The following is a 41,074-nucleotide window of genomic DNA, read 5'->3' on the forward strand; positions in this document are numbered from 1 at the left end:
CCCGAAGGCCTTCTTCACTCACGCGGCATTGCTGGATCAGGCTTGCGCCCATTGTCCAAAATTCCCCACTGCTGCCTCCCGTAGGAGTCTGGGCCGTGTCTCAGTCCCAGTGTGGCTGGTCGTCCTCTCAGACCAACTACTGATCGTTGCCTTGGTAAGCCATTACCTCACCAACTAGCTAATCAGACATCGGCCGCTCCAAAAGCATGAGGTCTTTCGATCCCCCACTTTCTTCCTCAGATATTATGCGGTATTAGCACATCTTTCGATGCGTTATCCCCCACTTAAGGACACGTTCCGATGTATTACTCACCCGTCCGCCACTCGCCACCAAGTGCAAGCACTCGTGCTGCCGTTCGACTTGCATGTGTAAAGCATGCCGCCAGCGTTCAATCTGAGCCAGGATCAAACTCTTAAGTTCAATTCTGTTAACTCTTCGCTTGACGTTTTGGTAATTGATACAATACTTAATTTATCAACACCTTTAATTCTTGCGAATACTATTTATTTTGAGGTTTTACCCTCTTCACTTTATTAAGTATCCACACCTATCGATTGTATTTTTTTAAAGAGCGTTGCTACTTATTAATACTTGCTAAGCAGCAGAGAAGCGGAATTATACAGACTCTATAGCACTGGTCAAGATATTTCTAACATCATTTTTGAAATAAGAATCCATATAAACCAATCATATTAAAAAAACCCAAGAATACAATCACTCAGTTACTAATACTGATTCGACTTACTTAACACCTTGCTTGAGACTCGCCTCAATAAAATTATTCAAATCTCCATCTAATACATTTTGTGTGTTTCCAACTTCAATATTTGTACGTAAATCCTTTATCCGAGACTGATCCAATATATACGACCGAATCTGATGTCCCCAGCCGATATCCGTTTTATTCTCTTCTATGGCTTGCTTCTCTTCATTACGCTTACGTAACTCTGCTTCAAATAACCTCGACCTCAACATTGCAAGCGCATCCGCTTTGTTCCGGTGTTGTGAACGACCACTTTGGCATTGCACAACTATCCCGGTAGGATTATGTGTAATACGAATAGCAGAATCTGTTTTATTAATGTGCTGTCCCCCAGCTCCAGATGCTCGAAATGTATCGATTCTTAAATCAGCCGGATTGATTTCAATCTCTATACCATCATCGACTTCAGGATAAACAAAAACACTGGCAAATGAAGTATGGCGGCGGTTACCAGAATCAAATGGCGACTTTCTAACCAATCGATGCACGCCGGTTTCTGTCCGCAAAGAACCATATGCATATTCACCAGAGACTTTTAAAGTAACACTTTTAATGCCTGCAATATCACCCGGTGACTCTTCCAAAATTTCCACATCAAGATCTTGCCTTTCACAATAACGTAAATACATACGCTCGAGCATAGCTGCCCAATCCTGCGCTTCGGTTCCTCCAGAGCCTGACTGTATATCCACAAAACAATTGTTCGGATCCATTTGGCCAGAAAACATGCGACGAAATTCTAAATTTGCTATTACTTTTTCAATAGTTTCAGCATCACCCGCAATACTCACAAGCGCCGCCTCATCCATCTCATCTTTAGCTATCTGAAATAACTCCTTAGCATCAGAAAGTTGTTTCTCCATAGATACCAACGTAACAACAGTACCTTCCAGCAATTTCTTTTCACGACCTATTTCTTGAGTACGTTTGCTGTCTTCCCACACAGCTGAATCCTCAAGTAAGCGTGTTAATTCATTCAATCGGATTTGCTTGGAATCAAAGTCAAAGAAACCTCCGTAATTCACTGGCCCGAATATCAAGATCCTGAAGGTGATTCAAAATTGCATTAATTTGTTCTGCTTCCATAAAATTCCACCTTAAAATTTAGTAATTATAACCACTACTGCACTCAAAACTCATTTGTCTTTTTCGAACTCAATTACATCATAATAAGAGACTTATACTGAATAAATAATATAAGTATCAACAATCTCAGACAAAAGAAACGTAAGAAATTATAATTGCTGCATTAATTCTATCAAGCTTGGCGCGCTAATCGACCCCTAACAAGAATCATTATGACAAAGTTTTTTACTTTAATTCCAGCTGCAGGTTCAGGATCTCGCATGAGCAGCGAACTCCCCAAGCAATATTTATACTTAGACAATAAGCCCATGATTTATCATTCAATCAATACGCTATATCATAATCAGCTTATTACAAGCATATTTGTCGTTCTTGCTCCCGACGATTGCGACTGGATCAAGTATGACTGGTCTGAGTTTTCCAGCAAATTAATTGCACTTAACTGTGGTGGCGCAACACGAGCTGAAAGTGTCCTGAATGGCCTCACTACTGCAAAGCAAAAAGGCTTGATTGATACAAATGACTGGATCTTGGTACATGACGCTGCAAGACCTTGCTTAACCGCAGCTCAACTAGAGAAATTAATTAATGAATTAACTCATGATGAAGTTGGCGGGCTATTAGCGGTACCCGTCTCTGATACCCTGAAGCGCAGTAATATCCAGGATCGCGTGACGCATACTGAACCCAGAGAAAACTTATGGCAAGCACAAACACCGCAGATGTTTCGCTATGAATTGCTTATTAAAGCACTACAGAATGCTGAGAAGCTTCACTTTACCGATGATGCAAGCGCAATTGAAGCGCTAGGATTTCATCCTAAACTTATACAGAGTGACGCTTACAACTTTAAGGTTACCTATCCTAGAGACTTGGCATTAGCAGAATTAATTATTCAACAAAGGAACAATCCATGAGTACGATGAGAATAGGTCAGGGCTTTGATATACACCAACTGGTTGAAGGCCGTCATTTGATTATTGGTGGAGTAACAATTCCTTATGATAAGGGATTATTGGGTCACTCTGATGCAGATGTGTTGCTACATGCCATTTGCGATGCCCTTCTTGGTGCAGCAGCACTGGGAGATATTGGAAAGCATTTTTCCGATTCTGATCCTCAGTACAAACATATCGATAGCCGAGTGCTACTACGCAATGTACATCGCTTATTGGAAAATTCTCAGTATAAAATCATTAATATTGACGCAACCATTATTGCTCAAATGCCTAAAATGGCACCGCATATCTCTGCCATGATTAGCAACATTGCACAGGATCTACAAACTCAAACCAGCAATATCAACATTAAGGCTAAAACTGCCGAACATCTGGGTGCAATTGGCCGAGGAGAAGGCATTGCTGCTGAAGTCGTATGCTTAATTGATTTTATGGAAAGAAATCTTGACCAAGAGTAACGAAATAGAAAGAAAATCAATTCGGGTATTCTTTGCGATCTTGCCTAACAAACAGATACAAAAGCAATTGATACACCATAGTGAAACGCTTGAACCTATTTGCGGTGGCCGTAAAGTTAGAATGCAACATCTTCATTTGACATTGCTATTTTTAGGAAATGTCGAGATTCATCGGATCCAAACACTACAGCAAATCGCAGAAAATATTTCCGCAAAAAAATTTGCGTTTAAATTGGACACAATCGGCTATTGGCGACACAATCATATTATTTACATCCAATCAAAAAAATTCCCCGCAGAGCTCTTTTCATTTGCCGGTTCATTAAAGTTTGCGCTGTCAAAAGGTGGCTTCACATTTGACAATCGCGCCTACAAACCACACATCACTATATTCCGTAAAGCCATCCATCATGTTAGCACTGACCTTGTTAAACCGATTCAATGGTGTGTCAATCAATGGTTCCTCGTACAATCGAAACCGACATACAGCGGGGTCGAATATATTCCACTCAGTCATTGGTACTTAAAGTAGGCAGATTTCTTTGATAATTAAATATTCCACGACATTTTATAATATCTCCTGATATCTCAGCTCTGCAACCACCATGAAAATTCTCGCTTTTGAAACCTCTACCGAATTTTGTTCCGTTGCGCTTCAGCTAGGGGAAACAGTAATCGAGAAAGAAGTTCACGCAGGGCAACGCCACTCAGAAATGCTTTTATTTATGATTCAAGAAATACTGAAAGAAGCAAAATTGACATTGCAGCAAATTGATGGCATTGCTTTTGGCGCCGGACCGGGCTCTTTTACTGGTTTACGCATCGCATGCGGGGTTGCACAAGGCCTAGCCTATACCAACGGCATCCCGGTTATAAGAATCAACACCTTAGAAGCTGTTGCGCAGAAAATAGCCAAACAGAAAGTTATTGTGGCGATTGATGCTCGTATGGGCGAGATTTATCATGCTGCCTATCAAAAAGTAACGAACCATAGCTGGGAAATTGTTAGCTCACCCATTCTTTGCCTACCGCAGCAAGCGCCTGCTCTATCTGACACTAATACTAATTGGCATGGCTGCGGCAGTGGGTTTGATGTTTATCACGAAGAATTATCGTCACGCTACCGTAAGAATCTCCAACAAATTCACCGTGATCTTCATCCGCATGCCAAAGAAATCGCCCGGCTCGCACTGCTCCATCCTGGTACCGATCCAGCAAATGCAACACCAATATACTTACGAAACAAGGTAGCACTAAAAGAAAACGAACGACAATTATGATATTACTGCGAGCTGCTAACATCAGAACAATGCATCTTTCGGATATAGATCGCATTATACTTATCGAGCGTGAAATTTTTCTTTTTCCATGGTCACCAGGTAATTTTTCCGATTCTATTAAAGCAGGCTATGTATGCCAGGTGCTCGAGCAAGACGATACACTTATGGGATATGGAATCATGATGAGGAGCCCCGAAGAAGCCCATGTACTTACACTGGGCATTTCAGCAGATTGGCAAAAGAAAGGCTTAGGCAAGAAATTACTTCAACATTTTATTGAATGCGCTAAAGAGCAAGCAGCAAAATCTATATTTCTCGATGTGCGCGAATCCAATCATGGCGCTGCACAGCTCTACAAACGAATGGGTTTTCATCAAATTGCCACACGAAAAGGTTACTACCCCGCCATGTGTGGCCGCGAAGATGCACTTGTTATGCAACTGGAATTATGAATAATCGACGCAGACAAATACTTAAAGAATTAAATCTGTTGCCAGCATGGTATTTTAGATCAGGTGCTTCGCACTTTAACCAGTTATTTCATCCGGAATCTGCTAAAAGTGAAGATATTACATCTTCGTTCACGCTCAAAAAAGAGCCGGAGCAATCCAACGAAATTAATCAAATGAATTTGGATCAATTGCGACTAGCAGTGTCACATTGCACTGCCTGCTCTTTGAGTAAGACTCGCACGCATACTGTATTTGGTACCGGTGATGAGAACGCAGGCTGGTTATTTGTTGGCGAAGGACCTGGCGCAAGAGAAGATGAAACGGGTGAACCTTTTGTAGGGCAAGCTGGGAAATTGCTTGACCAGATGTTATCAGCAATTCAGTTAAACCGGGAGCATCTGGTTTATATTACTAATATCGTCAAATGCCGCCCCCCCAATAATAGAAACCCTAGTACACATGAAGCTAAGCAGTGCGAACCTTTCCTGACTAGGCAAATCGCATTGATCAAACCAAGAATTATTATTGCATTAGGTAAAGTTGCCGCACAAAATCTTCTTAAGTGTGACAGCAGCATTTCCGGTTTACGTGGAAAACTACATGATTATTCAGGTATACCATTGATTGTCACCTATCATCCTGCCTATTTATTGCGCGCTCTTCCGGAAAAGGCCAAAGCCTGGAAAGATTTATGCTTCGCCCAATCAGTCATGAAATCATTGATTCAGAATCCCCTCTCACTTGATGATACTTCCCAATCAACTGACTAATTGATGCAATAAACTAGCGTACTTTTCTTGTACCAATCAGATGCAGTGAATCTTCCTTACTTTGATTTAGCAGGTGCCATTTTCTAACCAACGTCATCATGACAGAAACAAATAATCCAAAAACAGCAATAACGATATAGATATGCACTTCAAATAAAATTAATAAAGCATAAAACGATAACAATACTAAAATACTCAAGTTCTCATTAAAATTCTGCACTGCGATAGAGTGTCCGGCACCCATCAAAATATGCCCACGATGCTGTAATAAAGCATTCATCGGCACCACAAAAAATCCCGCTAGTCCGCCGATTAGTATCAGCAAAATAATAGCTATCCACAAATCCGTTACTAAAATCATAGCCATGACAACAATGCCCATTGCAATACCCAATGGAATAACTGTTACTGATTGCCGCAATGAAATCCATCGAGCTGCCATGATAGCACCTGCAGCGATACCTAAAGCCACTACACCTTGCAGTTGTGCCGCTTGGTTGAGCGGGTAATCCATTGCCACTTCGGCCCATTTCAATATAATAAACTGAAGTGTGGCACCTGCTCCCCAGAACAAAGTGGTCACCGCAAGAGATATTTGTCCGAGTTTATCTGACCACAACAATTTAACGCAGTGACTAAACTCATGAACCAGAAAAAAAATATTTCTCTTAGGAATACGATGATCGACACCTGTATTAGGAATATACAAATTAAATAATGCCGCGATGGTATAAATGATAGCTATTAAAAAAATCCCACTTTCCAGCGCATTGTCTATTCCCGTCTCTATAAAGGGAAAATCAAATTCCAACAAAGCATTTGCAACCGAAGGAGTGATTAGTATGCCACCTAAAACAGTTCCTAATACAATAGATGCTACCGTTAGCCCTTCAATCCATCCGTTTGCAATTACCAGTTTTTCAGGTGGCAATAATTCTGTCAATATGCCATATTTAGCAGGCGAATAAGCGGCAGCACCTAATCCTACAACTGCGTATGCGGCTAACGCAAAATATTGATGCATAGCAACAAATAACAAACCACAACCGGTAATTTTGATGGTGTTGCTAATAAACATGACCCGCCCTTTTGGCATAGAATCAGCAAATGCACCAACAAATGGAGCAAGAATGACGTAGAACAGCACAAAAACAAACTTCAACATGGGTGTTAAATAGGCGGGAGCATGTAAATCAATTAACAAAGCAATCGCCACAACGAGCAGCGCATTATCTGCAAGTGAAGAAAAGAATTGCGCTGCCATAATTGTATAAAACCCGCGTTTCAAACTTATTCCCTGTTATCTTGGCTCTTTACCAATAGTTATTGGTTAAATTATTTTCTAAGACTACTTAAAAACAAAACCTTAACTCGTTTTTTATCGATAATTTCAATTAAGTTTATGAGATTAGCATATTATGCAAATTACCGAAGCATTAACAATTGAAAATATATTTTGCACACTGGATAAGAAACTCGCCGATACTATTTATTTTTATCATAAAATTTAATGTCACGCCCTATTCAAGCAATTATTAACCATTCTGCATTAGCGCATAATCTGAGCATAGTCCGTCAATACGCACCCCATACACGCATTTTGGCAGTTCTAAAAGCGGATGCGTATGGCCACGGATTACTTCATACTGCAAGCGCACTTAAAAATGTCGATGGATTTGCACTACTGGAATTAGATGCCGCGATAACCCTACGTACTGCAGGTTATCAACAACCCATTTTACTTTTAGAAGGCTTCTTTTCTACTATGGAAATAGCTTTAGTTGAACAGTATCAATTGAGCACCGTCATTCATCATACTGAGCAAGTATCGATGCTATCTGATTCCAAAAGTCGCAAAATAGACATATTCATAAAAGTTAATACTGGCATGAATCGCTTGGGATTATCTCCCAAACAGTTGCCACAAGTTATTCAAGAATTAAGAAATAATCAACAGGTAAAAAATATTACACTCATGACGCACTTTGCCAGTGCTGATGATCCCCATGAAAGAGCAAGTGTTTTTCGTCAGCTTCAATGTTTTCAAACTATCACCGAAAAATATAATTATCCATGCTCCCTTGCAAACTCAGCTGCTATCGTCAACTATCCTGAAACCCATAGTGATTGGGTACGTCCTGGAATAATGTTATACGGCGCTTCACCTTTTTCAGATAAAACTGCAGCAGATCTTAACCTTCTGCCAGTCATGACACTATCAAGCAAAATTATTGCAATACATGATTTGGAAGCTGGTGATAAAGTCGGTTACCATGGGCTTTTCAAAGCTGATTATCGAATGCGCATTGGTATTGTTGCGTGTGGTTATGCCGATGGCTACCCACGCCACGCCCCCACCGGCACACCCGTATTGATTAATAATCAACGTGGTCGATTACTAGGTCGAGTATCCATGGATATGCTGGCTATAGATCTTACTGGAATTGAAAACACTAAACTAGGAGACCCAGTTGTTCTTTGGGGTAAGGGTATGCCTGTCGAAGAAATAGCTACCTACGCTGAGACTTCCAGTTATGAGCTACTTTGCGGACTCGCTGCGCGGGTAGATAGGAAATTTCTTAAGTCGTTTTAATTCCCAACCCACCCGACATCGGAAAGAAATTATTCTACTTTTGCTTTACTGCGTAAATCTTGCACTACTGTAGCAAATTCACGTTGCAATACACGCTGTTGTATATTTTGTTTTACTTCTTCAAATGGAGGAACTTCCATGGGACGTATATCCATCAATTGAATTACATGCCAGCCGAATGAGGTCTGCACTGGCTGTTCCGTCAAGCCTCCTTTCGATAGTTTCACGAGCGCCTCAGAAAATGGCCGAACATAAGCAGCAGGTGGACTCCAATTTAATTCTCCGCCATTTTCCTTACTCCCATCATCGATAGATTTTTCTTCAGCAATTTTAGCAAAATTACCGCCTTTTTTGAGACTAGCAACAATATCCCGTGCTTCATTTTCGTTTTCCACAAGAATATGGCGAGCTTTGTATTCTTTATCACCCATCTGCACTTTTAGAACATCGTATTCCTTACGTAAAGTATCATCACTAACCTGATTATTTTTTATATAATCGGCCTGAAATGCTCTAACCAAAACTGCTTGGCGTGCTATTTCAAGTTGCGCGATAACTTCTGAATCCTGATCAAGGCGCTTTTTAACTGCCTCTTGGGCAAGAATCTCTTCTGCAATCAGATTCTCACGTAAAGCTTTTCTCATCTCTGGCCCATCTGGCTGTCCCTGTGCCACATTAGCTTTCACCATCAATTCCAAGCGTGACTGTGGAATTGCAACACCATTTACTTTAGCCACAACTCCTGATGACTGAGCCTGTACAGATAATGCAATTAAGCTCCAAACACTAATTATCATTACTTGTGAAAATTTCTTCAAACGCATGGAATTTCCTTTTTTATGATTGGGATAAAATTTATATTCACCAGAATATAGCATCAGTTTAAAGTATACGCCTTTACTTGTAAGACGTGAACTCAATATGCCACTATTTCTAGTGAAGTCACTTGATATTATAGAGAAAAATACACTCTAAGTTCTTACTCAGGAAAAACCTTTTTAAAAGGTTTAACTGTTACTCTTTGGTAAACACCCGCACTAACATAGGGGTCCTCATTAGCCCAAGCCTGAGCTGTCTCCAGAGATTCAAATTCTGCCACTATCAAACTGCCCGAGAAACCAAGTGGACCTGGATCTTGATTATCAATTGCAGGATAAGGTCCCGCTAAAATTAGTCGGCCTGCTTCTTGCAATGCCCTAATTCTTCTTAAATGTTCTGATCGAACTGATATTCTTTTTTCTAAGCTATTGGGTACATCTTCTGCATTTATCGCGTATAGCATCATTGTTTCTTTCCAATCTTATTGTCTATTTTTTCAATCAGATTATTTTGTTCATCTGCAGTCAAGATTCTCTCAGGCACTTGCTTCAAGTATGTTCCTAATATCAGGACTTGCGAAATTATAAACACAAGCATTATTCCCGTAGCACCAAATAGTTTAAATGTAACCCACGTATCTGCTGAGAAACTAAAGGCAACATACAGATTAATCCCTCCCATGAAAAGAAAAAAAACTACCCAACTCAGATTAAGTATATTCCATACTGCTACAGGCAAGATCATTTGCTTTTCAAGCATTAATCCGATCAAATTCTTTCTAAGAAACAAACTCGATACTAGCAAAACAGATGCAATCAACCAATACGTAACTGTTGGCTTCCATTTAATAAATGTTTCATCCTGAACTAATAATGTAGCTCCGCCAAAAATTACGATAATCACCAGGTTTATCCACACCAGCTTTTCTATTTGATGCTGTCGGAACCAAAGCCAGACAATTTGTACGATAGCCGCTACTGTCGCGACAGCAGTTGCAATAAAAATATCGTAAAACTTGAAAGTTATAAAAAATAATATTACTGGAAAAAGATCAAAGAAAAACTTCATTGTTGCAAGTATTCTATATTTATTTTGTTATCCATTGTCTTAAAGAACACTAAACATTAAAAACGTTGCTTATTATCACTTCAGCACCACAGGTAATTGAGCGGTTAGGTTATTTTTTTCCTTGATCGCCGTACCCAATAATGCATACCCCAATATATTTCCTGCGTCATCTTGATAAAGTGCCTTAACACCATCTTCCACAGTTTCAACATTCCATTCACCTTTAACGCTAAAATCTGGCGGAGACACTACTGTTGGGCATGATGGGGTTTTTACAATTACTGGCATTGCCGGATAATGAATCTGAGTAGGATTACCTGTAACTGTTGCAGCTAAAGCTCGCGCTGCATGCGTAATCGGCATTACAAATGGCAGTACTTTTCCTTCTATTTCAGCACAATCACCCAATGCATAAATATCGGCACGATGAGTTCGCAGCAAGCGGTTTACAACGATTCCACGATTGACTTGAATTCCAGCTGCGGCAGCAAGTTGCGTGCGCGGTTTTAATCCAACCGCTGACAATACAATATCAGATTCGATTAATTCGCCATTATCTAGCGTCAGACGAAATCTCCCTTGCTGTGTTTGATCTACCGACCGAGCCGTTGTGTTTAAATGAAAAAATACGCCAGCAGCTTCCAATCTCTTCTGCATAAATGCTCCTCCCACTCGCGGCAAGAGACGGCCAAGTGGTTGCGCGCTCATATCAATCACATCAACTCGATAACCATTCGTTACCAAATCATTCGCAAATTCACAACCAATTAAACCAGCTCCTATAATACAAACTCTCGTTCGGCCAGTTAGCACATCCCTAAATTTTTTATAATCATCAAGATCATTAACAGTTAATATCTCTGCTATACCATTTCCTGACAACGGCAAACGTACTTGGTCAGCGCCCAGTGCCAGAACCAACTGTCCGTACACCAGCCGTTCGCCATCAGTCAAAGTTAACTCATGCCTCTCTTGATCTATCAAAGTTACCCGGCAAAAAGGGCGAATAGACATCTTCAATTGCGATCCCATTTTAACAGCATCTCCATTCAAAATGGACTCAGGATCCTTACCTGATGACAGTGCATTCGATAGCATAGGCTTGGAATAAAAACCACCATGATCTGCTGATAACATTACTATTGGTAACGCTGTATTCAGCTTGCGTATTTCACGTGCTGCGGCATAACCCGCCAAACCACTCCCCACAATTATCACTGAATTTTCCATCAATTCATTTCTCCATCATTTCAAAGCACACTTGAAACACTCCACACTTTGGGCAAATCAACTATATGAAACAGCTTCACATCTCAAGTGTCTATTCTAATTCCGTGTGTGATTTAAGTGTGTGCGCCATAACATGAACATGACCAGACCGCAATCGCATTGTCATTGTTAGTGTTTCCGTCCCTTATTTTTATTTTGGGATTAAAAAAAGCACATCGGATCCGGAAATACTTCCTTCTCAATGCGCTTTTTTGGTATGTCAACTAATGATCAATAAACTAATTTATTATTCAAATTCGTAGCAAGTTGTAGTGTTGATGCTACTTTTTCAATCCCGAAATTTAAAAAACACATCTGCTTAACGTTTATAACTATTTTTCTTCACTACTATTATTTACTAAGCTAGTACGTCTTTGTAAATATGCATCACGCATGAATTCATATTTATCCAACGCAGCTTCTTCCAGTGTTTTCTCAACATCTAACAGCTGTGCACGTGTATCTACAGCTCTCGCTGCTGCTATTGGAATACGCACAGCAGTTGAATTAATATAGTCCACATTATGTAGAAAAACCCCTGTCACTCCTTGTGTAACAGGATCCATAAAGAAACTATCAACGGCAACGCCAAAAGTATCACGCACGGAACTCGGCCCCAAGAAAGGTAGAACCACATAAGGCCCGCTGCCAATTCCATAATGCCCCAAAGTTTGACCAAAATCCTCATTTCGCTTGCTGAGATTCACATCACTAGCTGCACTTATATCGCTTGCAATATCGATCAAACCAAAAATACCAAAAGTGGTGTTGATAAGTAGTCGAGCGCCAGTGGCAAGTGCACTCTCATAATTTAATTGAAGAATAGAGTTCGTTATCACCACCACATCGTTAAGGTTTGAAAAAAAGTTCCCCACCACCAGTTCGAGGGGATCAGGCATAATCTTCTTGTAACCTCTAGCAACTGGTTCGAAAACATTGTCATCGACCATCTCATTAAAACTAAAAACAGCACGATTCATTGGTTCTAGAGGATCGTAAGTACCGTTCTCGTTATTGAGTTTCGTAGTGGCGCAGCCAGTTAAAAATACACCGACCAATAAAATAGCGACAATTCTGGAATGGATCATATTAATCATACTCTTATTTTAGTAAAAAATTTTATGGATCTTGCCACACTTATAGAATCGGTTCAATACGAACAGATCCAAGGTGATACCTTTGTTCAAACCAACTATGAACAAATGCTACTTCTTCTCTAAACATTAAAAAGAAACCTTATGAATTAGATCTCAAGCTTCTGGTATACGACAGATTAATCAGGGTATTTAACAAAAATTAATTGGCTAAGTACTATACATTAATTTTATATTTAAGCCACCCCCATTCCATTGTGGCGCAACAACGCATCCAATTCTGGCTCTCGCCCCCGGAAAGCTATAAATGACTCCAATGCCGAACGACTGCCCCCCACTGCAAGAATCTCTTCAAGAAAGTGCGATCCAGTCACTGCATTAACTACCCCAGTCGATGCAACCTCTTCAAAAACACTATAAGCATCCGCCGAAAGAACTTCCGCCCATTTATAACTGTAATAACCAGCAGCATACCCCCCCGCAAAAATATGCGCAAAGCTATTTGGGAAACGGTTAAAATCAGGCGGAATGATCACTGCCACCTCACTTCGAATCTCATAAGTTAACTGTAGTACCGTCTTGTCACCATCCGGTTTATAATCAAAATGCGCATGCATATCAAATAAAGCAAACTCAATCTGCCGCAACATTTGCAACCCACTTTGGAAGTTTTTTGCTTCCAACATCTTATCAAACAAAACCCTAGGTATGGATTCTCCGGTATCAATGTGGTGCGTCATTCCGCTCACCACATCCCACTCCCAACAAAAATTCTCCATAAACTGGCTCGGTAGTTCTACCGCATCCCATTCGACACCGTGAATGCCAGACACGCCTAAATCCTCAACCTTTGTCAGCAAATGATGTAACCCATGGCCAAATTCATGGAATAAGACAATTACTTCATTGTGTGTGAATAATGCAGGACGTAACTGTTCGTTAATTGTCAATGGTGCCGAGAAATTGCATGAAAGATACGCAACTGGTACTTGTATTTTGTATTTTCCGGTTTGCTGATCATCGATTCGCCGCCGCGTAACTGCTTCGTCCATCCAAGCGCCGCCTTGCTTGGTAGTCCGCGCATACAGATCCAAATAGAATTGACCGATCAGTTGTCCAGAAGCATCCAGAATATCAAAAAACTTAACATCGGGATGCCAGCATTGAACATCGCGCGAAGCCAATACAGGAAGAATTTGAATGCCATACAACTTTTCCACCAGCATAAACATACCAGCGAGTACTTTATCCTCCGGAAAATACTGTTTAACTTCCTGATCTGAGAAAGCATAACGTTCCTCGCGTAATTTTTCACTGACATAAGCCACATCCCAAGCCTCAAGTTTTGGCAGATTTAATTTCTCGGCTGCAAATTGCTTAAGCGCTTGCAAATCTCTCTCGGCATACAACCTTGCCTTAGCCGCCAGCTCCCTCAGAAAATCGAGAACCTGTTGTGGAGAGGTTGCCATTTTTGTCGCCAACGAAACTTCAGCATAATTTTCATAGCCCAGCATTTGCGCTTCTTCTCGGCGGAGCCTCAAGATCTTGTTAATAAGGAGCATATTATCTTTATCCGATCCAGCTTGGCTATCAAACTCACTGGCTCGCGTAACATAACCACGATACATCTTCTCACGCAAATTGCGATCGTCCGCATATTGCAGCACAGGAAGGTACGAAGGCATATGTAAGGTAAACTTCCAACCTGCTTTTGAGTCTGCCGCGGCCAATTCCTTAGCCGCCTGAAGCACATCAACTGGAATACCCGTCACGGTTCTAACATCCTCAACCAACAATTCAAATGCATTCGTTGCGTCCAGTAAATTGTCATTGAATGCTGATGATAGCTTTGATAATTCTTTCTGAATCTGCAAAAATCGTTGTTTCTTTTCAGACGGCAATTCCGCACCACCTAAACGAAAATCTCTCAATTCATTTTCAATGATCTTCTTTCGTGCCGGAGTCAAAAGACTGAACTCCGAGCTTGCACGCAATTGCTTAAATTTTTCAAACAGCAATACGTCCTGAGACAACTCAGCATAAAACTGAGTGATCAGAGGTAAATTGGCATTGTAGATTTCCCGTAACTGTGCAGTATTCATCACCGCATTTAAATGCGACACTTGACCCCAGGCGCGTGACAAACGCTCATTTGCATCCACCATTGGTTGCACAAAATTCTGCCAAGTAGGCGCTTGAACATCTGCCCGCACTTTTTCAATTACTGCACGATTCTCTTGCAATAGTGTTTCAATGGCTGGTGCAATATGTTCATTCGTTATTTCTGCAAAACGAGGAAGCCTGGAAAAATCTAGCAATGGGTTCGGCATGTCTCTCCAACTAATTGAAAAATATTTCTTTGTATTATCGTTAATAAATCAGAAAAGCATGATCGTATTCAATGTTCATAAACAATGCGACCATTCACCAGGGTATACTTAATTCCACCCGGCAATTCCATGCCCATAAAAGGCGTATTCTTGCCTTGACTTAAAATGGCAGAGGACGTCACTTTCCAATAGTGATCAGGGTCAAAAATACAAATATCCGCCGCACTTCCGATGGACAAATGCCCTGCATCAATGCCCAGAATCCTCGCTGGATCGGAAGTAATCTTTGCTAAGATTTTTGGCAAAGATAGGTGCATTTCTGTCCCCCATTTTAATGTTAAGGGTAGCAATAATTCTACGCCCGTTGCTCCGATATCAGATTGACCGAATGGCAACAGTTTGGCATCTTCATCTACTGGTGCGTGATCGGAACAAATGGCGTCAATCGTACCATTCAACAGACCCTGCCGCAACGCATCCCGATCCTCAAAACCACGCAATGGTGGCATTAAATGACAGTTGGAATCAAAGAAACCAATATCCATATCTGACAGATGCAAATGATTAATTGTCACATCACATGTTATCGGCAAACCCTGTTGCTTGGCAGCACGAATCATCGTCAGCCCTTCAGCACTGGAAATTCGGCACAGATGCACCTTAACTCCTGTTTCTTTGGTCAATAATATAATGTTGGAAATAGCAATTGTTTCTGCACAAACAGGGATTGTAAGTAGCCCCAATCGGGTTGCAACTTCACCATCATGCGCCACGCCATCACCAGTCAAACTGATTTCTTGAGGGCGTAACCACACGCTAAAATCAAATGTAGATGCATACCGCATAGCCTGCATTAACACCCGAAGGTTTGGCAACAAGCCATCCGGCTGACCAAAAACCACACAACCAGCGTCGTTTAGTTCCGCCATTTCGGTCAATCGCTCACCTTTCAATCCTTGAGTAAGCGCACCAATAGGGTATACATGGGCTTGATTCAGATTCTTGGCGCGATGCTTCAACATTTCTACCAAGCCTGGCTCATCCAGTGGTGGATCCGTATCCGGCGGACAAGCTATGCTCGTTACACCACCGGCAACGGCCGCATTCATTTCGGATTCAAGGGTAGCCTTATATTCCAGCCCTGGCTCACGCAAGCGCACGGATAAATCGACCAGACCCGGGCATACAATTAACGATTGAGCATCAATTATACGGCTAGCTTGAAATTTAACAGGGACCTCACCTATTCCGACAACTTTGCCTTTAGCAATAAAAATATCTTGAATAGAATCAATATCGTTTCGTGGATCAATAAAACGTCCATTCTTTATATGAATTCTCATGCAATCCTTAAACCTGATTGCCTGTCAAAATTGACATCACAGCCATGCGCACTGCGATACCAAATGTCACTTGAGGCAAAATCACCGATTGTTTACCATCTGCAACTGCTGAATCAATCTCTACGCCACGATTCATTGGCCCAGGATGCATCACTATTGCATCGCGCCGGGCAAGTGACAACTTCTCCGCAGTCAGCCCATAATATTTAAAGTATTCCTCAGCGCTAGGCAAATTTGCACCTTTCATCCGCTCATTCTGCAAACGCAGCATCATCAATACATCAACATCTTTCAATCCTTTTGCCATATCGTGATAAACATGCACGCCAAGACGTTCCACCATCTTGGGTAGCAAAGTTTTCGGCGCAATGACACGCACTTCTGGAACACCCAATGTCGTTAATGCATGAATTTGGGAACGCGCTACTCGGGAATGCAAAATGTCACCGATAATGGCAACACGTAAGTTACGAAAATCATGCTTGTATCGCCGAATCGTGAACATATCTAGCAAAGCTTGCGTCGGATGCGCATGGCTCCCATCCCCAGCATTGATCACATGAATGTCTGAGCGAACATGTTTTGCAATCAGGTGAGCAGCACCACTTTGCGCATGTCGCACAACAAACATATCTGCATTCATTGCAGAAAGATTGTCCACGGTATCCAACAATGTTTCACCTTTAGATTGTGCAGAAACCGCAATATTTAAATTGATGACATCAGCTGACAAACGTTTGGCAGCAATTTCAAATGTTGTTCGTGTGCGCGTACTTGACTCGAAGAAAAGATTGAATATCGACTTACCACGTAACAATGGTATTTTCTTGACATCACGTTCAGTAACTCCCACAAAAGATTCTGCCGTATCCAGAATATGCAACAGTATAGACACTGGCAAACCTTCCGTCGTCAATAAGTGCTGCAGCGCACCATTTCCATCCAATTGCGGATTTCTATTGATCATTCCGGAGAATTCTTATCATATAAATTCAGGCTTAACTTGCCATTTTCTTCCTGCTTCAATTCCAACATCTTTTCTGCAGGTAGATCAAGTTCCACACCAATATACTGGGCCGCGATCGGTAATTCCCGGCCACCACGATCGACCAAAGTTGCCAGGATAATCGATGCCGGCCGACCGTAATCAAACAACTCGTTGATCGCTGCACGAACGGTACGTCCAGTGTTCAGCACATCATCGACCAGCAGAATATGCGCCCCCTCCACTTCAAAAGGGATTTCTGACGGCTTAATTTGTGCATGCAAGCCAATCTTATCGAAATCATCTCGATAGAAAGACACATTCAATATACCGAGCGGCTTTGTGATTGCCAAATCTTGGTGCAGACGTTCTGCCAACCACACCCCGCCTGTGCGAATACCAACCAACGCATAATCCCTATTGCCATCGGTTTGTATTTTTCTTGCAAGGTTATTAAAGACTTTCTCTGCGTCCGGTAATTGCATGCTGTTCATCAAAAAATGATTGAAGTATTTGTTGTGCGGCTATTTGATCTAATACTGATTTTTGCTCCCTTCCAGCAACACCAGCTTCACGTAAAGCAGCACTGGCTGTTTGACTCGTATAGCGCTCATCTTGCATGACTACCTGGATGTTAAAACGTCCTGCCAGACGCCGTGCAAAACGTTGACTTAATTGAGTCAATTCATGCGCGGTTCCATCACTATGTAATGGCAAACCCACTACAAATAATATGGGTTGCCAAGCTTCGATTAATCGGGCAATCATTACAAAGCGCTTATCCGTCACTTCGCTGTCAATTGTAATAAGGGGATGCGCTATACCTAGCGCTGTATTGCCGATGGCCACTCCTATGCGCTTTTTTCCAAAATCAAAAGCCAAAACAGATCCATCAGAAAATTGCCCTATTGGCTGGCTTATCTGTTGGTTTTTCGATAATTGTTCTATCATTGGCTTCTATGCTTAAGCATGCCCGACTTCATTGGACAGATTTGCATAATTGTTAATTCCCAGTAACTGCATTGCAGCCGGTAGTCTTTCTTCAGAAGGGAGCTCAAATATTACGTCTGTTGAAGCCGGCACAGTCAACCACGCATTCTGAGCCAACTCATGTTCAATCTGACCCGCCGCCCAGCCCGCATATCCCACCGCAACTATAGCTTGATCAGGTCCATCAGCATTGGCGATGGCTTTTAGGATATCCATCGATGTAGTTAAACCAATCTCTTGATTCACGCTCAATGTTGATTGCCAGCTCCCTGCTGGACGATGCAAAACAAATCCGCAATCCAACTGTACAGGCCCGCCAAATAATACCGAGGTCGATTCAGCAAGAGGGTCCGTTGATGAAATGCTCAACTGCCTAAAAAGATTGATCAATGTCATATCGGTAGGACGATTAATGACAATCCCCAACGCCCCTTGCTCGTTATGCTCACAAACATATGTCAGTGTTTTAGAAAATATTGAATCCGCCATTGCAGGCATCGCAATTAAGAAATGATGTGTTAAATTAACATTTTTCATAGCAAAAACTCTATCTTCTCAAAACGTTATGATTTTTATTCTTTATTTATCATATAAAATTATTGAAAAATCTTTTACTTAAATCCAGTATGCCGTTTGAGTCATTACTTTTGATCCTAGTTTCATAGTAACTTTCACTGGGAAAGGCAACTCTACACCGCCATGCGACAACGCCATCGTTGCATGACTGGCTTCATCAATTTCCATTTGCTTCACTATAGCGCGACTTCTTCCGTCATTATCGGGTAATCGCTGCAAATGGCTGGATAAGTGCTCCCCCACCTGATGCTCTGTCTCAGCAAGGAAACCAAGATTCCATTTATCCCCTAACATTCCCGCGAACATTCCTATCGCGAAAGATCCGCCATACCAAAGTGGATTAAGCACGCTTTTACGGCCGCCCAGTTCAGCAATGCGACGTTCTGTCCATGCCAAATGCTCTGTCTCTTCACGAGCAGCTTGTAATAGTGTTTGTTGCACCGCCTCATTACGCGCTGTTAATCCTTGCCCCTGGTAAAGAGCTTGCGCACATACTTCACCCACATGATTCACTCGCATCAACGCACAAGACAATCGCTTCTCTACATCAGTCAGAGCTGCTTCTGGCAACTCTCCACCCGGAACAGGGCGCACAGTCTGCGCCGAAGTTAGTAAAGTACGTAAAGCACTATCAAAACCAATAATAAACTTATCAATATTCATCATTATTTCATATCTCAATTAAGAACAAGAATCATAAAAATCACACCAAGATTCTCAGATAAATTGTAATTTTAATTAATTTACATATTAGCAATCTGTTTTCATTATAATTCCAACCCCATTTGCCTTGCCAGCAATGTCACCGGATGCAACACTTCTATCCGCACCCCGTCTTCATACATTCTATTTGAAAAATGCATCGCGCAACCAATATTTGAAGTAACTAGAAATCTGGCTCCGCTTACTTTAAGCGCCAATATCTTGTCATTCAGCAGCATATTAGCAATATCTGGCTGGTCTAAGAAATAAGTTCCTGCAGCGCCACAGCATTGATCATTACCTGGCAATGATACTGCTTGCGCACCTGGAATAAGTCCGACCAATTGATACGGATACGCTTGTTCCCGCAATACATTACGCTGACTACAGGGTTCATGCACTAAAATTTTTTCCGGTAGTGCTGCTAGACTCACACCATCCCATCCCCCACTTGCGATCAAAAATCGGCTGATATCTGCAATCCGAGCACGATCATTAGCCACTCCGGATTCAAGCAATTGCACGCCGCACCCTGTTGCTGTGCTGATAATCGCATCAATATTGTATCTCGCAAAAGCAGATTTATTCTGACGCGACAACGCAGCAGCATCCTTTACCGCTCCGTCATGCTGATATATAGCACCACAACACACCTGATCGACTGGGACACGCACCGTATATCCCAAATGATTCAACACATAAATACATGAATTTAACGTCGCCACATCAGTTAAACGCGCCACGCAACCTAAAAACAACCCAACCTCTCCACGCTTTTTGCTTATTGCTGGGTAAGTCTCTTTCCAAAGATTATTCTTACCATACTTTTCGCCAGCCAATCCCGCTTGCGGAAATTTAATCAATGGAAGCTGTGCGACAAACTGCAAAAGTTTATTATTACTCAAATAACTCGATTTCTTCATCCAGCGCAACCAGCCTTTCTTTTGTACAAAATAAAACAAACTACGCAAACGATCCAACCGCACCGGCTGAGTAAGCAATTGTCTTTTCAGAAAACTTAACACAAAAGGCTTTTGGGGCAATTCAACAGATCTTGGTTGGTCAGCAATCAATACACGCATGGTATCAATCAAATTTCCATAAGCCACATTATTAGGACAGGCAACTTCACAAGCCCGGCAAGTCAAGCAACGATCCATATGTTGAATGAATCGTGCATTCAATGGAATTCGTCCATTAACAAATCCATTCATCAAATTAATACGCCCACGCGGAGAGTCAGCCTCGGATTTCAGCAAGCGATAAGTGGGGCAATGCGGCAAACACAATCCACACGAAACACATTGATTTGATTCATTGTTAATCAAATCTTTTGAAGATTCTGAAAGCAAATTCAATTGATCAACCCCGCAAGTTTTAGCTTTAGCACAACCACCCAACTATTATTAATAAGCCAACAGTTTCAATAAGTATGATTATTTAATCACTTGTCACGTTCATTAAATTTAATGTAAAATTGAATGTTATCTAGTTGCTCAAGCACGTCGCTCTTCTGAGCTAAAAATTAACATTAATTAATCCAACAGTTTAGTTATAGTATAGGCAAACATCAAATTATGGTCATTATAAGATTAGCGCGGGGTGGTGCGAAAAAGCGCCCTTTTTTTAACATGGTTGTAGCAAATTCACAATATGCTCGCGATGGACGATTCATAGAACGTGTCGGTTTTTACAATCCAAGAGCGACCGGTGGCGAAGAAGCTCTTCGAGTTCAATTGGAACGAGTTGCTTACTGGCAATCCCAGGGGGCGCAATTATCATCAACTGTGTCTCGACTAATCAAACAATTTTCAACTAAAAAAGAAGCCCCGGCAAACGGCAGCTAAACCAAAATTGTACGAATGATAGTAATGGGTCATATCATCGGCTCATATGGAATTTATGGCTGGATAAAAATCAGTCCCTATACAGAGCACTTAGATGGATTGATGGAATATTCACAATGGTGGTTAGGTAACGAAAATACCGAATGGCAAAAAGTGCATGTGATTAATGGCCGTATCCACGGCACCACTTTGCTAGCAAAGTTAAAAGAATATGCTGACCGCACGCAAGCAACCAAACTCAAAGGAACACAAATTGCAATCCCTCGCGATTGGCTACCTGATTTACCTGAGAATGGAGCTGACGGTTATTACTGGGCTGATTTAGTTAATGCCAAGGTCATTAATTTAAAAGGAGAGGAACTAGGCACAGTTGCCGGTTTATTCGAAACAGGTGCAAACGATGTTTTGCGCATAACAGGAACAGACAAAGAAAAAGAAGAAATTCTTATACCCTGTATTTCGCAGTATGTTGTGAAAGTCGATTTGAAACATGCTCAGATCATAGTTGACTGGAATTGGGATTATTAAGGCACGAGCCATGCCATTTGAATTCGATGTCATCACATTGTTTCCGGAAATGTTCGATGCCATTACACAACATGGCGTAACAGGTAAAGCAAGCAGAAACGGAATTTTCAATCTCAGCACGTGGAATCCGCGAAACTTTACTCATGATCATTATCGCACAGTAGATGATAGTTCCTACGGTGGTGGGCCTGGAATGGTCATGATGGTTCAACCCTTAGACGACGCCATTATTCAGGCGCGGAAAAGACAGAATGCATTAGGCATTAATAAACCCACAGTTGCCTACCTAACACCCCAAGGAAGTCGGCTTGATCATGAAATGGTCACACAACTGGGCAAACTGGCAGGTTTAGTATTACTCTGCGGGCGCTATGAAGGTATCGATGAACGTTTGATCAACCGTCAGGTAGATGTAGAAATATCTATTGGTGATTATGTTGTTTCTGGTGGAGAGTTGGCCGCAATGGTATTGATAGATTGTATTGCAAGACATATTCCAGGAACACTAGGTGATCCGGAATCTGCAAACCAAGACTCATTCGTGGAGGGATTGCTAGATTATCCACACTATACTCGCCCAGAAATTTACAAGGGCCACCATGTACCCGAAATACTAATGTCAGGCAATCATGCAAAGATCCATCGCTGGCGTTTTCAGCAAGCGCTTGGTAGAACATGGTTAAAAAGGCCCGATTTATTTAATTTAAAATTTGCCCATGGGTTAACAGTAGAAGAAGAAAAGCTTTTAGAAGAATTTAAACAGTCCTGCAAATCCAGGCAATCGGTCAATAGGAGAAAAACATGAACTTGATTGAGCAATTAGAAGCAGAAGAAATGAAACGCCTGAACAAAGACTTACCCGACTTCTCCCCTGGAGATACCATTACTGTCAATGTCAATGTTGTCGAAGGAGAGCGTAAGCGTGTACAGGCCTATGAAGGTGTTGTGATAGCCAAAAGAAATCGCGGACTGAATTCGGCATTCACTGTTCGTAAAATTTCAAGCGGAGAGGGTGTAGAACGTACTTTTCAAACCTATTCCCCACTGATCGCAAGCATTGAAGTTAAACGCCGAGGCGCAGTTTGCCGTGCAAAACTTTATTACCTCAGGGATCGTGCTGGCAAATCAGCCCGTATTCGCGAGAAACTACCTGCTCGTGCTGGTAGTAACAAAAACCTAAAACAACCCGCACAACCAGAACCAGCCTCAATCACAACAGAGTAAATACGGGCATATAGTCGGCCAATAATTAATCCGTACATTACGTTACATCAATGTACGGTGATTGAAATTAAAGACCAAGTCTACAAGTTTATTATTTAAGAAAATCCATAACAGTTTCTGGTGGACGGCATAGCTTTGCTCTGTTGCCACTGACTACAATGGGACGTTGAATCAGATCCGGGTTTTCCACCATCGCCTTAATAATTTCATCATCGGATGCGGCGCTTAAATTATGTGCAGCCGGCTCGTCCTTGCGAAGGATATCACGCACTGGCAAATTAAGTTTTTGAATCAATTCTCGCAGCTTCCCCACCGTTAAGGGTGTTTCATAATAATTAATTGACTCAAATTCCTCACCACTCTCCTTAAGCAGAGATAATGTCGCTCTACATTTACTGCAAGTAGGCTTTTGATAGATAACGATCTTATCGGTCATACCGTTTCCTTGTCATAACTGGGCAATAGAAGACATAAGTCTAGAAATGTTGCATTCCTTATTTCATTTCACGCCGCACTCAGCTGAAATTGCTTTATGGGCTGCAGTTGAGCCACTGAGTCCAAATGTATCTGTTGTTGCGGTACCTCGCGCAGATGCTCCTTTAACCACCAGTGAGTTTCCTCGCTTGATTGCATCCGTGATCTTATTGTCAGTAGCTTCGTCTGAGCCCCACGCTGAATCATCCTGAGTAAAAAGACGAAAATTCTGATTATTCACAATAACTGTCGCGTCACTTCCTGGTTTATAGGAATAGCCAGCAATAAAACTGAAAACATTTTTACTTTTCTCAGCTGGACGATGCGTAATCAGAGCAAAAACATCACCACGTTTGGTGTAATTTCCCTCTGATTTTTTAGGTTGACTCACCATATAACAAACTTTGCTATCGCTTTCCATAAACGTATAAGCCGTCCAGTCACCATGCTGGCCAATAAGTTTCGGCTCCGCAGCTTGAACCGAATTGCATAAGATAAAAATAGCGCCAATAGTTACTAATCTGGTAAATTTATGCTTCATTTTAGAAACCTTGAAAATTATAGTCATTACAGTTTTGATTAATCGGAGTCAAAAAACAAGAAGCATTTTCACTCCAACCTGCTAATCATAAAATAAAATCATTAACAACCTTCCATCTTGTAAATATAAAAACCATTCTGGCTGATTTCATCCATAACATTAGCAGGCGCACTTTGACTGTGGCAGAAACTACATTCCTTACTGGTAATAACTGCATCGCCTTCACCAATTGATGTAAGCCATTGTTTTGCATACTCGACAGCTTTTTGGTCATCCTTCACCGCAGTAAATACATCAAAGTGCATCGTATGACCATCTTTCGCTTTAACATAAGTATCGTAAACATGTATTTGCATATTATTTTCCTTGAAAACAGATTATTTAGAACTAAAGACATGCAGCGACCCCCATCCAACACGACCCGCTACCTATATAATAACTATACCAATTAATCGATTAAACCGCCATGAGAAATGCACAACGATTCAATCCTGACAGGATCAGGTCATTGCATAAAAAAACATTATTTCTTTCTCGCGACCAATACTCCGTCCCGAATTGGATTAATAAACACATCAAAATCCGGGTCATTAAAAATTAGCCGATTATGTTCGACTATCGCCGCCGTCGACACATCGATCTCCTCCTGATAATTCTTCATTGCCACCCGTCCATGCCATAAAACATTATCCGCAATGTATAGACCGCCAGAACGTATCCTATGCTTGGCTATTTGCCATATTTCTGGGTAAGCGCTTTTATCGACATCGTTATAGCAAATATCAAACAAGCCATCAGTCTGTTCAAAAACATCTTGTGCCAGATTCACATGAAATTCTATACGTTGCCATAACTCTGCAGCAGAAAGATATTTTTCTGCGCGATTACGATTTGCTGCATCTAAATCGCTACATATCACACGGCCATCATGCCCAATTGCCTTTGCGAACCAATAAGCCGAATAACCAAAACCGCTGCCGAATTCAAATATTTTTTTAGCATTGATCATACTCGCCTGAGTTTTAAGAAAAATACCGACCAGACGATTCACAATCGGAAAATTCTCTTGCCGCGCAAGCTCTTCCATTTCAAAAAGAACCGGGTGATCTGTGCGTATAACTAAGTTACGCATATATGCTTCAATAGCAGGATTAACCGGGATTAATCCGTCTGAATCATCAATACCTGCCGATCGAAAATCATCCATACCCTGTCCACTCAGTTAAAAGAATCAGTCACTTTCTCGTAGAGATCAACACACACTCCTCACCGGAGTCCCGATTAAATAAAAAAATAATTCGCGCCACAAGTTGAAACCAGAACCCTCTCAAAACATCACGCACAGTAATATGATGCCGCCCTTCTGTTGTATCGTTCACAAAAGATGTACTTGCCTGACCAATGCCAAAAGCACCTACCATTGTCGTCCATGAGCGCAAAGAATTGAATTCGGCTTTCTGTGCAAGCTGGCACAATGTTTTACGAGAAAATAAATGTAAGTGTCTGGGTGGCTCAAGTCCACGCCACCCCGTACCAAACCTGCGGTGACCATAGCTCGCCACATTCGGCGTCAGGACAACCAGTACGCCATCTTTTTTAAGTAGGCGATAACACGTCTTTAGCAAAGCCAGAGGATCATGTACATGTTCAATCACATGGCTCAAAATAACAGCATCATAACCTTCGGTTACATCCAAGCTTTCAAGCATCCCTAAATGCACGGAGATACCTCTTTCTTCACGGACATAACTGGCTGCTACCGGATCAACCTCCTGCCCCACAACATCCCAACCCAATGCTTGCATTCGCGCCAATCGTTTACCGTTACCACAACCAACCTCCAATAGCCAACCCGGCAAGGTCTGATCCAAATACATACACTTATAGCGCTTGCGCTCTTTTCGCAACCCCAGCAGATAGATACTCAGACTATGCAAAACTACGCGAATAATACGCGCCATCCGTGTTTGCTGCATATAATTTGATGAGGCATGCGTATAATAATTTTGGTACGCTTTCCCGATCTCACTTAACGTAGGTCTTGGATCAAGCCAAACCAAACCGCAATCAGTCTCTCTGCATGCTTTAAAACTCCATTCTCCATGAGTGCCAAAAAGATAATCACTACAGTGACGATACAATATTTTCCCAGGCTTTCCACACAAATAGCAATCTGACGTTGCTTCAGTGCCGATCAGATTTTGCCGCAGCGAATTCTTAACTGTCTCGTTCACGTTCATTCCAGTTCATAGCTATCGCAGTAATTATCAACAACAAAATCGGTGTTCTGCTAAAAATAATAAAAGTCTCCGTAAACCCAGCTAGAAAGATAAAACTTACTAAGCCCGCACCGAGTAAATTCAAATTGCTCCTATGAAATGCTTGGTACCAGCTCCATAATAGAAACCCCAAGGTCAGCATACCTGGAATACCGACATGCATGCCAATTTCAATCCAATCATTATGGTAATGCACAGTTTCCTGGAATTCCGGCAAATCCTTATATAGGCCATTCCTGTACGTCACAATGGTCTTTTCGAAATATTTCTCGGGTGCGCCTGTACCAAAACCTGACAAAGGACGCTCTGCAATGCCATGTAGACCAACATCCCACATTGCAAGGCGATAGCCTAAACTGGAACTGTGATTTCCTTGCTGTAATAATTCGATATCACTTTTTATCTGCATCAATCTAACCTGAAATGCAGGACTACTATAAGCAAAAGCAACTCCGACTATCAGCATTAAAAGCAAGATACTAAAAAACTTTCTCATTTCTATTTTGTAACGCAAAAAGATTATCAGTAATATGCTAATTAAGGTTACTAACAAAAACATTCTTCCATTCTGATGAAATTGAATGAAAAGTAAAGTCAAAGCGCCCATCACAAACAATATCTGCAGTTTGATCGATGGATTCATGCAAGCAATTCCACTGGTTACAATTGCGCCAATCCCAAGCATTGCCGAAAAACTCAAATAAGACATTCCCAGCAATGGAATGCCTTGAGCATCAATGTCAAGCCACTGATAAACTCCAACCGCGAGAACACATAAATAACTAGCAATCAAGCTACCCAACGCCCACGGCAGGCGCTCTTTGTTCATCAGGGAACAAAAGGGAATAAAAATTAGGAGCGCAAAATACTTTAACCATTTCATTCGTGCATTTTGTGGCCATTCACTCCATAGCAACCCTAGCAACAATAGCGCACACAAAAGTAGTAATGCTTGCACCAGCGGCACTTTGAACATTTGATTCAGACGACATGCACCACCGTCCATAAGCCATGCAACTATCAGCAGTGGAGAAGAAATAAGCATCCACTCGCTGCGCCAGAATCCTACGCAAAAAAAGACCAATGCAAACCGAATGAACCAATCCCGTCTTGTATTATTCGTTGGCATAGAACCGATAGACTGAGACTCTAGAGTGACGCGGCGTTCCATTCGCGCACTTCTAAGCGGCGCAACAGAACAAACAATTTCAATAAAGTGCGTGTCCATACAGGAACAGCTGGAAGCAACCACACCGCAGTGATACGCTTATCTTCTCGCGACCAACCACGTAACATTAATTTCACCACCACACTCAGGTTAATTTTGCTGTTGCGCATTTGCAGACAGGATAGCACTGGCAATCGCGCGGGCGTTAACCAATGGAGTCGCCCACCTTGCCACATCACTTGCTCAAGCGAATCTACCAATTCTAAAGGCAGATCGGCCAATGTATAAGCACCCGAAACAACCAGAATATTTTGCCGTGCGAGTGGATAGCGCGAAAAATATAACGCACGATTGCGCTGCACTAATTCCTGATATGCTTTTCCGCGCCCGAATGACACACCGATTTCATGACGAACCACTGCATCCGGATGCACCCCCATGCGCCACCCTTGCTTCATCAACCGCCGCCCTAGATCAGTGTCTTCATAGTAGCCCCGACCAAATTGCACATCAAATCCGCCCATCGCTTGAAAAACAGCACGACGGATCAAAAAAGCGTAGCCTCTAAATCGATAGGTGGCAATATAACCGCCTGGTTGACGCAAGTAATGGTCAGCCTTTGCACTTGGAATATCTCCTTCAGCTGGACTAATAACCGCCAATTTTTGGTCAACAGTAATCGCTGCACAAAGTAGAGGCAAGAAATTTCCCAGAACTTCGATATCTGAATTGAGTACCAGTATCCAATCAGCATCAGAACGCGCAGCGGCATCATTCACTGATCTTCCATACCCCTGATTGTCCGGCGCATGAAAAACCTTGACTTGTGGATGCGAGAGGCCATCCAGCATGGCACGAGTTTCTGGTTCCGAAGCATCGTCCTGGACATAAACCGTTCGAATGGATAAACCCAGATGCGCCACCACAGAATCAATGCACCGTTTGCTAAATTCCGGTGCATTATAGACAGGAATCACTACATCAATTGTGGGAGTCGGGAACGTACTCATTACCCAAGAAAAAACAACAGATCAAATCCTGCCGAAGATCAAATAGGTTTCACCCCAGTTCCTGGATGGTCTTCGAGTCACTTCCAGACCGGCTTGTCTCATAATCGCAATGGCCTTATCCTGCTCGACATCGGTTCCCAATTCGATAATCACTGATTTCAACGCGGGGTTTCCCAGAACGGTGGACGCGCCTTCCAGAATAGGAATTTCTATCCCATCGACATCAATTTTTATATAATTAGGACATGGAAATCCCCATTTCCCGCACAAATCATCCAATGTCACACCAAACATTCCTTGAATGTGCGTCGCTGATATTTTCATATTCTCCAGATTCTCATGTCCGAATTGAGACCGATTCCCCCCCGGAATGAATTTAGGAATATACAACTTGGAAAACTCACTGCGACCCGATACCGCAACGCAGTAGGATAAAATATGACTCCCTAAATTATTCAAGTAAATATTTTTATTGAGCGCATAGTAGTTATTGCTCTGTGGCTCAAAAGAAAATATCTGCACAGCGTTGCCATATTTTTTCGCCGGATACAATGAATATTGACCAATATTAGCGCCAATATCAAAATAGCACGAGCCCGGTTCAAAGCTATCCAGCCAATCCAACGTATCAGGTTCTTTCTTCGAATACGTTTTGGCTCGATTGAGCGTACGCAAGTGATCAACCGAAATCAGAATCCGTTGATCCCGCACTCGCACATCGGTATAGCCACCCTTCAGTTTATAGGCTGCCACGATCAACTCGTTAAAAATATCCATAGCTCGAATCTTATCTCTCATGGATTAACGATCAGCATGATCCCTGCACGACATCTAGTGTCACGACTCAGCTCGCTAGTCGCTCAAGCAAAGACACATAACGGGGTAATACATTGGCGTCCGGATAGTCCAGCATTTCTTTTAAAAAGCGTTGCCGATGCTCTTCCACATAAAAGGAATCAAATCCGTTAGCAAGAAAATTATTAATTTTCTCGTACACATCGTCGCGGCATTTCAATTCCGTCTCCGGCATGTAATAAGCCACAGCGGAACGGGCTGCAATCAAATAATCAGCAGCCAGAACCGGCTTTTTTGTCCTGACCGCTTCAAATACCACGGAAGTGGCCAAATCAATGATGACATCAGCCCAGTTCATCAAATGCACCGAATGCGCGCCATCACCAGCAACAGTTACATTCGGTAGCTTCTTGATCGAGCTGTCTTTGGTCAGTGACTGCTTCCATCCGCTACGCGTATGTGGTTTGATGATCAACTCGACATCGGGAAACCCAGCCAGCATATGCACCACTTCGCCCACTTCTTCCCAGAATGTGGTGAAATTGGCTTTGCGTAGAAACATGACTATCTTAAGCTTACTATTCGATCGGGTAAGTGGTGAAGGCGGCATCAATCCGGATAATACATTGAGCCATGCCTCGCAATAACGGGGCGAACCTAACACGGCAAGCTGGCTTTCTGTCATAAACGGACGAAAACGCACGGCACATAGTTCATTAGGAACCACCACCTTGTCAAATATCGTAGCCGCCGAGAATGTTGCATCCGGCTCAGCCCTGCGCTCGCCACGGCGAATCAATTGGCTGGCATGCGGGCTATCGCCATGCGGCAGCGATACAGTTCCCAGTCCACGTTCTTTGGCCATGGCAATAACAACCTCCACCCATTCTATGCAAATTACCGAATTACGCTCAACCCAATCAAAAGCTATCACACCCTTGCCTTCACTACCAAAACAACGATCCAACAAAAATCCCGCAGTATGCCGCCATAATGGGTCGCGTTTTTTCTCGTCAATCCGTTCCGCCAATTTTTCCGCCAACCTACCAATTACTTTGATACGCCGAACATTGCGCGTCAGCATCAGCATCTGCAAACGCCATTTCCAATAATCCATCCACGAAAACAGCTCGTTCATATGCGCCACACGCACACCTTGCAACTGACTCAAATACTTGACGCGAAAATCACGCCGGAATTGCGTTGATCCAATCAGCACCACATCACACTGATGCCCTGATTCAATCCATTGATAAACAATCGGAGTAACATGATCGATATCATTATAGTGTCGAAGAAAAAAAAGCGCTTTCATAACCGTGATGAAAAAATATTCAGAACAAGGTGCATTTTAGGCCTTTTTCCTGTTTAAACAGATGACTCGATAAAGCGCGCCATTTTACTCTCGCAACTTCCCAATTACCAGTAACATGTCCGCGCCTGTGAAAAAACCACAACACGTAAGAAAGTATTTAAATTTTCGAATAACTATTGCCCAGGAAATAAAAAAAACCGGATAATCAATACATCATCTTTGGCCGTACCTTTATAACTCCAACCAATCACACAAAATTTCATGAAAACAATTGCAGTCATTCCCGCCCGCATGGGCTCATCACGTTTTCCCGGAAAACCTATCGCACAAATCCTGGGTCGCTCGATGATTGAGCACATTTACAAACGTGTAGCCATGAGTAAATCACTCGACGCCACTTACATTGCAACCTGTGACGAAGAAATTCGCCAAGTCGCTGAAAGCTTTGGCGCTCCGGTCATCATGACTGCCGACACGCACGAACGCGCCAGCGATCGAGTCGCCGAAGCAGTCATCCAAATCCCCGATGCAGACTTGATCGTAATGGTACAAGGCGACGAACCGATGACGCATCCGGACATGATCGATACCGCTGTTGCGCCCTTTAGAAATGATCCAGAATTAGGCTGCGTGAATCTGGTACGCAAAATCGATCACGAACCTGATTATCATGATTTCAACACCATCAAAGTTGTCATGAATCAACAAAACAATGCGCTCTACATGTCACGCCGCCCGATCCCATCGCTTGCTAAAACCGGTTTCGCCGACACGGCCGCGTACAAGCAAGTATGCATTATCCCTTTCCGCCGCGAAACGCTGTTTCAATACACCCGCCTGACGCCCACGCCATTGGAGCAATTGGAATCGATCGATATGTTGCGTCTGCTCGAATATGGGCTGCAGGTTAAAATGGTACCGACCGAATTCAACACCCAAGCGGTCGATACCCCGGCGGATCTGCTGCGCGTCGAAAAACTAATGCAAGCAGACCCTCTGCTCGTCCGCTACTAGGAATCACTATGTCGTTAAAAGCAAAATTGAATCGCTCTGAATTGACCATCGGCTCCTGGGTCACACTGGGGCATCCCTCTATTGCCGAAATCATGGCAGCTGCCGGATTTGACTGGCTGGTGCTGGACATGGAACATAGTGTGTTGGAGCTCAGCGAAGTGCAATCGCTCATCCAGGTGCTGGACGGCAAACAATGCCCCGCTATCGTGCGCCTGACATCTAATCATCCCGATCAGATCAAACGTGTTATGGATGCTGGCGCCACTGGCATCATGGTGCCAATGATCAAGTGTGCCGCGGATGCCAAAGCCGCTGTCGATGGCGTATATTACCCGCCCCGCGGACAGCGCGGTGTCGGCCTGGCACGCGCGCAAGGCTACGGCCACAGTTTTCAGGCTTACCGCCAATGGTTGGAAGATAATGCGGTGATTGTCGTGATGATTGAACATGTCGACGCTGTCAGATCCATCGATAGCATCCTAGAGGTTCCCGGCATCGATGCATATATTATTGGTCCGTACGATTTATCCGGCTCCATGGGGCGTCCCGGCGATCTCGACCATCCCGATGTACAGGCAGCGATCGCGCAGGTGCTAGAAGCAGGTCGCCGCGCCAACAAACCTGGCGGCATTCATGTTATCGAACCCGATCCGCAAGCGCTGCAACAACGCATTCAAACAGGTTTTAATTTTCTTGGATATGGATTGGATATCCGTATTCTGGATTCAATTTGCCGCACCCATTTACATAACATTCGCGAAACACTGAAAACATCATGAATACATTGATTATTTCCACCTCATCGTTTGACATCGATAACAACCCGCCGCTGCAGCAATTGCTGCAAAAGGGTATCCGCATCATCACCAATCCACACCGCCGCAAGCTGACTGAAGACGAAATTATCGAATTACTGAAAGATGGCTCGATTGGCATGATCGCAGGCATCGAGCCCCTAACCGAACGAGTCTTTCAAACCGCACCCAGCCTGAAAGTCATCTCACGCTGCGGTGCCGGTTTGGATAGCGTCGATCTGACTGCGGCCAAGAATCGCGGCATCGCTGTCCTGAATACGCCAGAAGCCCCTGCGCAGGCGGTTGCGGAACTGACATTAGGATACATTTTAAATCTACTGCGACAGATCAGCGCAATTGATCAGGCCGTGCGCAAAGGCGAATGGCCACGCACGCAAGGCCGCTTGCTAGCAGCACAAACCGTCGGCATCATCGGTCTGGGACATATAGGCCGCCGGGTTGCACGCTTGTGTCAAGCATTTGAAGCCACGGTTGTCGCACATGATCCGTATGCCGCACAAGTGCCTGATGGCGTCACGTTGCTGCCGCTGGAGCAGTTGCTGACAAATGCCGACATTATCACCTTGCACCTACCCTACTCACCCACCACGCATCATTTGCTGAATACCCAGGCGTTTGCAGCGATGAAACCAGAAGCCATTGTCATCAACGCAGCACGCGGCGGATTAGTCGACGAAAGCGCATTGGCGGATGCACTCAAATCCGGAAAAGTCAGTGCGGCCGCACTGGATGTTTTTGAGCATGAGCCTTACCAAGGAGCATTGCTTGAATTGAATAACATCATCGTGACATCGCATGTCGGTTCCCTGGCTAGAGAGTCACGGCGACTCATGGAAATCGAAGCAGCGGAAAATTTACTGCAAGGATTAATCAAAACAGGTGTAATTCAATGACAGCAATTTCGAATGAAAAAGTAATCGTGTTTGGCGCCAGCGGTTTTTTAGGTAGTCATGTCGCCGACGCATTATCCGCTGCAGGTTATCAAGTGCGGCTATTCGATCGCAATCCTTCGCCGTTTCTTAAAAGCAACCAGGAAATGATCGTTGGCGATATCATGGATCTCGACCAAGTGATCGAAGCCGCCAAGGAAACTTCGATCGTGTATAACTTCGCCGCTATTGCCGATATCGACGAAGCGCACGACAAACCCATTCCCACCGCAACGATTAACGTGCTGGGCAACATGCATGTGCTCGAAGCCGCCCGTATCGCCGGTGCGCGCCGTTTTGTATTTGCCAGCAGCGTCTATGTTTATTCCGAATCCGGCTCTTTTTATCGTGCTAGCAAGCAAGCCGCAGAGCGTTTCACCGAAACCTATCACGAGCGCTACGGCCTGGATTACAACATCCTGCGTTATGGCTCACTGTATGGCCGACGCGCCGACAGACGCAACGGCATTTATCGCATGCTGCACGAAGCAGTCGAACAGCACTCGATCACCTACAAAGGTAGCGGCGATGCAATGCGCGAGTACATCCATGTCGAGGATGCAGCGCGCATGAGCGTGCAAGTGCTGGCGCCAGAATTCGCCAATCGACACCTGATTCTGACCGGCCAGGAAAAATTGCGCATTCGAGACGTGATGACAATGATTACGGAAATGTTGCCGTGGCCAGTGGAATTGCATTTCGATGAAGCCAATACCGTGCATCACTATAAAATCACACCGTATGCATTTCAACCGAGAATTGGCCGAAAATTGGTTTTGAATGAACATGTTGACCTGGGCCAAGGCATGCTCGACTGCCTGCGCGAAATTCACCAGGATTTGCATCATAACGATGAAAACGACGACGCCACTCCAACCACCTCGGATAACCGCGCATAACCATGAAAAACTTTGACTGGCAGGCGATCATTTTTGATTTTGACGGTGTCGTGGTGGAATCTGGAAAAATCAAAACGCAGGCATTCGCGGAATTGTACCAGCCGCACGGTGAGGACATCGTCGCAAAAGTTGTGCAATTTCACAACCAAAACGGCGGCATGTCCCGCTACCACAAATTCCGACACTTTCAACAACACTATCTCAACAAACCGCCGTTGACCGAAGTGGAAGTAAAACAGCTGGATATCCGTTTCTCCGAATTGGTCGTCGAAGCAGTCATCGCGGCTGATCCGGTACCCGGTGCACTCGAACTGATTCGCCAGCAAGCCGAAAGAATCCCATTGTTTGTCGCCTCCGGCACGCCGGACTCAGAGCTCAAGATCATTGTCGAACGCCGCGGCCTCACGCCCTACTTCAAAGCAGTGCATGGTGCTCCAGCACTGAAAAAGAATATCATCGCAGATTTTTTATCGACCTATGGCCTGAAAGCCGAATCCGTGTTGATGATCGGCGACGCGATTGCGGATTTGGAGGGCGCACAAGCCAACAATACCGCATTCCTTGGGCGCGTTTTTCCAGGCGATCCAAATCCTTTTCCGGCTCATATTAAAATTATCCCCGATTTACGCGGGTTAGTCGATTCAACTAGCCCATGATGATGCAAAGACATGCCTACCCGGATATCGAATCGTTAAGCCAAGGCTTTGCCGATTTTGCCGCAACCACGTTAAAAAATACGCTAGCTCGAAAACCCCAAGCCACCCTAGTTGTTCCCGGCGGCAACACCCCCCGCCATTACCTGCCAGCTTTGGCAAAATGTCAGCTACCCTGGGATCGAATTACCGTGACGCTGTCAGATGAGCGCTGGGTTGATGTCAGCGATGAACAATCGAACGAACATCTGGCAAGAAAGTATTTGATGGCATATCTCCCGGCAGATACGCCTTTCGTTGGTCTCAAGACTCAGCACAAAGACCCTTTTGATGCCGTCGAAGCAATTCACCAACGACTGGATCATCTGCCGCTGCCATTAAGCCTGACCGTATTAGGTTTGGGTGAAGATGGACATATTGCTTCGCTGTTTCCTGGCATGAATCCTGATTTACTGTCTACACATCACTGTGCAGCCATTGCACCACCGATTGCGCCGTCGCTGCGTGTCAGTCTTTCATTGGAGATGCTGGCGAAAAGTGAGCAGATTACATTGGTGGTTACGGGAAAAAACAAGCGTCAATTGCTGGATCAGTTGCATGATCACTTAAATTCAACATTACCAGTTACTTGGCTTATACAACGTACCAGATCACCACTCACAGTTTTTGAAACTAATGACATGTAAAATTGAAATAATTATTACTTGCCCACGATAAACATTGCTCGATGTTTTTTTAGGGGTGACTCGATAGTGTTTCTTTATTTTTATTTCCGACTTAACTCACATTAGTAGTTGAGCCCAATAATTGTCTACAGTCGATTGACTCCTTTCGTAGGTAAACCCACTCCTGGAAGTCTTGTCTTGGAAGCAATTTTTCAAAATCAAATATATGCCCCAGAACCCGTCGACTGTAGATTCCTCTCTAATATCGCTCACACCGAAAATCAGCTCAAATTTTCAGCTAAGTATATTGATACAATAATCAGAGCTGTTATCACGCCGAATATCACTGCAACATTGATACTCATTTTTTTAATTGTTTCGGAATCATCTGTCTTTTCTAATGTACTCATATCCCTGTTCACTCCTCTATTTATGTAAGCGTAGAAATTATGAACCGAATCAGGATTAACTACTTTGATATAGATCAACATAATGCTAGTTATAGGCCGCAATGACTCTAGCCTGATCACGCTATGAATGATCACTAGAATTTGCATGGAATTCCTGAAAAACCCATCCAGATACGGTAGCATAGCGGCATTCCAATAACTGTAAAAACTAAACTATGCCTGTCAATATTCCTCCATTAGCGCCCGAACAACTTTTGCCCGTTTCGGGCGTAACGCTTGGTATTACGCAAGCCGGCATCAAAAAATCTAATCGCAAGGATTTGCTGGTTCTGGTGCTAGATGAAGGCACGAAAGTTGCCGGGGTGTTTACGCAGAATCGTTTTTGCGCCGCGCCGGTGGTCGTGGCAAAACAGCATCTGGCGCAATCGGTACGTGCATTGGTGGTGAATACCGGCAATGCCAATGCCGGAACGGGCGAAGCAGGTATCTTACATGCTCAGATGACCTGTGCGGAATTGGCCATGTTGCTGGGTCTTGCGCCGCAACAGGTATTGCCGTTTTCAACCGGTGTAATTATGGAGCCATTGCCGGTGGATCGAATCGTACAGGGATTGCCTGCTGCGGTAGAAAATTGCAAAGCGGATAATTGGTTTGATGCTGCACACGCAATCATGACCACGGACATCGTACCGAAAGCGGCATCAACGCAGGTGCAGGTTAAAGGCAAGACCTTGACGATAACCGGAATTTCCAAAGGCTCCGGCATGATCCATCCGAATATGGCGACGATGCTGGGTTTTATCGCGACCGATGCGGCGATCAGCCAGGCGATGCTGCAAAAGTTGGTGCAACATGCTGCGGATCGCTCGTTTAACCGCATTACTGTGGATGGCGACACCTCGACCAACGATGCGTTTATCGTCATGGCGACCGGCAAGGCGAAACACAAAGAAATTGTTAATCCGCACACCGAGGAGTTCTGCCAATTGCAGGACGCGGTCACTGTTGTTGCCGCGGAATTGGCACAAATGATCGTGCGCGACGGCGAAGGCGCAACCAAATTCATCACCGTGCAAGTTGAAGAGGGTAAGAGCAAGGATGAATGTGCTAGGGTGGCTTACGCAATTGCGCATTCGCCGCTGGTAAAAACCGCATTTTTCGCTTCTGATCCGAATTTAGGCAGGATTTTAGCGGCGATTGGGTATGCCGGCATCGATGATTTGGATGTGGATGGCATTCAACTCTATCTGGATGACGTGCTGGTGGCGGAAAAAGGCGGCCGAGCAAAGAATTACCGTGAAGAAGATGGCCAACGCGTGATGAATCAGGCTGAAATCACTATCCGCGTTGCTCTTAATCGTGGCAGGGCTTCCACGACAGTATGGACCTGTGATTTTTCATACGACTATGTCAAGATTAATGCAAGTTATCGTAGCTGATGGTCTATGGAATAAATAATTATGAGTAATTTGGATAAGCTTTATAAACGGGCGAGCAAGCTATTAGATCGTTTGGAGCTGATAATGCCTGTGACCCAATCAGAACCAGATTGGCAAGCATCGGTGGCTTTTCACTGGCGCAAGCAGGGAAATGTCGGATTTATTCAGCCGGTGATTCATCCGCATCGGATTACACTCGATGCGCTATGTGGAATTGACGATCAGAAACAGCTCATTGATCAGAACACACGGCAATTTGTACAAGGATTTTCGGCGAATAATGTACTACTCACGGGTGCGCGAGGTACGGGAAAATCATCGCTGATTAAAGCACTGCTAACGCAGTATGCGCAGGAAGGCTTGCGTTTGATCGAGGTGGAGAAGCATCACCTGATTGATTTACATGAAATTGTAGAAAAGATTTATCAACGCCCGGAGCGCTTTATTCTATTTTGCGATGATTTATCGTTTGAAACCGACGAGCCGGGTTATAAAGCGCTCAAAGTAGTACTGGACGGTTCGATTGCCACGGTCTCCGATAATGTGTTGGTCTATGCGACATCGAATCGTCGTCACATGGTGCCGGAGTTTATGCGCGATAACCTGGATACACGGCATATCGGCGAAGAAGTGCATCCGAGCGAGGCCGTTGAAGAGAAAATCTCATTGTCGGAACGCTTTGGTCTATGGCTGTCTTTTTATCCATTCGGCCAGGATCAGTATTTGAAAATTGTGCGCTATTGGCTGATCTATTTTGGCATCAACAATATGACCCCACTGACGCGTACCGAAGCTTTACAATGGGCATTGCAGCGCGGCTCGCGTAGCGGGCGCGTGGCTTGGCAATTTGCACGGGATTTGGCCGGCAGAAAAAAATCCGCTAGCATCAACCGGAACCTATGAACCACTTCGCAGCGCCCAGTTCTGAATTAACGCCCATCGTTGAAGTCGTCGCGGCTGTAATTCTACAGCCGGATGGCCAGTTCTTGCTAGCGCAGAGACCTGAGGGTAAAGTGTATTCGGGCTATTGGGAATTTCCCGGGGGCAAAGTTGAGCCTGACGAATCCTTATTACACGCGCTGGAGCGTGAGCTATGGGAAGAATTAGGCATCCACGTTAGCTATGCTCAGCCTTGGATATCACGGATTTTCACCTATGCGCATGCGACTGTGCGGCTGCATTTTTTCCGCGTGGTGGAATGGGAAGGCAAGCTGATGCCAAGGGAAATGCAAGCTGTAGCCTGGCAGATGTCACACCAAATTTCGGTTTCTCCTATCTTGCCGGCGAATGACCCAATTTTGCAGGCACTGTTGTTACCATCGTTTTATGCCATCACGCACGCAAACCAAATCGGGATCGAATTAACATTGCAACAAATTGATCATGCATTGCAAGGAGGCTTACGCTTACTGCAAATACGCGAGAAACAGATGGAGAGAAATAAACTGCGGGAATTTGCCGGAAAAGTGCTTGCGCTTGCACGCCCTTATCAAGCAAAAGTCCTGATTAATAGCGATACAGAATTGGCACGCGAGACAGGTGCTGATGGCGTACATTTCACTTCATCGCAACTAATGACGATGTCATCTCGTCCTGGTCCGGAATATGGATTGTGCGGCGCATCGTGTCATAATGCCGAAGAACTCTTTACAGCCGAGCAATTAGGGCTTGATTTCGTTGTATTGGGGCCGATTCAATCTACCCTAAGCCACCCGGAATTGCCGCCATTAGGTTGGCGAAAATTTGCTGCAATGATTCGCGGCTATTCATTGCCGGTTTATGCATTGGGTGGGATGAGTTCGGGAGATTTGGTCATCGCGCAGGAAATGGGTGCGCAGGGTATTGCCATGATGCGTGGCATCGTACAATCATAATTTTCTATAGAATGGGATTGGTATAAACAGCCACTTGATTTCTTCCGCCTTCTTTAGCTTCGTATAAGGCCTTATCCGCTCTATCAAGTAAGGCTGTGCAAATAAAATCGGCGTCATGTTGTAGTGAGATTGATAGGTCCCGCAAACTGGCCATCCCGATGGATACCGAGACATTGAGTTGTTTGTCATGAAGAATAATTGCTGAAGAATAAATTGCTTTGCGCAACCGTTCAGCAATTTCGTGTGCAGCATGCAAGGTTGTTGAAGGCAGCGCCACGACGAACTCTTCCCCGCCATAGCGAGCTACGATGTCGCACGATCTTACCTGCTCCTTAATCAGATTCACCATGTGCCGGAGTACCGAATCACCCGTTTGGTGACCATAGTTATCGTTGACTTTCTTAAAATGATCGACATCGAGAAACATACAGATCAAATCATCGTCCCAGCGAACACATCGGGCAATTTCATCTTTAAAACGCAGATCAAAATAACGACGGTTATAGGCTTGCGTTAACACGTCTTGATAACTGATTTCTTTGATTCTCTGCTGGTTGAGGCAGTTTTCTATTGCAACCGCAGTCATGGCGGAAAGTTTTTGTAGAAAAAGGGTGCCAATGCCCTTTTGGTATCGATGTGGGTCTTGGCTTAACAGCATCATTGCGCCAATCACCTGGTTACTGCGAAGCAGCGGAAAAAAGGCTGCACTTTTAACTTGATCTCTACACTTTAAGTCATTAATCATCCATCGATATCTCGTCAGAGCCTCTGCTCCTAATAGTGGGATTACGGTGAGCGATTGAATCAGTTCAACATCTTTTATAGCATCAAGAATCAATAATTTATTTGCCAAACCCAAACGTGCTTCTTCGTCATGCTCAAAAAATAACCGATCGGCGTCTTTTTGATGATCCACAAGACACAGCACCATATCCAGCAGTTGGAAACGCGCAACACTCCGCGATAGCAGCAAATCGCGCAACTGCTTAGGGTTGCTGGCGCCAATGATTTCAAAACCGAAGGTCTCGTATAATTCCTGTTTTTTTTCATTGGCTCTGGCCTGCTTAATGAAATGATCCAACTTACGCTGCAACTCACGATTCTTATCATAAACCGAATCATTCATTCTCTATAGGCTCAGTTATTTTCTTCTTCCTGATTGATCATAGGCTCTGGAATTCGATAGGACTCTTGAGCCCACTGCGACAAATCTGCTGTTTTACACCGCTCGGAACAAAATGGCCGGAAACGGTTAGTAACTTCCCAAATCACTTTCCTTCCACATTGTGGACAGTTAACTTTGCGCTGCTGCATAAAAGAAAATCCTCATACCGATAGTATACGATTAAGTAATCACCCTGTTTTGACGAAGAAAAGTTAAATTATTTTTTTCAAGCTATTCTCACTTCGAAATTGAATACTAAGTAAAAACTCCAAGTAATATTTAACTGTGTATTTTACAAAAATTTTACATAAGTTAGATTAAACTTTTCTGATTGCCACTTAAATACTTATATCCTGGCTACTCAATAAGAATGGAGGCCTTTGCAAAATTCAACAAACTATCAAATTCATTACAATTTCTGATTTTTTGTGCGTATCGCGATATTTTTTAGTAATTTCTTTGCTGAAATCACGCGAACAATCACTTTCATTG

46 protein-coding genes and 1 rRNA gene are annotated in these 41,074 nt (G+C 43.5%); 20 read left to right on the forward strand and 27 right to left on the reverse strand.

Annotation, left to right across the window (positions count from 1 at the left end):
* A 16S ribosomal RNA gene (locus Q0C11_RS05625) occupies positions 1-421 on the reverse strand; the annotation flags it as partial.
* A 321-nt stretch (positions 422-742) separates the two neighbouring features.
* Positions 743-1,850 (reverse strand): peptide chain release factor 2 gene (prfB, locus tag Q0C11_RS05630; RefSeq protein WP_293006495.1). Its coding sequence is split into 2 segments (ribosomal slippage): positions 743-1,768 and positions 1,770-1,850, totalling 1,107 coding nucleotides; the frame shifts between segments, so codons are not numbered across the junction.
* Between the two features lie 212 nt (positions 1,851-2,062).
* On the opposite strand from prfB, the gene ispD reads away from it, so the two are divergent.
* From ispD to Q0C11_RS05660, 6 genes are all read left to right on the forward strand, one after another.
* Positions 2,063-2,767, forward strand: coding sequence for a 2-C-methyl-D-erythritol 4-phosphate cytidylyltransferase (ispD, locus tag Q0C11_RS05635; protein ID WP_293006497.1), 705 nt, complete (start codon positions 2,063-2,065; stop codon positions 2,765-2,767).
* Complete coding sequence (gene ispF / locus Q0C11_RS05640) at positions 2,764-3,267, forward strand: 2-C-methyl-D-erythritol 2,4-cyclodiphosphate synthase (RefSeq protein ID WP_293006499.1); 504 nt, start codon at positions 2,764-2,766, stop codon at positions 3,265-3,267. Before ispD ends, ispF begins: the two co-directional genes overlap by 4 nt.
* Positions 3,254-3,799, forward strand: a complete 546-nt coding sequence (thpR, locus tag Q0C11_RS05645) for an RNA 2',3'-cyclic phosphodiesterase (RefSeq protein ID WP_293006501.1) — start codon at positions 3,254-3,256, stop codon at positions 3,797-3,799. The genes ispF and thpR overlap by 14 nt, the downstream gene beginning before the upstream one ends.
* A 73-nt stretch (positions 3,800-3,872) precedes the next feature.
* On the forward strand, positions 3,873-4,547 hold the full coding sequence (gene tsaB, locus Q0C11_RS05650; protein ID WP_293006502.1) for a tRNA (adenosine(37)-N6)-threonylcarbamoyltransferase complex dimerization subunit type 1 TsaB: 675 nt from the start codon (positions 3,873-3,875) through the stop codon (positions 4,545-4,547).
* Positions 4,544-4,999 (forward strand): ribosomal protein S18-alanine N-acetyltransferase, encoded by a 456-nt coding sequence (rimI, locus tag Q0C11_RS05655; RefSeq protein WP_293006503.1) that lies wholly within the window; start codon positions 4,544-4,546, stop codon positions 4,997-4,999. The genes tsaB and rimI overlap by 4 nt, the downstream gene beginning before the upstream one ends.
* Positions 4,996-5,769 (forward strand): uracil-DNA glycosylase, encoded by a 774-nt coding sequence (locus Q0C11_RS05660; protein WP_293006505.1) that lies wholly within the window; start codon positions 4,996-4,998, stop codon positions 5,767-5,769. Before rimI ends, Q0C11_RS05660 begins: the two co-directional genes overlap by 4 nt.
* 13 nt (positions 5,770-5,782) lie before the next feature.
* Here the strand turns inward: Q0C11_RS05660 and lplT are convergent, their stop codons facing one another.
* A complete protein-coding gene (gene lplT, locus Q0C11_RS05665) occupies positions 5,783-7,057 on the reverse strand; it encodes a lysophospholipid transporter LplT (protein WP_293006506.1) in 1,275 nt (424 codons plus the stop codon).
* A gap of 222 nt (positions 7,058-7,279) precedes the next feature.
* Here lplT and alr point away from each other — a divergent pair, with 222 nt between their 5' ends.
* Positions 7,280-8,362, forward strand: coding sequence for an alanine racemase (alr, locus tag Q0C11_RS05670; protein ID WP_293006508.1), 1,083 nt, complete (start codon positions 7,280-7,282; stop codon positions 8,360-8,362).
* 29 nt (positions 8,363-8,391) lie between these two features.
* Here the strand turns inward: alr and Q0C11_RS05675 are convergent, their stop codons facing one another.
* The 13 genes from Q0C11_RS05675 to Q0C11_RS05735 all read right to left on the reverse strand — a co-directional run bounded on the left by Q0C11_RS05675 (position 8,392) and on the right by Q0C11_RS05735 (position 20,896).
* Positions 8,392-9,186: a peptidylprolyl isomerase gene (locus Q0C11_RS05675; protein ID WP_293006570.1), complete on the reverse strand. Its 795-nt coding sequence runs from the start codon at positions 9,184-9,186 to the stop codon at positions 8,392-8,394.
* A gap of 155 nt (positions 9,187-9,341) precedes the next feature.
* On the reverse strand, positions 9,342-9,644 hold the full coding sequence (locus tag Q0C11_RS05680; RefSeq protein ID WP_293006572.1) for a YciI family protein: 303 nt from the start codon (positions 9,642-9,644) through the stop codon (positions 9,342-9,344).
* A complete protein-coding gene (locus tag Q0C11_RS05685) occupies positions 9,644-10,249 on the reverse strand; it encodes a septation protein A (RefSeq protein WP_293006510.1) in 606 nt (201 codons plus the stop codon). The genes Q0C11_RS05680 and Q0C11_RS05685 overlap by 1 nt, the downstream gene beginning before the upstream one ends.
* 75 nt (positions 10,250-10,324) lie before the next feature.
* Positions 10,325-11,479 (reverse strand): FAD-dependent oxidoreductase, encoded by a 1,155-nt coding sequence (locus Q0C11_RS05690; RefSeq protein ID WP_293006512.1) that lies wholly within the window; start codon positions 11,477-11,479, stop codon positions 10,325-10,327.
* A gap of 371 nt (positions 11,480-11,850) precedes the next feature.
* Positions 11,851-12,615: a VacJ family lipoprotein gene (locus Q0C11_RS05695; RefSeq protein WP_293006514.1), complete on the reverse strand. Its 765-nt coding sequence runs from the start codon at positions 12,613-12,615 to the stop codon at positions 11,851-11,853.
* A 233-nt stretch (positions 12,616-12,848) separates the two neighbouring features.
* The gene (locus Q0C11_RS05700) at positions 12,849-14,942 is read right to left on the reverse strand and encodes a M3 family metallopeptidase (RefSeq protein WP_293006516.1); all 2,094 of its coding nucleotides are present in this window, start codon (positions 14,940-14,942) and stop codon (positions 12,849-12,851) included.
* A 68-nt stretch (positions 14,943-15,010) separates the two neighbouring features.
* Positions 15,011-16,285, reverse strand: coding sequence for a dihydroorotase (locus Q0C11_RS05705; protein WP_293006518.1), 1,275 nt, complete (start codon positions 16,283-16,285; stop codon positions 15,011-15,013).
* Between the two features lie 7 nt (positions 16,286-16,292).
* The gene (locus tag Q0C11_RS05710; protein WP_293006520.1) at positions 16,293-17,252 is read right to left on the reverse strand and encodes an aspartate carbamoyltransferase catalytic subunit; all 960 of its coding nucleotides are present in this window, start codon (positions 17,250-17,252) and stop codon (positions 16,293-16,295) included.
* Positions 17,249-17,755, reverse strand: a complete 507-nt coding sequence (gene pyrR / locus Q0C11_RS05715) for a bifunctional pyr operon transcriptional regulator/uracil phosphoribosyltransferase PyrR (RefSeq protein WP_293006522.1) — start codon at positions 17,753-17,755, stop codon at positions 17,249-17,251. Before pyrR ends, Q0C11_RS05710 begins: the two co-directional genes overlap by 4 nt.
* Complete coding sequence (gene ruvX, locus Q0C11_RS05720) at positions 17,724-18,221, reverse strand: Holliday junction resolvase RuvX (protein ID WP_293006524.1); 498 nt, start codon at positions 18,219-18,221, stop codon at positions 17,724-17,726. Before ruvX ends, pyrR begins: the two co-directional genes overlap by 32 nt.
* Positions 18,222-18,233: 12 nt before the next feature.
* Complete coding sequence (locus Q0C11_RS05725; protein ID WP_293006526.1) at positions 18,234-18,797, reverse strand: YqgE/AlgH family protein; 564 nt, start codon at positions 18,795-18,797, stop codon at positions 18,234-18,236.
* Positions 18,798-18,875: 78 nt separating this feature from the next.
* Complete coding sequence (gene coq7 / locus Q0C11_RS05730) at positions 18,876-19,502, reverse strand: 2-polyprenyl-3-methyl-6-methoxy-1,4-benzoquinone monooxygenase (protein ID WP_293006528.1); 627 nt, start codon at positions 19,500-19,502, stop codon at positions 18,876-18,878.
* 101 nt (positions 19,503-19,603) lie between these two features.
* Positions 19,604-20,896 (reverse strand): (Fe-S)-binding protein, encoded by a 1,293-nt coding sequence (locus tag Q0C11_RS05735; protein WP_293006530.1) that lies wholly within the window; start codon positions 20,894-20,896, stop codon positions 19,604-19,606.
* A 219-nt stretch (positions 20,897-21,115) separates the two neighbouring features.
* On the opposite strand from Q0C11_RS05735, the gene rpsP reads away from it, so the two are divergent.
* Genes rpsP through rplS form a run of 4 tightly spaced genes read left to right on the forward strand, consistent with a single transcriptional unit; the run spans position 21,116 to position 23,137 of the window.
* Positions 21,116-21,385 carry a 30S ribosomal protein S16 gene (rpsP, locus tag Q0C11_RS05740; RefSeq protein WP_293006532.1) on the forward strand — a complete coding sequence of 90 codons (270 nt, stop codon included), beginning with the start codon at positions 21,116-21,118 and terminating at the stop codon, positions 21,383-21,385.
* 24 nt (positions 21,386-21,409) lie between these two features.
* Entirely contained in the window at positions 21,410-21,913 is a 504-nt protein-coding gene (gene rimM, locus Q0C11_RS05745; RefSeq protein WP_293006533.1) for a ribosome maturation factor RimM, read from the forward strand.
* 10 nt (positions 21,914-21,923) lie between these two features.
* Positions 21,924-22,718 carry a tRNA (guanosine(37)-N1)-methyltransferase TrmD gene (trmD, locus tag Q0C11_RS05750; RefSeq protein ID WP_293006534.1) on the forward strand — a complete coding sequence of 265 codons (795 nt, stop codon included), beginning with the start codon at positions 21,924-21,926 and terminating at the stop codon, positions 22,716-22,718.
* Positions 22,715-23,137: a 50S ribosomal protein L19 gene (rplS, locus tag Q0C11_RS05755; protein ID WP_293006535.1), complete on the forward strand. Its 423-nt coding sequence runs from the start codon at positions 22,715-22,717 to the stop codon at positions 23,135-23,137. The genes trmD and rplS overlap by 4 nt, the downstream gene beginning before the upstream one ends.
* Positions 23,138-23,228: 91 nt before the next feature.
* On the opposite strand, the gene Q0C11_RS05760 is transcribed toward rplS, so the two are convergent.
* The 9 genes from Q0C11_RS05760 to Q0C11_RS05800 all read right to left on the reverse strand — a co-directional run bounded on the left by Q0C11_RS05760 (position 23,229) and on the right by Q0C11_RS05800 (position 30,719).
* Positions 23,229-23,573 carry an arsenate reductase family protein gene (locus Q0C11_RS05760; protein WP_293006536.1) on the reverse strand — a complete coding sequence of 115 codons (345 nt, stop codon included), beginning with the start codon at positions 23,571-23,573 and terminating at the stop codon, positions 23,229-23,231.
* Positions 23,574-23,636: 63 nt separating this feature from the next.
* Positions 23,637-24,152 (reverse strand): invasion associated locus B family protein, encoded by a 516-nt coding sequence (locus tag Q0C11_RS05765; protein WP_293006538.1) that lies wholly within the window; start codon positions 24,150-24,152, stop codon positions 23,637-23,639.
* 101 nt (positions 24,153-24,253) lie between these two features.
* Entirely contained in the window at positions 24,254-24,508 is a 255-nt protein-coding gene (locus tag Q0C11_RS05770) for a DUF2024 family protein (RefSeq protein ID WP_292920340.1), read from the reverse strand.
* Positions 24,509-24,675: 167 nt separating this feature from the next.
* On the reverse strand, positions 24,676-25,359 hold the full coding sequence (locus Q0C11_RS05775; RefSeq protein WP_293006540.1) for an O-methyltransferase: 684 nt from the start codon (positions 25,357-25,359) through the stop codon (positions 24,676-24,678).
* A gap of 28 nt (positions 25,360-25,387) precedes the next feature.
* Positions 25,388-26,386: a class I SAM-dependent methyltransferase gene (locus Q0C11_RS05780; protein ID WP_293006542.1), complete on the reverse strand. Its 999-nt coding sequence runs from the start codon at positions 26,384-26,386 to the stop codon at positions 25,388-25,390.
* Complete coding sequence (locus Q0C11_RS05785) at positions 26,370-27,659, reverse strand: O-antigen ligase family protein (RefSeq protein WP_293006544.1); 1,290 nt, start codon at positions 27,657-27,659, stop codon at positions 26,370-26,372. Before Q0C11_RS05785 ends, Q0C11_RS05780 begins: the two co-directional genes overlap by 17 nt.
* Positions 27,581-28,609 (reverse strand): glycosyltransferase, encoded by a 1,029-nt coding sequence (locus Q0C11_RS05790; protein WP_293006546.1) that lies wholly within the window; start codon positions 28,607-28,609, stop codon positions 27,581-27,583. The genes Q0C11_RS05785 and Q0C11_RS05790 overlap by 79 nt, the downstream gene beginning before the upstream one ends.
* A gap of 21 nt (positions 28,610-28,630) precedes the next feature.
* A complete protein-coding gene (locus Q0C11_RS05795) occupies positions 28,631-29,386 on the reverse strand; it encodes an FkbM family methyltransferase (protein WP_293006547.1) in 756 nt (251 codons plus the stop codon).
* A 67-nt stretch (positions 29,387-29,453) separates the two neighbouring features.
* Positions 29,454-30,719, reverse strand: a complete 1,266-nt coding sequence (locus tag Q0C11_RS05800) for a hypothetical protein (protein WP_293006549.1) — start codon at positions 30,717-30,719, stop codon at positions 29,454-29,456.
* Positions 30,720-30,980: 261 nt separating this feature from the next.
* Between Q0C11_RS05800 and Q0C11_RS05805 the strand changes: the two genes are divergently transcribed.
* From Q0C11_RS05805 to Q0C11_RS05845, 9 genes are all read left to right on the forward strand, one after another.
* Complete coding sequence (locus Q0C11_RS05805) at positions 30,981-31,733, forward strand: 3-deoxy-manno-octulosonate cytidylyltransferase (RefSeq protein ID WP_293006550.1); 753 nt, start codon at positions 30,981-30,983, stop codon at positions 31,731-31,733.
* A gap of 8 nt (positions 31,734-31,741) precedes the next feature.
* A complete protein-coding gene (locus Q0C11_RS05810; protein WP_293006552.1) occupies positions 31,742-32,512 on the forward strand; it encodes an aldolase/citrate lyase family protein in 771 nt (256 codons plus the stop codon).
* A complete protein-coding gene (locus Q0C11_RS05815; RefSeq protein WP_293006554.1) occupies positions 32,509-33,441 on the forward strand; it encodes a phosphoglycerate dehydrogenase in 933 nt (310 codons plus the stop codon). The genes Q0C11_RS05810 and Q0C11_RS05815 overlap by 4 nt, the downstream gene beginning before the upstream one ends.
* Positions 33,438-34,376, forward strand: coding sequence for an NAD(P)-dependent oxidoreductase (locus Q0C11_RS05820; RefSeq protein ID WP_293006556.1), 939 nt, complete (start codon positions 33,438-33,440; stop codon positions 34,374-34,376). The genes Q0C11_RS05815 and Q0C11_RS05820 overlap by 4 nt, the downstream gene beginning before the upstream one ends.
* A gap of 2 nt (positions 34,377-34,378) precedes the next feature.
* A complete protein-coding gene (locus tag Q0C11_RS05825) occupies positions 34,379-35,032 on the forward strand; it encodes an HAD family hydrolase (protein ID WP_293006558.1) in 654 nt (217 codons plus the stop codon).
* Positions 35,029-35,715 carry a 6-phosphogluconolactonase gene (gene pgl / locus Q0C11_RS05830; protein WP_293006559.1) on the forward strand — a complete coding sequence of 229 codons (687 nt, stop codon included), beginning with the start codon at positions 35,029-35,031 and terminating at the stop codon, positions 35,713-35,715. Before Q0C11_RS05825 ends, pgl begins: the two co-directional genes overlap by 4 nt.
* Positions 35,716-36,319: 604 nt before the next feature.
* Positions 36,320-37,543, forward strand: coding sequence for a bifunctional glutamate N-acetyltransferase/amino-acid acetyltransferase ArgJ (argJ, locus tag Q0C11_RS05835; protein WP_293006560.1), 1,224 nt, complete (start codon positions 36,320-36,322; stop codon positions 37,541-37,543).
* A gap of 21 nt (positions 37,544-37,564) precedes the next feature.
* Positions 37,565-38,446: an ATP-binding protein gene (locus Q0C11_RS05840; protein WP_293006562.1), complete on the forward strand. Its 882-nt coding sequence runs from the start codon at positions 37,565-37,567 to the stop codon at positions 38,444-38,446.
* On the forward strand, positions 38,443-39,417 hold the full coding sequence (locus Q0C11_RS05845) for a Nudix family hydrolase (RefSeq protein WP_293006564.1): 975 nt from the start codon (positions 38,443-38,445) through the stop codon (positions 39,415-39,417). Before Q0C11_RS05840 ends, Q0C11_RS05845 begins: the two co-directional genes overlap by 4 nt.
* Positions 39,418-39,421: 4 nt before the next feature.
* Here the strand turns inward: Q0C11_RS05845 and Q0C11_RS05850 are convergent, their stop codons facing one another.
* Positions 39,422-40,543, reverse strand: a complete 1,122-nt coding sequence (locus tag Q0C11_RS05850; RefSeq protein WP_293006566.1) for a DUF484 family protein — start codon at positions 40,541-40,543, stop codon at positions 39,422-39,424.
* Positions 40,544-40,554: 11 nt separating this feature from the next.
* Entirely contained in the window at positions 40,555-40,731 is a 177-nt protein-coding gene (locus Q0C11_RS05855; protein WP_293006568.1) for a DNA gyrase inhibitor YacG, read from the reverse strand.
* Between the last annotated feature and the right edge of the window lie 343 nt (positions 40,732-41,074).

Source organism: Nitrosomonas sp. (assembly GCF_022842015.1).
In the GTDB taxonomy this organism is placed as follows: domain Bacteria; phylum Pseudomonadota; class Gammaproteobacteria; order Burkholderiales; family Nitrosomonadaceae; genus Nitrosomonas.

Coding starts and splice junctions, on each gene's coding strand:
- ispD (WP_293006497.1), top strand. CDS start 2,063: ATGACAAAGTTTTTTACTTTAATTCCAGCTGCAGGTTCAGGATCTCGC.
- ispF (WP_293006499.1), top strand. CDS start 2,764: ATGAGTACGATGAGAATAGGTCAGGGCTTTGATATACACCAACTGGTT.
- tsaB (WP_293006502.1), top strand. CDS start 3,873: ATGAAAATTCTCGCTTTTGAAACCTCTACCGAATTTTGTTCCGTTGCG.
- rimI (WP_293006503.1), top strand. CDS start 4,544: ATGATATTACTGCGAGCTGCTAACATCAGAACAATGCATCTTTCGGAT.
- Q0C11_RS05660 (WP_293006505.1), top strand. CDS start 4,996: ATGAATAATCGACGCAGACAAATACTTAAAGAATTAAATCTGTTGCCA.
- alr (WP_293006508.1), top strand. CDS start 7,280: ATGTCACGCCCTATTCAAGCAATTATTAACCATTCTGCATTAGCGCAT.
- Q0C11_RS05675 (WP_293006570.1), bottom strand. CDS start 9,186: ATGCGTTTGAAGAAATTTTCACAAGTAATGATAATTAGTGTTTGGAGC.
- Q0C11_RS05680 (WP_293006572.1), bottom strand. CDS start 9,644: ATGCTATACGCGATAAATGCAGAAGATGTACCCAATAGCTTAGAAAAA.
- Q0C11_RS05685 (WP_293006510.1), bottom strand. CDS start 10,249: ATGAAGTTTTTCTTTGATCTTTTTCCAGTAATATTATTTTTTATAACT.
- Q0C11_RS05690 (WP_293006512.1), bottom strand. CDS start 11,479: ATGGAAAATTCAGTGATAATTGTGGGGAGTGGTTTGGCGGGTTATGCC.
- Q0C11_RS05695 (WP_293006514.1), bottom strand. CDS start 12,615: ATGATTAATATGATCCATTCCAGAATTGTCGCTATTTTATTGGTCGGT.
- Q0C11_RS05700 (WP_293006516.1), bottom strand. CDS start 14,942: ATGCCGAACCCATTGCTAGATTTTTCCAGGCTTCCTCGTTTTGCAGAA.
- Q0C11_RS05705 (WP_293006518.1), bottom strand. CDS start 16,285: ATGAGAATTCATATAAAGAATGGACGTTTTATTGATCCACGAAACGAT.
- Q0C11_RS05710 (WP_293006520.1), bottom strand. CDS start 17,252: ATGATCAATAGAAATCCGCAATTGGATGGAAATGGTGCGCTGCAGCAC.
- pyrR (WP_293006522.1), bottom strand. CDS start 17,755: ATGCAATTACCGGACGCAGAGAAAGTCTTTAATAACCTTGCAAGAAAA.
- ruvX (WP_293006524.1), bottom strand. CDS start 18,221: ATGATAGAACAATTATCGAAAAACCAACAGATAAGCCAGCCAATAGGG.
- Q0C11_RS05725 (WP_293006526.1), bottom strand. CDS start 18,797: ATGAAAAATGTTAATTTAACACATCATTTCTTAATTGCGATGCCTGCA.
- coq7 (WP_293006528.1), bottom strand. CDS start 19,502: ATGATGAATATTGATAAGTTTATTATTGGTTTTGATAGTGCTTTACGT.
- rpsP (WP_293006532.1), top strand. CDS start 21,116: ATGGTCATTATAAGATTAGCGCGGGGTGGTGCGAAAAAGCGCCCTTTT.
- rimM (WP_293006533.1), top strand. CDS start 21,410: ATGGGTCATATCATCGGCTCATATGGAATTTATGGCTGGATAAAAATC.
- trmD (WP_293006534.1), top strand. CDS start 21,924: ATGCCATTTGAATTCGATGTCATCACATTGTTTCCGGAAATGTTCGAT.
- rplS (WP_293006535.1), top strand. CDS start 22,715: ATGAACTTGATTGAGCAATTAGAAGCAGAAGAAATGAAACGCCTGAAC.
- Q0C11_RS05760 (WP_293006536.1), bottom strand. CDS start 23,573: ATGACCGATAAGATCGTTATCTATCAAAAGCCTACTTGCAGTAAATGT.
- Q0C11_RS05765 (WP_293006538.1), bottom strand. CDS start 24,152: ATGAAGCATAAATTTACCAGATTAGTAACTATTGGCGCTATTTTTATC.
- Q0C11_RS05770 (WP_292920340.1), bottom strand. CDS start 24,508: ATGCAAATACATGTTTACGATACTTATGTTAAAGCGAAAGATGGTCAT.
- Q0C11_RS05775 (WP_293006540.1), bottom strand. CDS start 25,359: ATGGATGATTTTCGATCGGCAGGTATTGATGATTCAGACGGATTAATC.
- Q0C11_RS05785 (WP_293006544.1), bottom strand. CDS start 27,659: ATGGACACGCACTTTATTGAAATTGTTTGTTCTGTTGCGCCGCTTAGA.
- Q0C11_RS05790 (WP_293006546.1), bottom strand. CDS start 28,609: ATGAGTACGTTCCCGACTCCCACAATTGATGTAGTGATTCCTGTCTAT.
- Q0C11_RS05795 (WP_293006547.1), bottom strand. CDS start 29,386: ATGGATATTTTTAACGAGTTGATCGTGGCAGCCTATAAACTGAAGGGT.
- Q0C11_RS05800 (WP_293006549.1), bottom strand. CDS start 30,719: ATGAAAGCGCTTTTTTTTCTTCGACACTATAATGATATCGATCATGTT.
- Q0C11_RS05805 (WP_293006550.1), top strand. CDS start 30,981: ATGAAAACAATTGCAGTCATTCCCGCCCGCATGGGCTCATCACGTTTT.
- Q0C11_RS05810 (WP_293006552.1), top strand. CDS start 31,742: ATGTCGTTAAAAGCAAAATTGAATCGCTCTGAATTGACCATCGGCTCC.
- Q0C11_RS05815 (WP_293006554.1), top strand. CDS start 32,509: ATGAATACATTGATTATTTCCACCTCATCGTTTGACATCGATAACAAC.
- Q0C11_RS05820 (WP_293006556.1), top strand. CDS start 33,438: ATGACAGCAATTTCGAATGAAAAAGTAATCGTGTTTGGCGCCAGCGGT.
- Q0C11_RS05825 (WP_293006558.1), top strand. CDS start 34,379: ATGAAAAACTTTGACTGGCAGGCGATCATTTTTGATTTTGACGGTGTC.
- pgl (WP_293006559.1), top strand. CDS start 35,029: ATGATGATGCAAAGACATGCCTACCCGGATATCGAATCGTTAAGCCAA.
- argJ (WP_293006560.1), top strand. CDS start 36,320: ATGCCTGTCAATATTCCTCCATTAGCGCCCGAACAACTTTTGCCCGTT.
- Q0C11_RS05840 (WP_293006562.1), top strand. CDS start 37,565: ATGAGTAATTTGGATAAGCTTTATAAACGGGCGAGCAAGCTATTAGAT.
- Q0C11_RS05845 (WP_293006564.1), top strand. CDS start 38,443: ATGAACCACTTCGCAGCGCCCAGTTCTGAATTAACGCCCATCGTTGAA.
- Q0C11_RS05850 (WP_293006566.1), bottom strand. CDS start 40,543: ATGAATGATTCGGTTTATGATAAGAATCGTGAGTTGCAGCGTAAGTTG.
- Q0C11_RS05855 (WP_293006568.1), bottom strand. CDS start 40,731: ATGCAGCAGCGCAAAGTTAACTGTCCACAATGTGGAAGGAAAGTGATT.